This is a genomic window from Caballeronia sordidicola, assembly GCF_001544455.2.
Taxonomy (GTDB): Bacteria; Pseudomonadota; Gammaproteobacteria; order Burkholderiales; family Burkholderiaceae; genus Caballeronia; species Caballeronia sordidicola.
On sequence record NZ_FCOC02000001.1, the window covers coordinates 344,227 to 400,795 of the forward strand.

A 56,569-nucleotide genomic window follows, 5' to 3' on the forward strand; every position below is an offset into this window, starting at 1 on the left:
AACACACTGACCTCGACGGCCGTGTCTATCGGCAGCTTGATCAAGCATTGGCGCGAACGGCGGCGCATGAGCCAGCTTTTGCTCGCAAATGAAGCGGAGATTTCGAGCCGGCATCTTAGTTTCATCGAAACCGGGCGCGCCGCGCCTAGCCGCGCGATGGTATTGCGTCTGGCCGAATACCTCGATGTCCCGCTGCGCGAGCGTAATCAATTGCTTGCGGCAGCCGGTTTCGCGCCCGTCTTCCAGGAACGTTCGCTCGACGATCAATCGATGGCGCCCGCGCGACTCGCCATGGAGCAGGTGTTAAAGGGACACGAGCCGTATCCCGCGCTTGCGATCGACCGGCACTGGAATTTGATATTGGCGAATGGTGCGGTTGCGGCGCTTATCGCCGATGCCGACGCGGCCCTGCTCAAGCCACCTGTCAACGTGCTGCGCTTGAGTCTTCATCCGCTGGGGCTGGCGTCGAAGATCGTGAATCTCGGACAATGGCGAAGGCACTTGCTCGAACGTCTCGACGGCCAGATACGAGCGAGTGGCGATACACAACTGGTCGCGCTACGCGAAGAGTTGTCGAGCTATCCAGGGGAAGTCAGTGACGAACGGACGATGACATCATCCATTGCCATTCCATTTGTGCTGAGCACGGCGGCGGGAAACTTGTCGTTCATCAGCACCACCCTGATATTTGGCACACCGATTGATGTGACGCTCTCGGAATTGGCCATCGAGATGTTTTTCCCCGCCGACGAAGCCACGGCCGCAGCATTGAAACGGTAGCGCTCGATAGCTTAACTAACCAATTGCCCCAGTATTCAAGGAGTCGCGCTCAAGACCCGGGCGCTGCCCCTTGAGCGTACACGCGCGTCAAATCTCATCAATGTGCACATTGGTGACTTGCCAGAATCGCATCGGGCAGGCGAGTGTATAGGTCAAGCCTCGGCGCGGGTGAGGCAACCGACATGAAAGTTTCGGTTGTGTTTTCAACCACAACAACCTATACTTTTTATAGATTATGGCAACTAACCGGGATTGGGAAAACCTCATTCATGAGATAGCGCAAAACACCATCAATGTGATCTTCACGAGGCATGCGGACGAGATGATGGCAGCACGATGCATTACGAAAGCCATGGTGCTGGAAACGCTGCGTCGTGGGCGTATTGTCCGTCCTCCTGCACTTACACCAAGCGGCCATACAAAGTGCCGGATGGAGTACGACTGCGGCGGGGACGAAATCAAGGTCATTGCCGCCGTGACGGATATGAACGCCACGCGCACCGTAGTCGTCACGTCATTTGACAGGGACAGAGAGGAATAACAATGTACAACTATACCGATGGCGGCTTGACCAACATTGTCTTGGCGAACGGCTATGAAGAGCACGACACCGAATTTGGCCCAGGCGTTTCGTTTCACGATCTGGATGGCCTGATCAAGGCCATCTGCCTCGCACTTGCAAGCAAGCGTTCACCGCTGAGCGCAGAGGAGTTCCGTTATCTGCGACAAGCGCTGTGTCTATCGCAAACGTCGGTTGGACGCTTGATGGGCGTAACCGACCAAGCGGTTGCGAAATGGGAAAAGAAACAAGTGCCACTGCCCAAGCTCGCTGAGTTCGCCATGCGCGCTATCTACATGGAACACGCCGGAGGCAATCAGAAAGTCAAAGATCTTGTCGAAGCGCTCAATGTGACCGAAAGGGTGCTGACAATCGTCATGCGTGAGACTGAAAAAGGCTGGCAGCACGAAGAGGAAGAATCCGTGACTTAAAACAAAACCCCCGTAAGTCAAAAACTTACGGGGGTTTGCATGCTTCTGGCGGAGACGGAGGGATTCGAACCCTCGATCCAGGTTTTAGCCCAGATGCTCCCTTAGCAGGGGAGTACCTTCAACCTCTCGGCCACGTCTCCTGCACTTTCTGCCGCGCGGGAGTCAGCGCGACGAAGCCAAGATGATAGCGGGTTAGCAGCTACCGGTCAATTTCATGAGACAAAATTTTTCGTGTTGCTGACTGCTTGCAGATGCGCATCAAAAGCAGCACGCATCATGGCTTCAACTGCAACAAAGAACCGGGTTTACTGCTATTCGTTCCTGTCGGGACCAGGCCGGGCCATCAGGCGCGATCGAGCTCGAACACCTTATGCAACGCACGTACCGCAAGCTCGGTGTACTTTTCGTCGATAAGCACGGAAATCTTGATCTCGGAGGTCGAGATCATCTGGATATTGATGCCCTCTTCCGCCAGCGTACGGAACATCGTGCTGGCAATGCCCACGTGCGACCGCATGCCAACGCCGACTACCGATACCTTCGACACCTTCGGGTCGCCGCGAACCTGCTCGGCCTTCACGTGTTCCTTCACCTGGTTCGTCAGGATCTCCATGGCGCGCGCGTAATCGCCGCGGCCCACCGTGAACGTGAAGTCGGTCTTGCCGTCCACGCTCGTGTTCTGGATGATCATGTCGATATCGATGTTCGCATCGGCCACCGGACCCAGGATCTGGTACGCAATACCCGGCTTGTCGGGCACGCCCATTACGGCAATACGCGCTTCGTCGCGCTGGAATGCGATGCCCGAGATAACAGCTTTTTCCATGGTCTCGTCTTCTTCAAAAGTAATCAGGGTGCCCGAGCGCATTTCGGTTTCGAGAGGAATCATCGGGTCTGTCAGGCTCGACAGCACGCGCGTCTTCACCTGATATTTACCGGCAAATTCCACCGAACGGATCTGCAGCACCTTCGATCCGAGGCTCGCCATTTCCAGCATTTCTTCAAACGTCACGCGATCCAGACGGCGCGCTTCTTCCACCACGCGCGGGTCGGTGGTGTAGACACCGTCGACGTCCGTATAGATCAGGCATTCATCGGCTTTCATTGCGGCCGCGATGGCCACCGCCGACGTATCCGAGCCGCCACGGCCGAGCGTTGCGATATGGCCTTCCGGATCAACGCCCTGGAAGCCCGTAATGACAACGACCTTGCCCGCGTCGAGATCGGCAAGCACGCGCGTACCGTCGATGTCGCTGATGCGCGCTTTCGTGAACGCACTATCTGTCTTGATGGGAACTTGCCAGCCCGCATAGCTGACAGCCTCGAGCCCTTCGGCATGCAGCGCGATGGCCAGCAAGCCGACGCTGACCTGTTCGCCCGTGGAGGCAATCATGTCGAGTTCGCGCGGGTCGGGGTTCGCGGTGATTTCGCGCGCGAGGCCAAGCAGGCGGTTCGTTTCGCCGGACATGGCCGACGGGACCACGACCATCTTGTGCCCGGCCTTGTGCCATTTGGCGACGCGCCTGGCGACGTTCTTGATGCGCTCGACCGAGCCCATCGAAGTGCCGCCGTATTTATGTACGATGAGTGCCATTGTCGTTTTGAACTGGAGGAAAAGCCGCGCTGCGCGCCGTGTAATGCGCCGCGTACCGCACGTGGTTCACGTATTGCGTCAGAAGTCGGCCTCGAGCCTGGGTTCGGGCGAAATCTGCTCTGGTGCGATCGACGACTTAAGCGTGACGACGAAACGCGGTTGCCGCGCGCGCAAGGTTCGCTCACGCGCAAAATGCAATTCCAGCGGCTAAAAACGCGTCTTCTGGACGGAAAAGCTGCTTGAAAGGCGATGCGGGAAACCGGTAAACGTACCCGATCGAGGGCTAAAACACAAGCCAAAACGGGCAAACCGACTTGGATCGGCAGCTTCTCGACGCCCGCAAAAGTAAAATTTTTACCGGTTGATTTCACGATCCGGCCCGTGTGGAAAGACACGTCGCTTCAGGCGATCACGAGATCCGGCTGCCACGTTATATGCCGCCAAGGACCGCTTGCCTGGTCCGATTGCCAGCACGCCCGATTGACTCCGATCAGCGGCACGAACAATAGCGTCCCGCCCGAGAACAGAAGCGGCACATCGCGTTTCCAGCCCGGTACGCCCTGCTCCTGAAACAGATTCTTGAGCGTGCGGCTCGGTCCTTGCGCCGACACGCGCACGCGCTCGCCTCCCACACGCGAACGCACGGTAAGCGGCTCCGCGCGCAGCGTGGCTTCGGGAACAGCATCGGCAAGAGCGCTGGCTTCGGCGTCTCCTTCAGTCACCGGCGCAAACACGAAAGTGCCGCGCCACTGGGGCAAACGCCAGATGGTTTCACCGGTCCAGTCGAGTCTGCTCGCAGTACGCGGCGCTTCAACGCCATTGTCGAGATCCATGGGATCGGCGCTGTCGCCCGTCTCCCAGAAGATGCACTCGCGATACACCCGCAAACAATGTCCCGCATGATCGATACGCAACGCATGGCCATTGCGGGAAATGGCGGCATCGCGCAATTGACGCAGGATCTCGCCCATGCGCGCCGCCGACGCCGCCTGCAATCCGAGCGCACGCATCCAGTAGCGCAGCAGGTTGATCGCGCGTTCGTCGTCGAGGGCGAGCACGGCCGGCAACGTCAGCGCGTTTTCATCGTCCGTTTGCGTAACCGACTGCAAGTCGATACGCGCAAGCTCATCCAGCAACCGTTGCGCCGACGCCGCGTGCGATGCGGTCCGTGCAAGCGCATCGCGAAAACCAGGGAAGTGCACGGCGAGCGCCGGCAGGACATCATGACGCAACGCGTTGCGGGCGTAGCGGGTATCGGTGTTGGATTCGTCGTCGATCCAGCGCAGGTCGCGCTGGTGTGCATAATGCTCCAGCTGCGCCCGCAATACATGCAGCAAGGGGCGCACGCGCGGCACGGACAGTCCGTCGGCGCGCTGCGGCGCCATGGCGGCGAGCCCCGCCACGCCCGCGCCGCGCAGCAATTGCAGCAACACGGTCTCCGCCTGATCGTCGGCATGATGCGCGAGCCATAACGTGGTGGCGCCCTGCTCGTCGCATAGCGCGTCAAGCGCCCGATACCGCGCATCACGCGCCGCCGCTTCAAGACTTTCGCCACCTTCACGCACGACATCGACCTGACGCGATGCAAACCGCACGCCCAGCGCCCGGGCGAACGCGTGACAGTGCGCGGCCCAGGCATCGGCGTTCGGGCTCAAGCCGTGATGAACGTGCAACGCGATCACGCGCGCCTCGCCCGCACAACGGACGGCGGCATCGAGCAACGTGGTGGAATCGAGACCGCCGCTGAACGCGACGGCTATGGGACTGTCAGCCGATGCCGGCAGATTGGCCAACGCCGCGCGCACCGCATCGATCACGAGGCGGCTGGCGGGCGTTTCAGAATCGGAAGTCACGGGAATCGCTTTCCTGCACAAGGTGAGCGAAGGTTCTCACCTCACGCGCCCGGCAGGTTTTCCTTGAACTTGCCGTACGCCATGAGCTTGTCGAAACGACGCGCACGGACATCGAGTGCGTTCATGCCGTGGAACTGGCGCAGCGTATCGGCCAACGCACGGCGCAGCAATGCGGCCATGCCTTTCGGATCGCGATGCGCGCCGCCAAGCGGCTCGTTGACGATCTTGTCGATCAGCCCCAGCGCCTTCAACCGGTGCGCAGTCAATCCCAGCGCTTCGGCCGCTTCGGGCGCTTTCGCCGCGCTTTTCCACAAGATGGACGCGCAGCCTTCAGGTGAAATCACCGAATACGTTGAAAATTGCAGCATCAATACGCTATCCGCCACGGCAATCGCCAGCGCGCCGCCGGAGCCGCCTTCGCCAATGATGGTAGCGATAATTGGCGTTTTCAGTTCAGCCATCACGTACAGGTTGCGGCCGATTGCTTCCGACTGGCCGCGCTCTTCGGCGCCAATTCCGGGGTACGCGCCGGGTGTATCGATAAACGTGAAGATCGGAAGGCCGAACTTCTCCGCCAGACGCATCAGGCGCTCAGCCTTGCGATACCCCTCAGGGCGCGGCATACCGAAATTGCGCGCTGCGCGCTCTTTCGTGTCGCGCCCCTTCTGCTGTCCGATCACCATGCAGGCCTGACCGTTGAACCGCGCCAGACCACCGACGATGGCCAGGTCGTCGGCATACGAACGGTCGCCGTGCAGTTCGTGGAAATCGGTGAAGAGTTCGTTCACATAGTCGAGGGTATACGGGCGCTGTGGATGGCGCGCGATCTGAGAAACCTGCCACGGAGTCAGGTTCGCGTACAAGTCTTTGGTGAGTTGCTGGCTCTTCTTCGACAGCCGCTCGATTTCTTCCGAAATATCGACAGCGGAATCGTCCTGAACGAAGCGCAATTCTTCGATCTTCGCTTCGAGTTCAGCGATCGGCTGTTCGAAATCCAGAAAAGTGGTCTTCATATGTTCGAATCCTAGAGCATCGGGCAGCGCGTATTCTAACCGCGCCGGCCTCACTAAATTTCGGGTCGAAACTATCGATTATAGGATATTGATAGCGTGACGACCGTGGGCGCGCACGTCAGTGGTCGGCTGGCACCGGATAGAGGCTGCGCCACATATACCAGGTCGCGACGGTTCGCCACGGCTCCCAGTTGGCCGCGACTTCGCGTGCTTCGCTGCGCGTGACGGGTTCACCGCTGAAATAGTTGACGCTGATGGCCTGAATCAGGCCCAGGTCGTCGAGCGGCAGGACATCGGGGCGCGACAGGTTGAAGATCAGGAACATTTCCGCCGTCCACCGCCCGATACCGCGGATCTGCGTCAATTCAGCGATCACCGCTTCGTCTTCCATTGACGTCCAACTGTCGACGTGCAGTGCGCCCGACACGAAATGCTGCGCGACATCGAGAATGTATTCGGACTTTCTCTTCGATAAGCCGCACGACTGCAGCTTCGCCGGCCCCACCCTGATGAACTGTTGCGGCGCGAGCGTGGGACATGCGCCTTCCACGCGCTTCCAGATGGCTTGCGCGGAGGCCACCGAAATCTGCTGACCGACAACGGAACGCGCCAGTGTAGTGAACGGATCGTCGCGATTCACCAGATGCACCGGGCCGAACTTCGGAATGAGCTTCTTAAGAATCCGGTCGCGCTTGACGAGATCCGCGCACGCCTTGTCCCAATACTCGGGACGTGCCGCTTCGGGTGAAAGCCCAGGTGTCTGCACCGGCACCGTCTTCGCAGCGACAGCTTTATCGGTCGTGATCGCGCGCGATTTGCGGACGATTTCGCCATCGGCCTGCGGGTCGCGCACGAGCGCTTGCGCGGCGTCAGCAGTGACATCGGCTTCGGTGGCTTTCACGTCGAGTGCCTTCGCGCCCTCGCCGTTCCCTTTCTTGAGCGATGTCCTGGACACGGCCGCACGCGCCGTCTTGCGCGCGCGCACGGTGCCGTTGGGTGCTGGCGCGTCATCATGCGCGGCGCCATTGGCGACCCGTCTCTTCAATGCCGCCTTGACCGGCACATCGTCAGCCGTACCATTGAGCCGCTTGCCCAAGGGTTTGGACGCCGTCGCCGTCTTCACTTTTGCACGCCGCGCGACCGTCGTTTCGGTCGCTGCGGTACTTCCGGACGCGGCTCGTTTAGCCGGCGTCTTTCTGGCCGTTGCCATCATGCCTCCTGCCTGGTGAGTCGATCAGAGAATACGAAAGACGTTCAACTGCGACGCCATTCGGTCGACCCACCCGGTTTGTCTTCAAGTGCAATTCCGGCTTCGAGCAACTCAGCGCGAATCCGGTCTGCTTCGGCATAGTTCTTCGCCTGCTTCGCAGCAACGCGAGCAGCGATCTTCGTCTCGATATCGAGAGGCGTGAGGCCGACCGCGCCTTCCTCGCCGTTATTCCTGCTACTGCCCGGCGCATCCTGAAGGAACGCGCGCGGCTCGCGCTGCAACAAGCCGAGCACGCCGCCAAGCGCTTTCAACTGCCGCGCAAGTACCGCGTCCTGCGAGCGATTCACTTCGCTTGCCAGCTCGAACAGCACCGCAATCGCGACAGGCGTATTGAAGTCGTCGTTCATGGCGGCCTGGAAACGTTGCGCATGCACTTCGTTCCAGTCGAGCGGGTCCGTGTCCGGGCTCACGTCTTTCAATGCGGTGTACAAGCGCGTGAGCGCCCCACGTGCATCGTCTATATGAACGTCGCTGTAATTGAGCGGCGACCGATAGTGTGCCCGCGCAATAAAAAAGCGCACGACTTCCGCATCGAATTTTTCAAGCACTTCGCGAATGGTGAAGAAGTTGCCAAGCGACTTCGACATCTTTTCGCTGTCGATCTGCACAAAGCCGTTATGCATCCAGTAGTTCACGAACTGAACGCCGGTTGCCGCCTCGCTCTGCGCAATTTCATTCTCATGGTGCGGAAACTGCAGGTCCTGGCCGCCACCGTGGATGTCGAAGCGATCGCCCAGAAGCGTGCATCCCATAGCAGAACACTCGATGTGCCAGCCCGGCCGCCCACGCCCCCAGGCGGAGTCCCAGCCCGTATCAGGCGGTTCTCCCTCTTTCGCCCGCTTCCACAATACGAAGTCGAGCGGGTCCTGCTTCGCATCGTTGGAGGCCACGCGCTCGCCCGCGCGCAGGTCTTCGATCGACTTGCCGGACAGTTTGCCGTAGCCCTCGAACTTGCGCACGGCGTAGTTCACGTCGCCATCGCTCGCCTGATACGCGTAACCGTTGTTCACGAGCGTCTCGATCATGCCGAGCATCTGCGGCACGAAATCGGTCGCGCGCGGTTCATGGTCGGGACGCTCGACACCCAGGGCGTCGAGATCGTCGTACATGGCCTGGATGAACCGCGCGGTCAGCGCCTTGATCGGCTCGCCGTTTTCCACGGCGCGGCGAATGATCTTGTCGTCGATGTCCGTGATGTTGCGCACGTATGTCACGTCGTAACCAATCGTGCGGAGCCACCGCTGGACAATGTCGAACACGATCATCATGCGCGCGTGCCCGACGTGACAGTAGTCGTACACCGTGATTCCGCAGACATACATGCGCACTTCTCCGGCACGGAGCGGCACAAAAGGTTGCTTGTCACGCGCGAGCGTGTTGTAGATGCGCAATGAGTTCATAAACGATGGTGCGTGGGCCGGGACATCCGAATGTTTCGATTGCCGGCCGATTTGGCGAGCATGCTGCGTAATCATAGATTCCACAGTTTCCACAGATTCGTCAGCGCGCCTTGGCGTTGCTGCGAGTCACACAAGTGCCTGCACAAAACGTGCGAACCACACGGTCGGCACCGAGACGATCATGCTACAGGTAGCCGTCGACCAGCGACAAGAACTAGAACGACAGCTTGACCGGCAACAACATAATGACGAACGCATAAGGACGAAGACATGTTCGGCTGGAAACCGGAACGATGGGAACCCGATGGCGACCGGATGAGAAACCCGGGAACCAGGATCGCAGCACCGCAACAACACCCCGGTCATGCGAATCGAAACGGAGGCGGCCGCGAGTGGCGTAAAGACTGTCCTGACGTTCGTCGGAACGTTGCGGACGTTTTGTTAGAATGGGCCGGAGTATAACATTCAGAAACGAGCCTATGAAACCTTCAAGCCGCCGCGTACCAAGCGTTGCCAAGCTCGCGGCGACCGCACTTGCAACCGCCGCCACCATCGTATTCGGAGTTGGCGCAACGTTGTGGCCGACCATGCCGGCACTTGCGCAAGTCTCCACCGCCACCGCCGATGACACGCCCGCCATCGACGCCGCCATTGCGCAGAAGCAATGGCCGAGCGCGCTCGCGCAACTGGACGCGCGCCTCAAGACGAATCCGCGCGACGTGCAGGCGAAATTCAAGCGCGCCACCGTGCTGGCTCGCCTGAATCGCGACGACGAAGCCATTACTGCGTTCACGGAGCTCACGCAAACGTATCCGGAGTTGCCGGAGCCGTACAACAACCTTGCCGCGCTCTACGCAAAGAAAGGCCGCTACGACGAAGCACGCGTCGCGCTCGAAACCGCCACGAAGGCAAATCCGAGTTATGCGCTCGCGTACGAGAATCTCGGCGACCTGTATCTGCGGCTCGCAAGCGAATCGTACAAGCGCGCTCAGACGCTGGGATCGAGAAGCCCGCTGACCGCGCAGCGCGTGAACAGCATTCAGCAGATCGTCTCGCCGCCGCCGCGACGTCGTCCGGAAGCGGCCGCTGCTGCAGCCGCGGCGGCGGCTTCCGGCGCATCGGGCGTTTCCTCGGCGTCGTCAACGTCAGCGGCTTCCGCGCCGGTGGCGTCGTCGGGAACATCGAGCAACAGCGACTGGAGCGGCCCGAATACCGGCACAACCGGCTCGTCTTCGTCCTCGACCGACATGTCCGCCCCGCTCTATTCGCCTTTCGGTGGACCGAGCGTGCCGCTCTCGAACACGCCTTACTTCGCACCTTCCGCGAAACCGTGATCCGGCCTGTACGGACTTCCAGGCCGCGAGGTCTGAAAACCCGTACGAGCCATCACACGATGCAGCTCCAACCAGAGGATCGATTGCTCATGAAAAGTTTGTTGTTGGCGCTCGGCAGCGCCGCACTTATCGCCCAGGCGCCTGCTTTTGCCCAGTCGTCACCGGCAGCCGCGCATCCGAACGTGCTGCTCAAGACATCGCAAGGCGACATCAAGGTCGAGCTTTATCCTGAGAAGGCGCCCAAGAGCGTCGCCAACTTTCTCGACTACGTGAAGTCCGGGCAGTACAACGGCACGATTTTTCATCGTGTGATTCCGGGCTTCATGATCCAGGGCGGCGGGTACACCACGAGCTTTGCTGAGAAGCCCACGCGCGCGCCCATTCCGCTCGAAAGCAAGAACGGCTTGAAGAACAGCACCGGCACCCTCGCGATGGCCCGTACGAGCGATCCGAATTCGGCCACGTCGCAGTTCTTCATCAATACCGTCGACAACACCGGCCTCGATTACCCCAACGGCGACGGCAACGGTTATGCCGTATTCGGCAAGGTGATCTCGGGCATGGACGTGGTCAAGAAGATCGAAGCCACACCCACCACCACGCGCGGACCCATGGGCGATGTGCCGCAATCGAATGTCGTGATCGAGTCGGCGAGCGTGGTCGGCAAGTAAAAGCAGTAGCGGCAGGCATACGCCGTGCGCGTCGCGTAATGCTCCATCAACTCTTGAACAGGAAAGGAATTCATCATGGTCGAACTCCATACGAATCACGGCATCATCAAGATCGAACTGAACGCCGAGAAGGCGCCGAAGTCAGTCGAGAATTTCTTGAACTACGTGAAGAAAGGCCACTACGACAACACCGTGTTCCATCGCGTGATCGACGGCTTCATGATCCAGGGCGGCGGCTTCGAACCGGGCATGAAGCAAAAGCCGACGGACGCGCCCATTGACAACGAAGCCAACAATGGCCTGAAAAACGAAGTCGGTTCGGTCGCCATGGCGCGCACCAACGATCCGCATTCGGCGACCGCGCAATTCTTCATCAACGTGGGCGACAACGAGTTCCTGAACCACTCTGCGCCGACGTCGCAAGGCTGGGGTTACGCGGTGTTCGGCAAGGTCGTGGACGGCATGGACATTGTCGACAAGATCCGCAAGGTGAAGACCGGCTCGAAGGGCTTTCATCAGGACGTGCCGGCGGATGACGTCGTAATCGAGAAGGCTGTCGTCGTTGGTGAATGACTGACTTGACGCACGGTGTGATCGATTCATTGGAAACAGCGGGCGCGAAAGCTACAGCGCGCCCGCTGTTTTTCATTTCCGATCTCCATTTGAGCGACGCCATTCCACATACCGTGGCAGCGTTCGAACATTTCATGGAAGTGACGGCGAACGACGCCGACTCGGTGTTCATCCTCGGCGACCTGTTCGAATTCTGGGTTGGAGACGACGTGCTGGATCCATCCGTTCCCGGTCCGCGCGCTGCATTTGCAAGGCGCATGACGGCGCTGCTGCACACGTTGTCCGAGCGTGGCATCGGCTTGTATGTGATGCACGGCAATCGCGATTTCCTGCTCGGCAAGCGCTTCATGCGCGCGGCCGGCGCGATGCCGTTGCCCGATCCGTTCGTGATCACCGCGTTCGGAACACGCATCGTGATCGCGCATGGCGACGCGCTGTGCACCGACGACCCCGCGTACCAGCGTTTTCGACGCTTCGCGCGAAACCCGGTCGCGCAGCGGATGTTCCTGAGCTTGCCGCTAAAGCTGCGTTTATCGATTGCGGAGCGCATGCGCTCGACCAGCGAAGATGGACGGATGCGTCCCGCGCAAGCCAAATATGACGTGACCCGGGAAGCCGTGGCGCAACTGTTCGCGAACACGGGCACGCACACGATGATTCACGGCCACACGCATCTGCCCGCGCGGCATCGTGAAAACGATGGCGTCCGGTGGGTCATACCGGATTGGGAACTCGATCATGGCGAGCCACGCGGCGGTTATTTGCGCGTGGACGCCAACGGAATTCGGGCGCTGCCGCTGGAAGCAAGCGTCTAACGGCGCGCGGCTTCGCCTTTCATGACATCGGACAGCCGCTTCAGGTCGATGAACGCGGCGTTCTCCACGCCACTGATCGCATCGATGCGCGTACCCAGCTTTTCCAGCGCCGCAACGATCTCATCCACGCGATGCGTTTGCGTCGATGCATGATCGATCAGGCCGTGGATCGCGAGCGATACGGGATCATCGGCGTTCGGCGTAATGCCATAGGCGCAAAAAGCCGGGCGCTCAGGCGCGCAGTCCTTTTGAGCGGGCCTTGCGGCCGCGGGCATGACCACGCGCGCGGGATTGCCCACTGCCGTGGCGCCTGCCGGAACGGGTTTCACCACCACCGCGTTCGAACCTATCTTTGCCTGCGCGCCGACCGTGAATGCGCCGAGCACTTTTGCACCCGCGCCGACGATCACGCCTTGTTCGAGCGTCGGATGCCGCTTGGCCCCGCGCGCGAGCGACGTGCCGCCAAGCGTGACGCCCTGGTAGATCGTGCAGTCGTCGCCGATCACCGCTGTTTCCCCGATCACGACGCCCATGCCATGATCGATGAACACGCGCCGCCCAAGCGTCGCGCCCGGATGAATTTCGATGCCCGTCATGAATCGCGCGAACTGCGAGACGAAGCGTCCGAGCCAGCGCGCGCCCGACATCCACGACGCATGGGCAATCCGGTGCAGGACGATCGCGTGAAAACCCGGATAACACGTCGCGACTTCCCAACCGCTGCGGGCGGCGGGATCGCGCTCGCGGATGGCGGCAATGTCTTCGCGAAGTCGGTTGAACATGGCGGTGGCTCGGTCAGTGATCTGCGGGGGTTTATCGCGAACGTGCGCGGCCGTTCGGCTCAGCACGAATTCGGGAATCGATAGCTTGCTTTTGCAGATTGTAGGACGAGCCGCCGGGGCGCGCTTTTATGCCCACGCTGGCAAAGCGGTCAGCAATTCGCTACCGCTTGATCCGCAAAAGAATGTGCTTGGCAATTCCGCGCAGGATATTGACTTCCTCGTGCTCCAGGCCCGAGCGCGAAAAGAGGCGTCTCAACCGCGACATCAGCTTCTTCGGATTGGCTGGATCAAGAAAATCGAGCGCAACGAGCGCCTGCTCGAGATGCCCGTACATGCCTTCGATCTCGTCGATCGGCGCGCTCGCCGTGGTGCTCGCAGCAGAAGTGGCGCACGTTGCCGGCGTTGCCGCGGCCCGGTCGAGCAACGCAAGCCGCAACTCATAGGCCAGAACCTGGACCGCCTGCGCCAGATTGAGCGAGCTATACGCCGGGTTGGCCGGAATATGGGCAAGCGCGCTGCATCGCTCGACATCCGCATTCGATAGCCCCACGCGTTCATTGCCAAATACGAGCGCAATCGCGCCGCCGCCCTCACCCTGCTCGCACGCTTTCTGCACGGCCGCGCGCGGAGCCATCTGCGGCGGTCCGTATTCCCGCGTGCGGGCCGTGAGCGCGATGGACCAATGAACGCCGCTAAGTGCATCGGCGAGTGTTTCGACTACTTGCGCCGATGCCAGCACGTCGTCAGCGCCGGAAGCCATTGCGATGGCTTCCGGCTCGCGTGTGACGAACGGGATTTTCGGCGCGACCACGATCAGCCGTGAAAATCCCATGGTCTTGAGCGCGCGCGCCGCCGCGCCGACATTGCCCGGATGGCTCGGCTCGACAAGCACGAAACGGGTCGATGCGAATGTATCGACGGGTTGATCGGAAGGTCGGGCCGGGGAAAGGTTCGTGTTCAAGAGGGTAAACGCTTGCAAAAGAGAACGGGAAAACGTCATGGTATCGCCACAACGCATTTGGGACGACCTCGGATACCGCCGGATGCGGTCACATTTATTCGAAACGCTCCCGACCCGCGCGCTGGCCAACTCGGGTAAAATACGCCGTTCGCACGCGCTTTTTGCTGCAATTTGCGGGTTTTCAACCAGAATCGCGGTTTGAAAAAGGCACGTGCATCGCTCTTCTTCAATTCGTTGCCGTCAATACACGTCATGCACGTGTATTTTTGCCCGCCGGTTGGGCATGTTCCGCTCGGGGTTCCGGCTTCACGCGCACTGCGTGGAGCGCAGCCGCCGGGCAAAGGACTCTATTCATGCATCCAATGCTCAATATTGCTGTCAAGGCCGCCCGCCGCGCCGGACAGATCATCAACCGCGCGTCGCTCGACCTTGACCGGATCGAGGTCAGCAAGAAGCAGCACAACGACTTCGTGACGGAAGTCGACAAGGCTTCGGAAGCCGCGATCATCGAGACATTGACGACCGCTTATCCGAAGCACTCCATTCTTGCCGAAGAATCGGGCGAAATGGACAAAAACTCCGAGTTCCAGTGGATCATCGATCCGCTCGACGGCACGACCAACTTCATTCACGGCTTCCAGTACTACTGCGTCTCCATTGCGCTCGTCCACAAGGGCATCATCACGCAGGCAGTCGTCTACGATCCCACCCGCAACGACCTGTTCACCGCCTCGCGCGGCTCCGGCGCTTACCTGAACGAGCGGCGTATTCGCGTGGGCAAGCTGGATCGTCTCGCCGATGCCCTCGTTGGCACGGGTTTCCCGTTTCGTAATGGTGACGGACTCGACGCATACGGTAAGCTCTTCAAGGAGATGACCGAAGCGTGCGCCGGACTGCGACGCCCGGGTGCGGCCGCGCTGGATCTGGCAAACGTGGCGGCGGGCCGCCTCGACGCATTCTTCGAACAAGGTATCAGCGCATGGGACGTGGCCGCAGGCAGCTTGCTGATCACCGAAGCTGGCGGACTGGTCGGCAACTACACGGGCGAGTCGGACTTCCTGCACAAGAGCGAGATCGTCGCGGCAAACCCGAAGGTCTATGCGCAAATGATCAAGATCCTTGATCCGTTCACCACCACGCGAACCAACGTGTAACGGTTGAGAAACAAAGGCGGCTGCGGCCGCCTTTCTCGTTAGCGCAGGGAATTCTGTCGGCGTACAGGCAATGAGGTTTGCTCCCCGGTTCGCCGACGTTCCTGCGCGCGGCGGCCGGCTCCGCTAAAGTGTCCCGTTCGGCCGCTCGCGGCACTCCCTCCTCTTTTGCTGCCGCCCTGCCCGCCACATGAAAAAAGGCTTTTATACGATCATAGCCGCGCAGTTCGTGTCGTCGCTTGCCGACAACGCGCTGCTCATTGCCGCCATCGCAATGCTTTCGGTGATGCATTCCGCGTCATGGGTCACGCCGCTGCTGCAAATTTTCTTCACGATATCGTATGTACTGCTCGCGCCGTTCGTGGGCGCGTTCGCCGACTCCATGCAAAAGCGCCACGTCATGTTCATCTCGAACGCGCTGAAGGCTGGAGGCTGCGCGCTGATGATCCTCGGCGTGCATCCGATGATCGCGTACGGGGTCGTCGGTCTCGGTGCGGCCGCCTATTCACCCGCCAAATACGGCATCCTCACCGAACTTCTGCCGCCCGAGAAGCTTATCCCGGCCAACGCGTGGCTGGAATCGGCGACTGTGGGTTCGACCATTCTCGGGACGGTGATCGGCGGGGCGCTGGTCAGCCAGTATGTCGGGCATATCGTCAGCGCGGCGCATCTCGTGCTGATCCGCTCGGCCGCCGACGCCGCCATGTTCGCGGTCATGGTGGTGTATGCGCTCGCCGCCGTGATCAATATCGGCATTCCCGATACCGGCGCGCGGTATCGGAACCGGCTGAAGGAGCCATCGAAACTCGTCGGCGATTTCACGCATGCGTTCAAGGTCTTGTGGGGCGACAAGCTCGCGCAGATTGCGTTGTGGGTGACCACGTTGCTCTGGGGCGCCGCCGTGACGCTGCAACTGCTCGTCCTCAAATGGGCTGACGCGAACCTGGGCCTGTCATTATCGAAAGCGGCCGTGCTGCAAGGCGTGACGGGCCTGGGCATTGCGATCGGCGCGGGCGCGGCGGCGGCGTGGGTGCCGTTGCGCAGTTCGCTCAAGGTGCTGCCGGTGGGACTGGTGACCGGCGCAGTCGCCATCTGCATGGCGTTCTACAACAAGGACCTGTTCCCGGCCGGTTCCGGTGTACACATTGGGCCGCTGTTCGCGCCGCTCTATATCCTTGGTGCATACCCGCTGATGATCCTGCTTGGCGCGTTGTCGGGCTTTTTTATCGTACCAATGAATGCGATCCTGCAGCATCGTGGCGCGACGCTTTTGTCCGCGGGAGCGTCGATCGCCGTGCAGAACTTCAACCAGAACCTTGCGGTTTTATCGATGCTCGGCGCTTACGCACTCTTGCTCACGACACGATTACCAGTGGAATGGATCATCGTGGTCTTCGGCGTCTTTATTTGCCTGATGATGGGACTGGCAATGCGGCGGCACGCTCGCAACGAGCGCACAGTGGACCTTGGCTCACTGGTCGAAGAGTGATAAAACGCAAGGTGCGGGAACGATATGTGCTGAATGCTCTGTTCGATTGCCTAAAAGCCGCGCAGCGGGATGCGCGGACCGAAACAAACCAGGGATACGTCAAAGGAGCTGCAAATGGGTCTGTTTACACGTTCTACACTCGATAGCAACATCAATGACGCCGCCAAAGTCGGCCGACGTGCTGTGCGTGGCGCAAGCGACGTGGTCGATTCGGCCAGCACGCAGCTGCGTGGATTGCTCGACGAGCTCGACAGTTCGATCCGCGATGCGAAAGACGTCAATGTGGACCAGTTGCGCAAGGATTTGCAGGCGAAGCTGAAGGCGGCACGGTCGCAGTTCGACGGCTCGTCCTCGGCGATTGCGGAGCGTCTGAACGACGCCGCCGGTTACGCCGACGAGTTCGTCCATGAAAAGCCGTGGCATACGCTGGGCGCGGTCGCGGGTCTGGCGCTGCTGGTCGGTTTCCTGGCGGGACGTTCGTAAAAGCAGAGGCCAAATCGAGGAAAAAACGCCGGCTTGCCGGCGTTTTTGCGTAAACGCGATGAGAACGTCTTGACGCGACGGCAGATCTGGCCAGCGAACGCTCGTGACGAGCGAACGAATGTCTTCGTTAGCCACCTGGTCAGGGGTTCGTCCCGCCCCCGACGCGGTACACTCGTGCCCTTGGACATTCGCAAAATCACGCAATCACGATGGGCACTCAAACCTCCGTTTCCTCCTCGGCACACGACTCGCATCGCATCGGCCCCGACTCCGCTGCGACGGTCGACCTGTCGCATCACACGCCAATGATGCAACAGTACTTGCGCATAAAAGCGGAGCATCCGGGTACGCTCGTGTTCTATCGCATGGGCGACTTCTACGAGCTGTTTTTCGACGACGCCGTAAAAGCCTCACGCCTGCTGGACCTGACCCTGACCCAGCGCGGTGCATCCGGCGGCAACCCGATCAGGATGGCCGGCATCCCGCATCACTCGTGCGAGCAGTATCTGGCGAAACTCGTGAAGCTGGGTGAATCGGTCGCCATTTGCGAGCAGATCGGCGATCCGGCGACATCGAAGGGACCGGTCGAGCGCAAGGTCGTGCGCGTGGTAACGCCCGGCACGCTGACGGACGCCGCCCTCCTTTCCGACAAGAACGACGTCTTCCTGCTGGCGCTGTGTCCCACGCACAACCGTCGTGGTGTAGTGACGAGCGTCGGGCTCGCGTGGCTTAATCTTGCGAGCGGTGCGTTGCGTCTTGCCGAAGTCGCACCGGACCAGTTGAGCGCCGCGCTCGAACGCATCCGGCCAGCCGAGACGCTGATGGCCGATTCCTTTTCGGAAGCGAACGCGCCGTTCCAGGTACCGAACATTGGCGCGACCACGCGCGTGCCCGCGTGGCATTTCGATATCAATTCCGGTATCCAGCGCCTGTGCGAGCAACTCGATGTCGCGGGTCTCGACGGTTTCGGCGCCCATTCACTGACGTGTGCATGCGGGGCAGCCGGCGCGTTGCTGTTATACGCCGCCGCGACACAAGGTCAGCAACTGCGGCACGTCCGTAGCCTGAAGGTCGAGTACGAGTCAGAGTACATCGGACTGGACCCCGCCACGCGACGCAATCTCGAATTGACCGAGACGCTGCGCGGCACGGAATCGCCGACGCTGTGTTCTCTGCTCGATACCTGCTGCACGACCATGGGCAGCCGTTTGCTGCGTCACTGGCTGCATCATCCGCCGCGCGATTCGGCCATCGCACAGGCACGGCAGCGTGCAATCGGCGCATTGCTCGACGCACCTCCCAACGCGAGCCTCGACGGACTGCGCGCGGCGCTGCGCCAGATTTCGGATATCGAACGAATCACGGGCAGGCTTGCGCTGCTGTCGGCGCGGCCGCGTGATCTCTCGAGCCTGCGCGATACGTTTGCGGCCCTGCCGCAACTGCGCGAACGGCTTGCTCCGGTCAAGATTCATGCAGAACGGCTTGATCATATCGATACCTCGCTCGAGCCGCCGCCGGAATGTCTCGAACTGCTGACTCGCGCAATCGCCCGCGAACCCGCCGTTTTGATTCGCGACGGCGGCGTGATCGCACGCGGTTATGACGCTGACCTCGACGAATTGCGCGACATTTCGGAGAACTGCGACCAGTTCCTGATCGACCTGGAAACGCGTGAGCGCGCACGTACGGGCATTGCGAACCTGCGCGTCGAATACAACAAGGTGCATGGCTTCTACATTGAAGTCACGCGCGGCCAGACGGACAAGGTCCCGGACGATTACCGGCGCCGCCAGACGCTCAAGAACGCCGAGCGTTACATCACGCCAGAACTGAAGACTTTCGAGGACAAGGCGCTGTCCGCGCAAGACCGTGCGCTTGCCCGGGAGCGCATGCTTTACGACGCGCTGCTGCAAACGCTGCTGCCGCATATCGGCGATTGCCAGCGCGTGGCCGCGGCGCTCGCTGAACTGGACCTGCTGAGCGCATTCGCCGAACGCGCGCTTGCGCTCGACTGGGTCGCACCAGACTTTGCAAACGACTCCGGAATCGATATTGAACAGGGCCGTCATCCGGTCGTCGAAGCGCAGGTCGAGCAGTTCATCGCCAACGATTGTTGCCTGCACACCGAGCGCAAGCTGTTGCTGATCACCGGCCCGAACATGGGCGGTAAATCGACGTTCATGCGCCAGACGGCGTTGATCGCGCTGCTCGCTTATGTCGGCAGTTATGTGCCGGCGAAACGTGCGAGCTTTGGTCCCGTCGACCGGATCTTTACGCGCATTGGCGCGGCCGACGACCTCGCGGGCGGACGTTCGACCTTCATGGTCGAGATGACCGAAGCCGCGGCCATTCTCAACGACGCAACACCCTCGAGTCTCGTGCTGATGGACGAGATTGGCCGCGGCACGTCCACCTTCGACGGCCTCGCGCTCGCCTGGGCAATTGCGCGGCATCTTCTCTCGCACAACGGTTGCCACACGTTGTTCGCCACGCATTACTTTGAGTTGACACAGTTGCCAGCCGAGTTTGCGCATGCCGCGAACGTGCATCTCTCGGCGGTCGAGCACGATCACGGCATTGTGTTCTTGCACGCGGTCAACGAGGGGCCGGCGAACCAGAGTTACGGCTTGCAAGTGGCGCAACTCGCCGGCGTCCCGCCAGCGGTGATCAAGGCTGCCAGAAAGCATCTGGCGCATCTGGAGCAGCAGTCCATTGGACAGGCTTCGCCGCAATTCGACTTGTTCGCACCGCCGCCTTTGGATCTCGCCAGCCACGCCGATCTCACTGAGGCCGAGGCGTGCGATGAGCCAGCGGCGCTTCATCCGGCGCTCGACCGGCTCCGCGCAATCGATCCTAACGACGTGCGCCCGCGCGACGCACTCGATCTGCTGTACGAACTACATGAGCTGGCGTCGCACGCTCCGGATGCATCTCGATAACTGCGGGGTTCGCGCTCAGTGGCTTCGCACGCGGCATATGTCGCGTACGTTCATCGCCGCTCGTGTGGTCGTTTGCATCGCTGCTATCGGGGCAGCTGTGGCATCGCAGTCCGCGCATGCCGAAGCCCAGCCCATGAGCTTCGCGATTGCCTCGAACGTGCTCGACAAACCGGGCGGCGAAACCGCGCTGCAACAGATGCTCGATGCGATCGGACGCGAGCGAAATACATCGTTCGTGGTCTACGACGGCAATCTCAAGAGCGAAGCGGAGCCCTGCCGGGACGCCTTGTACAACGCGCGCCAACAAGTCTTCGATAGCTCGCGCAAACCCGTCATCCTGCTGCCTGGCGGCAACGACTGGGCATCGTGCAATCTGCCCCGGGCAGGCAGTTACGATCCGGTCGAACGGCTCGACTTTATCCGCCAGTTGTTCTTTGGCGATTCGAATTCCCTCGGCCAGACGCCCATGAGCGTGATCCGCGAAAGTGACGTCGCACGCTTTCGCCCCTTCCGGGAAAATGTCCGATGGCAGGCGAACGGGATTGCGTTCATAGGCTTGAACGCGCCCTCACCGAACAATCATTATTTGACTGCCGGCGGACGCAACGGCGAGTTCGAGGATCGCTCGGTCGCCAATGCTTTCTGGATCGAACACGCAGTTGAAAACGCGCGTCGCGCCGACATGCACGCAGTCGTGGTGATCCTTCAAGGCGACCCGGATTTCGCACGATACGAACGGCGCGATCGTTTCGCGTGGTTGCGCTTTTCCCGGGGCGACACCACACGCGATGGTTTTCTCGAACTCAAGCGCAGCCTGGTAAAAGCCGCCGAGTCGTTTCGTGGTCCGATGATCGTGATTCACGGCTCCGACACGCCTCTTCCCAAAGGCTTTCGTATCGATCAGCCCTTGCGCAATGACAAGGGCGCCGTGATAACGAATCTGACACGTATAGCAATCGGGTTGAAAAACCCGCACTCGCAATGGCTTGAGGTAGAGTCCGATCTGAATTGGCGACCACCCTTTCGCGTTCGTGTGCGCGACGTGATCTTCCGGCCGAATACGCAGGCTCCGGCAACCGTCCAGGGTGCAAGCCAGGCGTCGACTCCGGCTGTGTCGTCTTTTCCAGCCGTAGAGGACGGTGCGCCGGGACCATCATCGTTTTTTCAGCAAATGCAACCTGTCCAGCCTGCGCAACCCCTGCAGCAACATCCGTCAGTTGCACCGAACAATGACAACCCGGCGTCCAACGCCGCACCTCAGGTTCCGCCCCTGCTGACTCCCGCTACTCCAGCGCCGGCTTTGCCTCCAATCCTGAGCGTGCCTTCGAATGCGGCGACGCCAGCAAGCAGCACATCCAATCCAGGCGGCGCGCAATGAAACAAAGGCGCAGCAACATGCCTGCGCCTTGTTCTATTCCGCACTTTACCGACGAGACCAGCGCCTCAATGCAAGGTGGGACCCGCGTCCTTGCCGGGTTCTTCGTCGTCCTCGTCGAGGACTTCGAGACCGTCCAGGCCGTGCGCATGCTGATGCTCTTTTTCGTCTTCGGTGGCTTCACGCACTTCCTGCACGTTCAATGCAAAGCGCAACGCCATGCCGGCAAGCGGATGATTGCCGTCGAGCACGACTTTATCTTCCGCGACGTCGGTGACCGTATAGATCAGCGAATCGAGTTCGTCCTCGCCATCTTCCGGCGTTCCTTCGAACTGCATGCCGACTTCGAGCGGCTCAGGAAAACGGCCACGTTCCTCTACCTTGACGAGGTCAGGATCGTACTCGCCGAACGCATCTTGCGGTTCGAGCTGCAATTGCGTCTGATAGCCGGCTTCCTGACCGTCGAGCGCTTCCTCGATCTTGGGGAACGTGCCATCATAGCCGCCGTGCAGATAGACCATCGGCTCGTCGCTTTCCTCGATCAGGTTGCCATGTGCGTCAGAGAGCTTATAGGCGACTGATACGACGGTGTCTTTTGCGATTTTCATTGGATTCTCCAAGATACAAGCCTCAATTATACGATGCCAGCGCGGTCCCCTAACGTTCCCTCAAGTCCTTTCGCGGTGCCGCTTCCCGACGAACCTGCAACCCTTCTTGGCGGCCTCACGCCCGCCCAGTTCATGCGCCGGCACTGGCAGAAAAAGCCGCTGCTGATCCGTCAGGCGATTCCCGGCATTCAAGCGCCCTTGTCCCGCGACGAACTGTTCGAACTCGCCGACAACGACGACGCCGAATCGCGCCTGATCACCCATTTTCGTCAATCCTGGGCAATGGAGCACGGCCCGTTCGCACCGGATGAATTGCCATCCGTAAAAAAGCGTGACTGGACATTACTCGTGCAAGGGGTGAACCTGCACGACGACCGCGCCCGCGCGCTGCTGGACCGCTTCCGCTTCATTCCCGACGCGCGCCTTGACGACCTCATGATTTCTTACGCGACCAACGGGGGCGGCGTTGGCGCGCATTTCGATTCCTACGATGTCTTCCTGCTCCAGGTTCATGGCAAACGGCGCTGGCGCTTTGGTGCGCAGCGCGATCTTTCGCTAAAAGAGGGATTGCCATTGAAAGTTTTACAGCACTTCGAAGCGACCGAAGAATGGGTGCTGGAACCCGGAGACATGCTGTATTTGCCGCCCCATATTGCTCACGACGGCGTGGCCGAGGGCGAATGCATGACGTGCTCCATCGGCTTTCGGGCGCCGTCCGCCGCCGAACTGTCCGGGCAGTTCCTGTATCACCTGGCCGAGCGCATGGAAGACGTGACCGGCTTGCGTGGCAAGAGCGAACAACGTTACCGGGATCCGTCGCAACCAGCCGTGGTCAACCCCGCCCTATTGCCGCCGCTGCTCGTGGAGCGGGTAGGCGCGATCCTTGCGGATATTCAATGGAATGAAAAAGACGTTGCCGATTTTCTCGGGAGTTATCTGAGTGAACCGAAGGCGAATGTCGTATTTGATCCGCCGCAGCGCCCGTTGAATGAAAAACGGTTTATCGAGCGTGCGAAGCAGTCCGGTTTGAAGCTCGATAAAAAAACCGTGCTGCTTTATGACAAGCACGCTTATTTTCTGAATGGCGAACGCGCATTAATGTCGCCGAAAGCCAGAAAATGGCTGCCGGAACTGGCCGACAAGCGATATCTGGAGGGGAAACGGTTTGTAACACTCTCTGGGGATTCGTCAATGACAGTGCTACTGCACGAGTGGTATTGTGCGGGCTGGATACAAGTCGACGCAGACGCCTAGTGTTGTTTGAGCTGTCTTGCTGTTCCACGCTTTAAAAATGTATGAGAAAGACAACGTATTGTCCCCGCTTTGATCGACGGTCGATACGAAAGTGCATATAATTTCCGCCCAAGCCGTAGGAAGTCTCACAACCATACATAATGTGAGTCCACAACGGCCCGGGTCGGTGTTGGAGCACACATTACCGGTACTTTGCGCTGTTGCTTACCTTTAACCATAAAAGGACGTGATCATGAAGAAATCTCTCCTCGTAGCATCCCTGTTGGCTGCTGTTGCTCTTGCTGCATGCAACAAGTCTAGCGATACGGCTGCTCCGGGCGCTGCTAGCGATACGTCGGCTGCTTCGGCACCGGCTGCTGCTGCTTCGGACGCTGCGGCTTCCGCAACGGACGCAGCATCGAGCGCTACGGCTGCTGCAAGCGACGCAGCTTCGGCTGCTGCAACGGCATCGGACGCTGCTGCTCCGGCTGCTGCCGCTTCGGGCGCGAGCCAGTAAGCAACACAGTCAGAGGCCTAGTTTCCTGCTCTTGGCGGTACACATCCAGCAGGAAACGAAGCCTCAGCAGTAAGCCCACAAGGACGATTTTGTAGGCTTACGAAAAAACCGGCCCTCGGGCCGGTTTTTTTATGTCTGCTGGATTGATGAGATCACGCGCTGCATAGGGGCTGGATCAGGTGCATCAGGCGCTATAAACGAACGGGCGTCAAAGGGAGAGCCAGTCGAAGCCATCAGCCTGTGTAGCGACCATCACATCGGCTGCCGTGGCGCCAAGGACCGCTGCAAGCGCCGCCTGCGCCAGTTCGGGCAGGTTGTTCTGCTGGCTCAAATGCGCGGCGACCAGATGCCGCAGCTTCGATCGATCCAGCGACGCAAGGATGGCGGCCGCCGCATCGTTATTCAAATGCCCGTGCATGCCGCCAATGCGGGCTTTCAGAGACGCCGGATACCGGCTCGTCGCCAGCATCTCCACGTCGTGATTGGATTCGAGCACCAACGCATCGCAACCGCTCAGCGTGCTGGTGATGTGCGGCGTGGCAACGCCCACATCCGTCAGGACGCCCAACCGGCTTGCGCCGTCGGAAAACACGTACTGAAGCGGTTCGCGCGCGTCGTGGGGCACGGTGTAGGGCAATATGTGCAGGTTGCCCACCGCGACGCTCTCGTCGCCCCAGACAACGTGCAGATCGACCGGCGCGTCGTCGGCGCCTACCGCGCGCGCCGTGCCCCAACTCATGTGCAGCGGAATGGACCATTTGCGCGCCAGCGTCAGCGCGCCGCCAATGTGATCCGTGTGCTCATGCGTGATGAAAATGGCGTCGATCTGATCGGCGCGAAGCTCGAGCCGCGCAAGGCGCCGCTCGACCTCCCTGGCGGAGAAACCACAATCCAGCAGCACGCGCGTGGTGGTCGTGCCGCTCGTCGACTCGACCAGCAGCGCGTTGCCTTCACTACCGCTGCCAAGACTGGCAAAACGCATTGGCAATACGCCTAGTTCAACTGCGCGTGCAACAACGCGACGATTCGTTGCGCGTCGGTGGAGGTATCGACCTGACCGTTCGCATCGACCACGGCTATCTGCGTTACGGTATCCGCCTTTGGACGCACATTCACCATGAATTCGCGCGAGGGCTTCGGCGTCCCGCCGCTAAACAACTTGCCGAGCAGCCCTTCCTTCTTCAATTCCGCCATGGAGTCGGAGAAACGCACGTAGTACACACCTTTTTCGCGGTCCCGGTTGTCCACGGTGAAGTTCGTGCGGTCGAGCGCCAGACCCACTCGCAACCATGCGCGATCAAATGGCTCGGAGATATCGAGCGTGGACGTGCCGCCCGTTTGATCCAGCGCGACCGCCGGCTCGGCCGGGCGTGCGTCGGTCAGCAGTTGCTTGGCCTGGTCGTCGGTGAGACCGAACTTTTGCATCAGCTTCGCGAGGAACGCGGCTTCGAGCGCCGGGTTGCGCGGCCGCTCTTCCCATTTCGACGACGTCTTGTCCTGTCCGGTCAGCACTTCTTCCATTGCGCTGTGGCTGATCGAAATATCCGTGGAGTTGTTCGAACCACGCTCCACCAGCGTTCGGAACTGGTCGCGCGTACCCGACGAATACGCAAAGTCGATCAGCTTGCCCACGCTTTTCCTGAACCAGTCGTCCGGAATGTTGGCACGGTTTTCCGCCCAGTCCGTCGACATGATGCCGGTGGCAGGCGCATCGGTCTTGAGCGTGAAGCCGTTTTCTTCCCAAAACTCCTGCAATTGCGGCCAGAGCTGGTCGGGCGAACGGCCGTCGACTACCAGCCACCTGCGGTCGCCATCGCGTTCCACGTGCATGCCGAACGGATCCTGTGGCGTCGGCAAACCAACCGTCGCGTTGCCTGCCGGCGTCAGCGAACGGGGCGCGGCGCCGCCAAGCGAATTCAGCTTGGGCGGGGCAGCGTAACGCTGGCTGATGTCGGCTGTAGTCAGATCCGACGGCACCGCCAGCGCAGGCGCGGTTTCAGCGCCCTTGTAGTTCACACGGTCCGGCGCGAGCCAGTCGTTCAGGGTGTCACAGCCGGCAAGCGAGATCAGCGTGCCGATTCCAAGCGACAGCACACCCAGGCTGCGAGCGTTATTAAATAAGGCGGAACGTTTCATGAGGTCCTTCGTGATGCTGAATGCGCGTTGCCTGGAAGCTAAGCCGGGAACGGGTCGATGAACGACGGGTTGATGACACTCGCTGGCTGGCCGAACGGTAGCGCGGCCGGGATGCACTGCATTGCGGACGTACATGCGCGTATTCGGGCACGTACGTCCGCGGAAAGTCAGGCCAAAAGCCCTGTCTCGCGCAACGCGTTGCGCACGACGTCGTGATACCGCGCGTCGAGCGGCGTCAGCGGCAGGCGAATCCCGCTTTCCATGCGGCCAAGCGCAGTCAGCGCCCACTTCGCGGGAATCGGGTTCGACTCGCAAAACATGTTTTTATGCAACGACAACAGGCTCAGGTGGATCCTGCGTGCCGTGATGGCGTCACCCGCGAGCGCCGCACGGCAGAGTTCGCTCATTGCTCGCGGCGCGACGTTGGCGGTCACCGAGATGTTGCCGTGGCCGCCGAGCAGCATCAACGCGATGGCGGTCGGATCGTCGCCGCTATAGATGGCGAAATGGTCGGGCGCTTCCTTGATCAGGTTGGCCGCACGGTCGATGTTGCCCGTTGCTTCCTTCACGCCAATGATCCCCGGCACGTTCGCCAGGCGGAGCACGGTGTCGTGGCTCATGTCCGCAACGGTACGCCCCGGCACGTTGTACAGGATCACCGGCAGGTCAACCGATTCCGCAATCTTGCGAAAGTGCTGATACATGCCTTCCTGCGTGGGCTTGTTGTAGTAAGGAACCACTTGCAACGTGGCGTCCGCGCCGACTTCCTTTGCCGCACGCGCCAGTTCGATGGCTTCCGACGTGGAATTTCCGCCCGCGCCCGCGATGATCGGGAAACGCTTCGCCGTATGCTCGACGGCTGTTTTCACCATCAGCACATGTTCTTCAACGCAGAGCGTGGCCGATTCGCCGCTCGTGCCAACGACGACGAGCCCGTTCGAACCCTCTTCCACGTGCCAGTCGATCAGTTTTCGAAACGCCGGCAGATCGAGACTACCGTCCTCGTGCATCGGGGTGACGATGGCAGGAATGCTGCCGCGAATCTGGATGCCGCCGTGTGTTCCGTTTGTCATGAAACGCTATGAAATTGGTCGGTAAACTGCGATTGTAGCGGATTAGCCCTGCAGAACGTAACGATCCGGGGGTACGGCATTGTTACGGTCCGTAAGGCATGTGGACTCGTGCGTCGGCTCGGCTACAGCACAGATGCGCTGTACGCAGGATGCACGCGGCACGCTGATGAAACCATCCTGAAAAGCGACGACACGCAGGCGTCCGCGAACAGCGTCGAGCAGTTCGCCGGGAGTGAGCAGGAAGTCCGGATTCGATGGCTTGCCAAAGCGCGCGTTGCCTGCCGCGAAAGTCTCGTAGAGCAGCACACCGCTGGGCGCGAGGGCATCGATAAGAAATGGAAACAGCGGCCGATGCAGGTAGTTCGTGACCACCACGGCGGCGAACTTCTCGTCGTCGCGTAATGGCCAAGCCGCATTTTCGAGGTCGGCGCAGCGCGTGCTTACATGTTGCAGGGCAGCAAGATTCGCAAGGGCCACTTCATCGCGATCAAGTGCGAGAACGTCGTGCCCGCGCGATGCGAAATGGCGCGTGTGACGGCCATTTCCAGCTGCGACATCGAGCACCGCGCCGCCCCGCTCCACCAGATGGGACCATTGTTCGATCCATGCACTGGCGGTGGTCGGAGGCGTATGCGGCGCGGAAGTCGACATCTCTGAAGCGTCAGTTGTAGGACAAGCCCATCGCGTCGCGAACGTCGCGCATGGTTTCGGTCGCGAACTTGCGCGCCTTGTCGCAACCGTCGGCGACGATTGCGCGCAGCAGCGAAGGATCGTCCATGTACTTCTGGGCGCGCTCGAGCATAGGCTGCTGCTCGCGCAAGATCCCTTCGATCACCGGCTGCTTGCATTCAAGGCAGCCGATTCCCGCCGTGCGGCAACCCTTCTGCACCCATTCGTGCGTGGCTTCGTCGGTGTAGACCTGATGCAGTTGCCACACCGGGCACTTGTCCGGATCGCCTGGATCGGTGCGGCGAACGCGCGCCGGATCGGTTGGCATGGTGCGCACTTTCTTCGTGATGCTTTCGGCATCTTCACGCAAGCCGATGGTGTTGCCATACGACTTCGACATCTTGGCGCCGTCGAGGCCGGGCATGCGCGACGCTTCGGTCAACAAGACTTGCGGTTCGACCAGGATGATCTTGCGCGCGCCTTCGAGATAGCCGAAGAGCCGTTCGCGATCGTTCATGGACAAGCTCTGCGATTCCTGCAACATCGCGCGTGCCTGTTCGAGCGCTTCGTCGTCGCCTTCCTGCTGGTAGGCCACGCGCAACTCGTGATAAAGCTTCGAACGCTTGCCGCCGAGCTTCTTGGCGGCATCGAGCGCCTTCTCTTCGAAATCCGCTTCACGACCGTAAAGGTAATTGAAACGCCGCGCGATTTCGCGCGTCATCTCGACGTGCGGCACCTGGTCCTCGCCCACCGGCACAAGCGACGCGCGATACAGCAGGATATCGGCGGCCATCAATACCGGATAACCGAGAAAACCGTACGTGGTCAGATCCTTTTCCTTCAGCTTCTCGATCTGTTCCTTGTAGGTCGGCACGCGTTCGAGCCAGCCAAGCGGTGTGCCCATGCCGAGCAGCAAAGCGAGCTCGGCGTGTTCGGGCACCCGGCTCTGGATGAACAGCGTGGCTTGCGCCGGATCGATGCCGGACGCGAGCCAGTCGATCAGCACTTCCCACACGTTCTTCTCGATCACCTCGGGCGTTTCATAGTGCGTCGTCAGCGCGTGCCAGTCGACGACCGCGAAAAAGCACGGATATTCGGACTGCAGCCGCACCCAGTTCTTGAGCACGCCGTGATAGTGGCCTAGGTGCAGCGAGCCGGTGGGCCGCATGCCGGAGAAGATACGGTCAGGGAACATGGTTTTATTGAAAGAGCGAAGCAAGGGGATTCAGGACAGCCGACACCGCGACATACCCGGCGCTCACCAGCGGTCCGAGCCAGAAACGCGTCAGGGTGCCGGTCATGACCAGCGCCATCACGATAAAGAATCCATACGGCTCAAGCCGCGACAGCATGACCGACGCGCGCACCGGCAGCAACGCCATCAGCACACGCCCGCCGTCGAGCGGCGGCAGAGGGAACAGGTTGAGCACGCCGAGCACGAGGTTCACGCCAACGCCCGCCTGGGCCATGCGCGTGAAAAACGGTTCATGAACACCGAAGGCAGCGAGCAGCACGGCGACCACGCCCCAGATCAGCGCCTGCACGAAGTTGCTCGCCGGACCGGCGGCCGCGACCCACAGGCTGCCCCAGCGCGGATTGCGCAGGTTGCCGAACGCAACCGGAACGGGTTTCGCGTAGCCGAACATGAATGCGCCGCTCGTGACGAAATACAGCACCAGCGGAATGGCCAGCGTGCCGATCGGGTCGATGTGGCGCATGGGGTTGAGCGAAACGCGGCCAAGCACGTACGCCGTATTGTCGCCCAGCAGGCGCGCTGCATAACCGTGCGCGGCCTCATGCAGCGTGATCGCGAAGATCACGGGGAGCGCGTAGACCGCGATGGTTTGTATCAGGGAGGAATCCATAGCTCGCTATTGTATCAAGCAGTTGTGGCGCCACTCATGGCGGGTGTTTGCGAGCATTCGCGGGCGAAGCGCAGCGGCGCCCATTGTGTCAAAACGCTGAAAATGAAGTGAAGGAAACGCGACGAATCTGCTTCATTGCGCGCTGTCTTCCGTGAGGCCAAACGGCTCCAGGCTGCCGCGCCCCAGCCGCACGAGCACCGGTTCTTCACCGGTCAGGTCGATCACAGTCGATGGTTCCATCGGGCAGGCTCCGGCATCGATCACCAAGTCGATCTGTTTCTCCAGTTTTTCGCGGATCTCTTCGGCGTCATTGAGCGGATGCGTGTCGTTCGGCAAGATCAACGTGGAACCCAGCAGCGGCTGGCCGAGCGCTTCAAGCAGCGCCAGCGTGATGGCGTGATTCGGCACGCGCAGGCCGATTGTCTTGCGCGACGGATGCGAAAGACGCCGCGGCACTTCCTTCGTCGCCTGCAGGACGAAAACGTATGGACCCGGCGTCACGGATTTGATCAGACGATAATTCCGGTTATCGACAATTGCGAAATTCGACAATTCCGACAAATCCCGCACCAGCAGCGAAAGCAGTTGCTTCTCGTCGAGCCCGCGAATCCGGCGAATGCGCTCGACGGCATTCTTGTCGTCGAGATGACAGGCGAGCGCGTAGCTGGAATCGGTCGGCAACGCGACGATACCGCCGTCGTTGATGATCTGAACCGCCTGATTGATGAGGCGCGGCTGCGGATTATCCGGATGAATGCGAAAGAATTGAGACATGACCAAAGGACTTGAAAAATTGCTCGGGCGGACCGTCCGCCGGTTCGCCCGAGGTTTCCATGGGAACTCGGCAGAATACTCGCAAATGAATGCAGTTGCGCGACAAACCGTGTCGTGCTTCATCGCGCGGCACGCCACCGCGTCCGAGCCGGAACGATGATCTAGGAGATTGGGTCTGTCCGCTCAGCGCAAGACACTCGAACGCCTAGCGAAAACATTCCCAAACGGGTTTGAGATCGGCAGGAAGCGGCGGCAGTTGGCCCAGATCGATGCGACCCTCGCCCGCCGCGTGAAAATCCGAACCGCGCGACGCATAGAAACCATAACGGCGCGCGACGTCCGCATATTCGCGATACTGATCCGGCGTATGGCTGCCTGTCACCACTTCAATGGCGCGGCCGCCAAGTTGAACGAATTCGTCGAAAAGCGCGGCGAACTCGACCTGCGAGAAATCGTAGCGCCCCGGATGCGCGATGACCGCTTCGCCACCGGCCGCCTTGATCCATTTCATGGCGTCACTGAGTTTTGACCAGCGATGTCCGACAAAACCCGGCTTTCCCTCTCCGAGATATTTCGAGAACACGTCCGAGGTGGACTCCGCGTAGCCTTTATCGACGAGAAAACGGGCGAAATGGGTACGCGAAATCATGGCGGGGTCGTTCACGTATGTCAGCGCGCCCTCGTATGCGCCCGGAATGCCGATACCGGCGAGCGCCTCGCCTATTGCCTCGCCGCGCGCCGCGCGCCCGCTGCGGGTGGCAATCAGGCCGTCGATAAGCGCCTGGCATTGAGCGTCCACATTCAGCCCGACAACGTGTACCGTGCGCGCCGCCCAGGTAACCGAAATTTCGACACCGCCAACGTAGCCCATGCCGAGCGCCTTGGCCGCTTCGCTCGCCTCGCGCTGGCCGCCAAGCTGATCGTGGTCGGTAAGCGACCACAGCGTCACACCACCCGCGTGCGCACGCGCGGCAACCTCGGCTGGAGCGAGCTGGCCGTCGGAAATCGTGGAATGGCAATGCAGGTCGGCGTTCATCGTGAGAACTCTGGAGTCATACGTTCATTCTACTGCAACGCGTCAACGCGGTTCGGGACGCCGAACCGTCAAATTCAGGCGCAAAACGTCTCGACCAGCGCCGCAACGCGCTCGGGCTGATCGTGGTGCAACATGTGACCGGCGTTATCGATGAATTCCTCGCGCCAGTCCGGGAAAGCCGTAAAACGCTGCTTGAACTCATCGATGGGCACGTCCGCCGCGATCGCAGCCAACGTCGGCGATCCAACCGCTTCCACGTGCAGCACTTTCGCCGCGACCTTCGACCAGACGGCCATCACCTCATCCAGCCGATACAACAGCGGCCCGCGCAGCTTATGGGCAGGATCGGCGAGAAGATGGAAACGGCCGGCATCGTCCGGTTTCGACCAGTGCTCCGCCAAAAAACGCGCTTTCGCAAGCGGCAACCGCGGATTCGTGCGGATCAGGCGCTGGGCGACGGCGTCGAGCGTGGCGTATGTGCTGAGCGCTGGCGGCGCGCGCAAATCGTCCAGCCATTGCGCAAGGCGCGCGGGCGCTTGTGCAGGCTTCGTTGCGGCCATTCCAAAGCCTTCGAGATCGACCACCCGACGCACACGTTCTGGCCGCACGCCCGCGTACAGGCAAACCACGTTTGCGCCCATGCTGTGGCCGACCAGATTCACCGGCTCGCGCGGCGGCGCGTAGTGGTCAATCAGCGCGTCGAGGTCGGCGAGATAATCCTGGAACCAGTAATATCCGCTCCTGCCTTGCGCCACCGGCCAGTCCGACAGCCCAAAACCGCGTGCGTCGGGCGCAATGACCTGCCAATCGCCGGCAAGCGCATCGACGACGAACTGGAACGATGCCGAAACGTCCATCCATCCGTGCAGCATGAACAGGATGGGCGCGTCGGGCCGGCCCCAGCGGCGCACATGAAGGCGCGTGCCGCGTGCGACGACAAAATCGGAAACGGAGGCTTTCATCGGAGAGTTCATGGGGAGTTGGAATCGTCAAGGCCCGCCAGGACGCGCAGTTCGATTTCGTCGAAACCGGCGTCGCGGCGCGCTTCGAAATTGAACGGTCCACGCAGTTTCGGCGCGCGATAACGCTCGGCGAGTTGCTCGTACGTGACGTGCGGGTCGGCGCTGATTTCGTCGCACAAATGCCGGAACCAGCGATTGCCGATGAGCACGTGGCCAATTTCATCGTGCAGGATCACGTCCAGAATCGCCGCCGATGCGTGGTCGCCCGCCTGCGCCAGACGGCGGCGGATGGGCGGCGCTGCGTCGAGGCCGCGCGCTTCCAGCGTTCGCGGCACGAGCGCCATGCGCGCCAGCACGTCGCCGCGTGTGCGTTCGGCCATTTCCCAGAGGCCATCGTGGGCGGGGAAATCGCCATACGCGTGGCCGAATTCCGCCAATCTGGCGCTGAGCAATGAAAAATGCCGCGCTTCCTCCGCCGCCACTTTGAACCAGTCGAAGTAAAACGCCGCAGGCATCGACGGAAACCGCCAGACGGCATCGAGCGCCAGATTGATCGCGTTGAACTCGATGTGCGCAAGCGCGTGCAAAAGCACGGCGCGGCCGGCGTCGGACTGCATGCTGCGCCGTTTCAGCGAGGAAGGTGCGACCAGTTCGGGCACCGTAGGCCGTCCCGGCAGATCGAGTGGCTCGGCGATTACAGCTTCTGTGTCCAGCGCTGTTTCGCCCGCACCGGACAGCACGCGTTCATAAAACCGCTGTGCAGCGCCGGCCTTGGTGACAGGATCGCGTTCCCGCAGCAGCGCCAGCGCGGCGTGGCGCACGCTCTTGCAGGTGGAAAGGTCGAACTGTTCGGACATGATTCCCGTGTGTTTTGACATGGCTTATGACGGCGCGCGACATGCAAGCCGATGAACCGCTGAAATCAAGCGATCCCGCCGGTCACCCGCGCTCGCGCGTAGGTTCGCCGCAACCGGCTAAAATAGCGCTTTTCCGCAGCAATTTTCCGTTTCTTCGGCATGAAGCGCGCCGGGGCCGCAGTCTATAGCATCGACGGCAGCGATCTTCAACAGTTTGAAATTGGTTGTATTGTCCAGCCGCGGCACCAGGCCTGCCGGCCAATCCCGCGTTCAGCCAACAGGAGACACAGTGGCAATCTACAAGCTCGGCGACGCCGCCCCGACCATTCATGAAAGCGTGTTCGTTGCCGATACGGCGACCATCATCGGCCACGTGACGCTCGAAGAGAACTCGAGTGTCTGGTTCGGCGCGTCGCTGCGCGCGGACAACGAACCCATTGTGCTCGGCCACGGCAGCAACATTCAGGAAGGCGCGGTGCTTCATACCGATCCCGGATTTCCCATGAACATTGCGGCGAACGTAACCGTAGGCCATCAGGCGATGCTGCACGGATGCACGATCAAGGAAGGCGCGCTCATCGGAATTCAGGCCGTGGTCTTGAATGGCGCGGTCATTGGCCGCAACTGCTTGGTTGGTGCAGGCGCCGTGGTGACCGAGGGCAAGATTTTCCCCGATAACACCCTGATCCTTGGCGCGCCCGCGAAAGCCGTGCGTGAACTGACGGACGCGGATATTGCAAAGATGCAGGCCGGCACGCGTGGTTACGTGGAACGCCGCGAATACTACAAGGCGCAACTCGTACGGATCGGCTGAGAGCCGCTTTGTACATCGCGCGAAATCGATCAAAGGACTCAGCGTGGTAAACGATCAACTGCAAAAATTCATGTTCAATGCGGCGCCGGTGCGCGGCGAGATCGTCTCGTTGCGCGACACCTGGCAGGAAGTGCTCACGCGCCGCTCCTATCCGGCGCCCGTTCGCAATGTGCTGGGCGAAATGATGGCCGCTTGCGCGCTGCTCTCGGCGAATCTCAAGTTCGACGGCACATTGATCATGCAGATCTACGGCGACGGGCCGGTGACCATGCTCGTCGTGCAGTGCAATTCCGACCTGTCGCTGCGGGCGACGGCGAAACTGGCGGAATCCATCGAAGGCGCGAGCGAAACGCCCGTGCCCATCACCGACGACATGACGCTGCCCGAGCTGCTGAACCGCAACGGCCGCGGCCGTTGCGTTATCACGCTCGATCCGCGGGACAAGCAGCCCGGACAGCAGGCGTACCAGGGCATTGTGCCGTTGAGCGGCGAGCACGGCCCGCTCGCGTCGATGGCCGAAGTGCTGGAACACTATATGCATCATTCCGAGCAGCTCGACACGCGCATGTGGCTTGCCGCGAACACCGAACGTGCTGTCGGCATGCTGCTGCAAAAACTTCCGGGCGATGGCGGTATCGTTCCGCATCCGGGCGAGCACGATGCCGATACGTGGCAGCGCGTCTGTCATCTCGGCGGCACGTTGTCCAACGAGGAACTGCTGAAGGAAGAACCGGAAACTGTGTTCAAGCGCCTCTTCTGGCAGGAAAACGTACAGCATTTCGAGCCGGCCCAGGCGCGTTTCGAATGCACGTGCTCGCGCGAAAAAGTCGGCGGTATGCTGAAGATGCTGGGCCGTAACGAAGTCGACAGCGTGATTGAAGAGCGAGGCAGCGTGGAAGTGCACTGCGAATTCTGCAACCAGCGCTACGAATTCGATCCGGTGGACGTGGCGCAACTTTTTGTCGCGGGAGAAATCTCACAGGGTGTAAGCCCCGCGCCAGATCAGCGGCACTGAACAAGGTCGATGGGGCAAGATTTTTGTTGTCTGTAACAAGACGTCGCGGGATAGCGCCTAGCCGTTCTTCGACGTGGCATGATCCCTGTCCGATTAGTAGCCCGGCCCGCTGGAGGTCGACATGAAACCCCTTGGATGTGTATCGAAGAAACTGGTTGTTGTGATGTGTGGCGTTGCGGTGTTCTCGCTTGCCGGATGCATGATGGATCCGCCGGGACCATCGCCGGTTTATAGCCGTTTGCCCGCCGCACAGAATCAGGCGGCGCAACCGCTTTCAGCAGAAGAGCAGCAGCGCTACAACCAGATCGACCGGCAGGTGCTTGCCGAACAGCAGCAAGCCATGGCGGCGGAGGCTGCGGCCCAGGCGTACTCGCAGTACTATCGACCGCCTGTGACGGTCTACGGCGGGTATTCGAGCGGCGGATGGGGTAATCGGTGGGGCACGGGTATTGGGTTCGGTTATCCGGGATATTACTGGTAGCACGAGCGGTTCTTGACCGCTTCATAAGTGCTGCACCGACAAGAAAAAGCCGTTTCAACTCACGTTGAAACGGCTTTTTTTCAATCGTCCAGACCTGTTCAACCGCCGGCTTTCTTCTTCGCTGCGTCCTGCTTGTCCTTGGTTGCTTGCCGTTCGAACGCGCGGCGTTCTTCCTTCGACCGCGACACTGGATTCGGCACGACACGCAACGGCGCAGCCGATACCTGTCCACGCGTCGACGCATTCGATTGTGCGTTCACCGAGTTGGCCGGCGCAGGAGAATTCGGCGAGACGAACTGCACGAATACCTCACTGTCCTTCATCATGCCCATCTCGTACCGCGCGCGTTCTTCAACGGCCGCCGTGCCATTCTGCAGATCCGCGACTTCGCCTTGCACGCGTTCGTTGCGCAGCTTCAAATCGGCGTTCTTCTTCGTTTGATTCACCAGTTGCTGCTGCAGTTCGTGAACGCGCAACCAGCCACCGTGTCCCCACCACAACGGATACTGGATCATCGCCAGCAGCAGGATCAGGACAAAGGTGACAATCCGCATTTAAGAGGCGAGAGAAAAACGCTGGAACTCAACGGGTATTTCGGCGCCGCCCCGGGTTTGCTAAAACCCGGGGCGGCGGACTGAATCAATCGGCTACTTCCGGACTACTGCGTGACTATCGTCCGTTTTGATGAAAGCTTTAGCGCAAATTGTAGAAGGCCGACTTGCCAGGATAGCTGGCAATATCGCCGAGATCTTCTTCAATACGCAGCAACTGGTTGTATTTCGAAATCCGGTCGCTGCGCGACAACGAGCCCGTTTTGATCTGGCCGGCATTCAGGCCGACCGCGATATCCGCAATCGTCGAATCTTCCGTTTCACCCGACCGGTGCGAGATAACCGCAGTGTAACCCGCGCGCTTCGCCATTTCGATTGCTGCAAAAGTTTCCGTCAGCGTGCCGATCTGGTTGATCTTGATCAGGATCGAATTGGCGATGCCCTTTTCAATGCCTTCTTTCAGGATGCGCGTGTTCGTCACGAACAGATCGTCGCCCACCAGCTGGATCTTCTTGCCGAGTTTGTCGGTGAGGATTTTCCAGCCGTCCCAGTCGCTTTCGTGCATGCCGTCTTCAATCGACACGATCGGGAATTTGTCGGCGAGCGTAGCCAGATAGTCGGTAAATTCCGCCGACGACAACTGCAGGCCTTCGCCCGCAAGCTGATATTTGCCGTCGTGATAGAACTCGCTCGCGGCGCAGTCGAGCGCCAGCACGACATCTTCCCCCGCGCGATAACCGGCTTTTTCGATCGCCTGCACGATAGTCGACAGGCACTCGTCATTGCTGCCGAAGTTGGGCGCGAAACCGCCCTCGTCGCCCACGGCCGTGCTCATGCCGCGGTCGCTCAGGATCTTCTTGAGCGCATGGAACACTTCAGCGCCGCAACGCAACGCTTCGCGGAACGTCGGCTGGCTGATCGGAACAATCATGAATTCCTGGATGTCCAGGCTGTTGTTGGCGTGTGCGCCGCCGTTCACGATGTTCATCATGGGAACCGGCAATTGCATGGCGCCCGAACCGCCGAAGTATCGATACAGCGGCAAGCCGGCTTCCTCGGCCGCAGCCTTGGCTACGGCCATGGAAACGGCCAGCATGGCGTTGGCGCCGAGGCGCGACTTGTTGTCGGTGCCGTCGAGTTCGAGCAGGGTCTTGTCGAGAAACGCCTGTTCCGATGCATCGAGGCCCATGATGGCTTCGGAGATTTCGGTGTTGATGTGCTCGACCGCTTTCAGCACGCCCTTGCCGCCATAGCGGCCGGCTTCGCCGTCGCGCAGTTCGATTGCTTCACGCGATCCGGTCGATGCGCCGGATGGCACCGCTGCGCGGCCCATCGTGCCGGATTCAAGCAGGACGTCGCATTCGACGGTGGGGTTGCCTCGCGAGTCGAGAATCTCGCGACCGATGATATCTACGATAGCACTCATGGTTTCCTCAAGAAATGACGTTGAATCAGGTCAGACAGCAGGTCGGGTTCAACAGTTTGCGCGCGGAAAGATTGTGCCAGGCGCCTCAGACGCCTTCGACAACCATCATGTGCATCTCGGCCGCGCCGTCTCGCACGCTTCGCGCCGCTTCATACCCGGTTGAGTGGTACCACTTGACGGCGGTGTCGTAATCGTCGAATTCGATCACGACACCGCGCGGGAGCAGCGAACCTTCGAGGGTTTCGCTCTTACCGCCGCGAGCGAGGTAGCGCCCGCCAAATGCTTCGATTGCCGCAGCCGCCAGCGGCCGATACGCCGCGTATTTCTCCGGATCCGTAACGTTGGCGTTCACGATGACATAGCCTTTTGCCATTTCCTCTCCTCCCGATGCGATACAGGCGCCGCACCTGAATATCCAAGTGTGACGCCTTGCCTTGTTCTTTTAGCTGAAATCGTTCTCGAGGAACGGGCCGCTCTTCACGGCGCGATCCAGCGCGACGAGCGTCTCCAGCAGCGCTTCCATTCTGTGCAGCGGCACGGCGTTCGGACCATCGGACCTTGCGTTTGCCGGATCCGGATGAGTTTCCATGAACACGCCCGAAACACCCGTTGCGACCGCCGCTCGCGCGAGCACCGGAACGAATTCGCGCTGGCCGCCGGAACTCGTGCCCTGCCCGCCCGGCAACTGGACGGAATGCGTGGCGTCGAAAACAACCGGCGCATGGGTTTCCCGCATGATCGCAAGCGAGCGCATATCGGAAACCAGGTTGTTATAACCAAACGACACACCGCGTTCGCAGGCCATGAAACGGTCGTCGGACAAGCCGGCTTCGCGCGCGGCGTCGCGGGCTTTGTCGATGACGTTCTTCATGTCGTGCGGCGCGAGAAACTGGCCCTTCTTGATATTGACCGGCTTGCCCGAGCGCGCGCAGGCGTGAATGAAGTCAGTCTGACGGCACAAGAACGCGGGCGTCTGCAGCACGTCGACGACCGATGCCACCGCTTCGATCTCGTGTTCCGAATGGACGTCGGTAAGAACGGGCAAACCGAGTTGTCTTTTTACTTCGCCGAGAATCCGCAAGCCTTCGTCCATGCCCAGGCCGCGAAACGATTTGCCGGAACTGCGGTTGGCCTTGTCGTACGACGATTTGTAGATGAACGGTACGCCAACCTTGGCGCAGATTTCCTTCAGCCGCCCGGCAACGTCGATTGTCATCTGTTCCGATTCGACCACGCACGTGCCCGCGATCAGGAAGAACGGCTGGTCGAGACCGACCTCGAAATCACACAGCTTCATGCTTGCGCTCCAACAGAGACCGCAACGGCCGGAGCCGGATCGGCCGCGATTGCGGCCTGACCGTTCGCCTGGAGCGCCTGATGACGGGCGCGCGCCGCTTCGACGAATTCCTTGAAAAGCGGGTGGCCGTCACGCGGCGACGACGTGAACTCCGGGTGAAACTGCACGCCGACAAACCACGGATGCATGGATTGCGGCAGTTCCATCATTTCGGGCAAATCCTCGCTCGGCGTGCGCGCGCTGATCACCAGCCCGCCCGCTTCGAGTTGCGGCACGAACCGGTTGTTCACTTCATAGCGATGACGATGACGCTCGTTCACATCCGTGCCGTAGATGCGCGCCGCCATGGTGCCCGGCTTGATCGGACATTTTTGTGAACCAAGGCGCATTGTGCCGCCCAGATCCGACTCTTCCGTACGCTTTTCGACGCGGCCCGCGCGGTCATACCATTCGGTGATGAGCGCGACGACCGGGTTTGCGGTCGATGTATCGAATTCCGTGCTGTTTGCGTCCGCAAGCCCCGCCACGTCACGCGCGAATTCGATCACGGCCAACTGCATGCCGAGACAAATGCCGAGGTACGGCGTCTTCGATTCACGCGCGTACCGGATCGCCTTGATCTTGCCTTCCGTGCCGCGCGCGCCAAAACCGCCCGGCACGAGCACGGCGTCCAGGTGCTTCAAGGCCGCAACGCCGTCCGTGTCGATCTGTTCTGAATCGATGTATTCGATGTTGACCTTCGTCGACGTATGAATGGACGCGTGCTTCAACGCCTCGATCAGCGACTTGTACGACTCGGTCAGTTCCACATACTTGCCGACCATGCCGATGGTGACTTCGCTCTGCGGATTCTCGAGCTTCTGCACGAGTCCCGCCCACATGCTGAGGTCGGCCGGTTTTGCCGTGAGCTTGAGCTCTTCGCAAATGATGTTGTCGAGACCCTGGTCATGCAGCATCTGCGGAATCTTGTAGATGCTGTCCACGTCCCACACCGAAATGACCGCGTCTTCCGGCACATTGGAAAACAGCGAAATCTTCTGGCATTCGTCAACGGGAATCGGACGATCCGCGCGGCACAGCAGCACGTGCGGCGAGATACCGATCTCGCGCAGCTTCTGCACGCTGTGTTGCGTTGGCTTGGTCTTGAGTTCGCCCGCCGTGGCAATGTACGGCACGAGCGTCAGGTGCACGAAACACGCGCTGTTGCGTCCGAGGCGCAGGCTCATCTGGCGCGCGGCTTCGAGAAACGGCAGCGATTCGATGTCACCCACTGTCCCGCCAATTTCCACGATAGCCACATCCGGCTCGCCGCAGGTGGCCGCAGCCGCGCCGCGCTGCAGGAACGCCTGGATTTCGTTGGTGATATGCGGAATGACCTGCACCGTCTTGCCGAGATACTCGCCGCGGCGTTCCTTGCGGATCACCGATTCGTAGATCTGGCCGGTCGTGAAGTTGTTGGCCTTGCGCATCTTCGTGCTGATGAAGCGCTCGTAATGGCCGAGGTCGAGGTCCGTTTCCGCTCCGTCTTCCGTCACGAACACTTCGCCGTGCTGGAACGGGCTCATCGTGCCGGGGTCGACGTTGATGTAGGGATCGAGCTTGAGGAGGGTGACTTTCAGACCGCGCGATTCGAGGATCGCGGCGAGGGAAGCGGCGGCAATACCCTTGCCGAGGGAAGACACTACGCCGCCGGTGACGAATACATATTTGGTCATCGCTAGGTGCTCGCGGGAAAAACGGATTATACCCGAAAGGCGCCTCCGGACCCAGCGCCGGATCGGCCAAATTACATTGTGCGACGCATATTTACGGGCGAATTAAATGCCGGCCCGGCGAAGTCCAACCGGTGTTCGCAGTTCCTATGTCCGCAGCCTGTTAAGCACGCGTTGCACTGCACGCGCGGTTTCCACCGGATGTTCCATTGGAAACAGATGACTGCCTTCCATCCATTCCAGATGGCCGCCCACGATCCGCCGCGTCATATCCAGCCCGACCTGCCTCACTTCGCGCGAATGCGTTCCTGCAATAAACCCGACGGGCACCGGCACGCCATGCGCCACCCGCGCGCCCAACGTGCGCGGCAAGGTCTTGTAAATGCGAAATTCGACCTCGCGATCGAAAGCGAGCCTGCGCGGGCTGCCTGAAGCACCCAGGTTTTCGTGGTCAGCCGGAATAGCGAAGTCGATGTAGTCGGACAACATCCGCTCGTCCCAGCGCGCGAACGCTCTTTTTGCATGGAAATGGCGCCACGCTTCTTCGCGGCTTGACCACTGCACGCGGCGATTTTTTGTGGCGGCGGCGGGTGACAACCGTGTATCGAGCCCGGTCCATTGGGATATCCGCAGTAGATGGCTGCGCCAGCCCGCAATCACGGGCGAGTCCAGCATGACGACGCCCTTCACCCAATGCGGCCGTTTGAGCGCCGCCATTAACGACAAATAGCCGCCGAGCGAATGCCCCACCAGCCAGACTTTGACGTCGTGAGGGCGGGTCGCTTCGATGTCTTCCAGGAGTTCGTCCACGAGATGAGGCCAGTCGCGCGTGACCGGCAACCGCGGATTGTGGCCGAAGCGTTCGACGGCGCGAATCACGTAGTCGTCCGAGAGTTCGGCGAAGATCGTGCGATACGTCGACGCCGGAAAGCCGTTCGCGTGTGAAAAATGCAGGATGTCTTTCAAGCCTCGTGCCCTCTTCTTTTATTACCGCCCCATCCAGTAGCGCGCGTGCGTTTGCCGGAACCGTTCGATGGAAACGTCCGCCGAGACCTCCATGCGCGCCGCACCGTCTTCGTCGCTGCGAGACAACTCGATATGACGCAGCCGGTATCGTTCGAACACAGTCGGGTTTGGATGATTGAAACGGTTGCGGTAGCCTACCTGAAATACAGCGACGCGCGGCGCGACAGCGTCGAGGAAAGGCTCGGAAGAAGACGTCTTGCTGCCGTGATGCGGCACGATCAACACATCCGCCCGAAGCAACGCCGGATCTTGCTGCAATAGCTGGCGCTCGACGTCTGACTCGATATCCGCCGCAAGCAGCGCCGAGCGCCCCGCCGCGCTTGTTATTTTCAGCACGCACGAAGTCGCATTCGGCTTCGTGGCAAGCGGGCCGGCGCGCGGCCACAGCACGTCGAAGACCACGCCATCCCATTGCCAGCGCTGACCCGCGACGCATCGCAAAGAGTCGCTGCCTTTTTCACGAGCCGTCTGCCAGAGAGTCTCGTGCGGTCGCAGTGATGCCACGAACTGACGCACACGAATGCTTTCCAGCACGGCAGGCGCGCCGCCGGAATGGTCGGAATCCGAGTGGCTGATCATCAGCGTATCGAGCGTGAAAAGACCATGAGCAAAAAGATATGGCACGACCAGCCGCTCGCCGGCGCGGGTCGATTCCGGACCCGGGCCTGCATCGAAGAGCAAGGTGTGACGCGCCGTTTCCACGACGACCGATGATCCCTGTCCAATATCGAGCGCCGTCACGCGGAACGCGCCGCCTTGAGGCGCGTGCGACGGAGGAAAAACCAGCGGCAGCCACGTCAGCGGCGCGGCAAATCTCAACGGCCAGCCCGGTGGGGCCAGTGCCCAGGCCACGCCGAAAGCAGCGGCGGTCATAGCGAAGGCATCTGGCTGCGGCAGGCGCCAGAGCGTCCATTGAGGGCCCGACATATGCGCGAGCACGTCGCACATGAGCGTCAGCAAACTGTGGGCGGCACGGTAGGCGAAACCATCGAATGGCGCAGGCAACAGTACGGCGATCAAAACTGTTGGCGTAGCCAGGAAACTGACCCACGGAATCGCGAACGCATTGGCGAGCGGACCAAGCAACGGGATTTGAAAAAACCAGTACGCCGTAAGCGGCGCAAGCCCGATGGTGATGGCGTACTGCACGCGCGCACTTGCAGCGATCCGGCGGCCAACGCTCCGCGCGGCACGCTTGAGCCACGATCTCGAACGAGCGCTTGATCGATGAATCGCATCCACGATCCGGTCGCGCCAAAGCCGGCGCGCTCGTGGCTGACCATGCGCAATATCCGGGATCAGGTCTTCGTCACGCCCGGATTCGGCCGGCTCGTCCGCAATGCCGACCGACGCCCTCCTTCCTCTCGATGCAATCGCAAACAAAATAGCGGACACCGCGCAGAACGACAGCCAGAATCCCGCCGCCGTGACCGCCCATGGATCGAGCAGCAGCACGAGCGCCAATGCCCACGCGAGCACCAGCGACGAAGCAGGCCTGCGCCCGCTCAACACAGCGAGCGCAACGAAGCACAGCATCCACATCGACCGTTGCGCGGGCACGTTGAAGCCCGCCAGCGCGGCATAAAAGGCCGCGAATGCGGCCGCGGTAGCTGCAGCCGCTTTTTGCGCCGATACGATCAGCGGTAACGGCATGCCGCGCCATCGCAAGCGTCGCCACAACCATCCGCCGATCGACGCCGCAAGCCCCGCGACAAATCCAATGTGCAGTCCGGAGATCGCCACCAGATGGCTCGTGCCCGTTGCGCGCAGCAAGGCCCAGTCGGCGTCGCTGACCACGTCTTGTGCGCCAACCGCAAGCGCGACCACGATTCCCCGATGCGGCGCGCCAACCAGCGCCGCCAGCACGCGTTCACGCAACCGGGCACGCCAGCGGTCGATGGTCAATGCAAAACCGCGTGCGTCGGTGCTCAGGCGGCGGGCCGACTCCGGCATCGATACGTAACCGGTCGCACGAATGTTTCGGGCAAGCAACGCCGCTTCAGCATCGCCACCCCGGAAATTTGCGTTCCCCTGCGGGCGCTTGAGCCGCGCGACCAACGTCCAGCGCTGACCTGCCCAGAGCGGCGGAGGCGGCGCGGCGGCCAGCCCTCGCCTGGATGCATCGACTGCCATCCAGGACAACTGCACGACGCGCGGAAAATTCGCGATTTCCGTTTCGTTCGACTCGACTTCGAATAGAAAACGCGTTCCGTCCTCGCCCTCCAGCGGCAAACCACGCACAAACCCAGTCAACTCGATATTGCGGTTCTCGAACGCCACGGGCAGCGTGTATTGCAAACGCGCATCGGCGCGCCACGCGGCATAGGTGAAACCGACGATAAACGCGGCGACGATCAAGCAGGTGTTACGCGAGCGCGGCACGTAAAACGAGAGCAGACAGGTGCACGCAAAAGCACATAAAACGGCGCAAATAAACAACATGCTCGGCAACGCAGTCCGCTGTTGCAGCCACACAATGCCAAGAGCAAATCCGACCAGCATTCTCCGCACGCCCGCTCCTCAGAACCTTAATGCGAGCGCAAATGCATCGAAGGGCGCATTCCCTCCGATGCCTGCAATCGAACAATTAGAAAAACTGATTATGCTGAGATAAACGCGTGCCGGGACAGCACACCGACCGCGTTAGCCGTTGTGCCTAGAAAATTGCGGGCAACCCAACATTTGCAACTCGAAGCCGACATCAACAGGCTTCGGACGCGTATGCAATTGACACCTACACGTTCACACAATTTTTAACGGGAAAATAACGGAAACCGCGAGCAGTGAGCGGATATAGTGTGAGTGCGCTTCGCGTGATTTTTAGGATGTTTCCAATCCTCCAGATTTTGCGAATAATTTAGTAAAGCTTAATAGAATTCCCCTAATTGGTCCGATCAGAATCTACATCAAAGAACACAATGCTCCATCAAACTGTTAAAAATTATTCTGTCATTTCGCACATCGCGGATTCGAATCTCGTCGCGCGTGGAGACTCCGCCTCGCCGAAAGAAGTGATTTTTCACATCCTGCAGGACAATAAAATCGATACCGAGGTGCTTGACATTGGATTCGGGGGCGGCAATTTGGGCGAAATGATTCGACGTAATCCGGACACTTCACATTGGTCGGTCGATGGCATAGATGGATTTCTTCCGAACTGCCATAACCAGAATTTATTTGGGAAAAAACTATACCGAAATGTCTGGCATGGACTAGCGCAGTCAATGCCGTCGGATATGTTTTCAAAATACAAGATTATTTGCCTTCTGGATGTGATCGAGCACCTCACGCTGGATACAGCCCGGTGGCTGTTGCGTACATTGCTCACAGGCATGGGAGAAGACTCCTACCTGTTTATCAGTACGCCTTTGTGGTTTTACCCGCAAGGGAACATACAGAGCGGCGACCTGGAGGAACATTTGATCGGCGTTCCCGCGTCATCAATGATGGCGTTAATGCCGTACATGTACGCAGTCAACGCACCGCTGGTCGGCGGGTTTGTACTTGGCAAGAGAAGTCTTGATTTCATCGAGTTCTTCCATCCAACGACCGACAAGAATTTCTCGTATGAACGCGGAATGGCGGTTACGCAAGCGGTCGGGATGCAATGCACGTCGGGGCATCTCTATAAACTTTGATAATGGACCCGTTTATGCCGGGATAAGCGCAAGCCGCGGCAACGCGGCGTGTGCGCTAGCCGTTGTACCGAGAGAAAGCGTCTTCTCGCTGATGCCGCGAAGCTCAGCCAGCACGCGTGCAATACCCGCGACCTGATCCGGCGCATTACGGCGTTTGTAGATCCACGAGGGCGCGATATCCGGCGCATCGGTTTCGAGCACGATTGCATCGATAGGCAAGTCAACTGCCAGACGCCGAATCTGCCGCGCGCGTTCGAACGTGAGGTTGCCGCCGAAACCAAGCCGCATGCCGTGCGCAATAAACGCCTCGGCCTGCTGAAAACTGCCGTTGAATGCATGCGCGATGCCGGTTTTCACGCCATGCATGCGCAGCCCTTTCAGCACTTTGTCCTGCGATTTGCGCACGTGACAGATGACGGGCAGATCGAAATCACGCGCGAGCTTGAGCTGCTCGTAGTAGAAGAAGGTCTGGCGTGCATCGTCGAGACCGGGCACGAAGTAATCCAGTCCGATCTCACCAATACCCACGAACCGCGGGTCATCCATGCTTGCCGTGATCCGCTCCTGCAACACGCGCAGATCGTCGTCCTGCGCGCGCGGCGTGAACAACGGGTGAATGCCAAGCGCGTACGCCCCGCCTTCAATCCGATGCGCAAGCTCACGCACAGTGTCGAAATTCTGGCGCTCGACACCCGGAATCACGATGCGCTTGACGCCCTCTTTCAACGCCGCAGCCGCAACGTCATCGCGGTCGGCATCGAATTCCGAAGCATCGAGATGGCAGTGCGTATCGATCCACATGTACGCCTCCGGACAGCTAGACAGGAACGACCGGCTCCTCGAACAGCACGCCGTCGCGCAGGCGCATGATACGGTCGCAGCGCGCGGCCAGGTCGGGATCGTGCGTGACGATCACGAAACTCGTTTCGAGCGTCTGCGACAACTCCAGCATCAGGTTGAACACCGTATCGGCCGTGCCGCCGTCGAGGTTGCCGGTCGGTTCGTCGGCGAGCACGCAGGCCGGGTGCGTCACCAGCGCCCGTGCAATCGCCACGCGCTGGCGCTCCCCTCCGGACAACTCGCCCGGCCGATGTTTCGCCCGATGCCCTATGCCCACGCGTTCCAGCATGTCCATGGCCTGCTTGCGTGCGTCGGCCTCGGTCATGCGGCGGATGCGCAGTGGCATGGCGACGTTATCGAGCGCGCTGAATTCGGCGAGCAGATGATGGAATTGATACACGAATCCAAGCGCGCGATTGCGCAGTTCGTTGCGCTCGCGTTCGCGCAACGCGGTGAACGGCTTGCCCAGCAGCGAGACCTTGCCGGCGCTGGGTTCGTCGAGACCGCCCAACACGTGAAGCAGCGTGCTCTTTCCTGATCCCGACGCGCCGACAATCGCCAGCTTTTCGCCGCGATGGACCTGCAGTTCGGCATTGTCCAGCACTTGCACGTTGAAGCCGCCCTGCACGAACGTCTTCGAAATAGCCGATGCTTCCAGCACGATGTTGTTCGACACATCACTCATACCGCAACGCCTCCGCCGGCCGGACCTTCGCTCCGCGCCAGCTCGGATAGAGCGTCGCGAGCGATGACAATACAAACGCAATCAGCCCGATCCGGATCACGTCGGCGGGGACGAGTTCGGAGGGCAATTCGCTGATGAAATACACCGAAGGAGGCAGGAACTGCACGCCAAACAGATGTTCGATACCCGGCACGAGCCAAGGGATGCTCCACGCGATCAGGCATCCGAGCGTCACGCCGATCGCCGTGCCGATAAACCCGATCGTCACGCCCTGGATCACGAAGATCTTCATGATCGATCCGGGCTGCGCGCCGAGCGTGCGAAGAATCGCAATGTCCGCTTGTTTATCGGTCACGGTCATTACCAGCGACGAAACCAGGTTGAACGCCGCGACCGCGATGATCAGCGTCAAGATGATGAACATCATGCGTTTTTCGATCTGCACGGCCGAGAACCACGTCTTGTTCTGCTGCGTCCAGTCGCGTATGTAAAGGTCGCCGGAGAGCGTGCGCGAAAGCTGGCGTGCAACTTCCGGCGCGCGCTGCATGTCCTTCAACTTCAGGCGCACGCCCGTGGGCGCGGGCAAGCGGAAAAGCGCCTGCGCGTCCGAGATGGCAATCAGTGCGAGCGAAGAATCGTATTCGTAATGCCCTGACTCGAACACGCCGACGACCGTGAACTGCTTGAGCCGGGGCAACATGCCGGCCGGCGTGATTGTCCCTTCGGGCGCGACCAGCGTGATCTTGTCGCCCGTGCCCACGCCGAGATTGCTCGCAAGATCGCGTCCAAGCACGATGCCGAAGCCGCCCGGCACGAGATCGGTGAGCTTGCCGCCCTTCATCTCGCGGCCAATATCGGATACTTGCGGTTCGAGCGACGGTTCCACACCGCGCAGCGCCACGCCGCTGACCGAGCCTTGCCGCGTAAGCAGCGCCTGCGCGTCCACATAAGGCGCCGCGCCGATCACTTCCGGGTTCCTGCGCGCTTCCTGCGCGGTCAGTTGCCAGTTCGGCATGGAGCCGGTCGGCGAGAAGATTTCCACGTGCGCGAGCACTGACAACATGCGGTCGCGAACCTCTTTCTGAAAACCGTTCATGACCGAGAGCACCACGATCAGCGCGGCCACGCCGAGCGCGATGCCGGACATCGAAACCAACGCGATGAACGAAATAAAGCCGTTACCGGTAGTGCGTTTGCCGGCGCGGGTGTAACGCCAGCCGATCTGCCATTCATAGGGAAGTTTCAAGCGATTCCTTTCAGCGTCTAACGTTCTTCGATCTTCACATCGCGCATTCGATCCGAGGCCGGAACCGTCGTGATTCGCGCCGTTTTTATAACCCGATACTGTTTTTCAGGCCGGCGGCAACGTCGCCTCCTGAATCCTTGCGCATCGATCAAGCGCGAAGTTTGCCACACAATTCTTAGGCACTCCTTTAGCGCGAAGCACCCAGCGCATGCGCAAACGCGTGCGAAACGCGTCAATCAGGCCACTCTGACGATTTCGCGCCTTCGCGCCGCCGTTCATACTCGTCTGGCTCTTGCGCCACACGATTGCCTTCAAACACCCATCCCGGCTTTCACGTGGATCCACCAACTTAACTCTTTACGTATTACGCAAAACGTAATACGATGACCATAATGATTCAAACGTTTCGATGCAAGGACACTCAGGCACTGTACGAAGGCCAAACGCCGAAACGGTTTCAGGCAATCGCGGACATGGCGACCAGAAGGCTCTCGGCGCTGGATGCGTCGCACGAGCTACGTGACCTGAAATCGCCGCCGGGCAACCGCCTCGAACGGCTCTCCGGTGATCGCCGCGGCCAGCTCAGTATCCGCATCAACAGCCAGTGGCGCGTTTGTTTCAAATGGACGACGAAAGGTCCGGTCGACGTCGAAATCATTGACTATCACTGAGCAGGTTTATTCACCATGTCCAAGAACGGAATGCGCGCAGTCCACCCAGGCGAAATCCTCCGGGAAGATTATCTGGTCCCGCTGGAAATGAGCGTGAACGCGCTGGCGCTGGCGCTCAACGTGCCCGCCACGCGGCTGCATGAAATCGTGAAGGAGCGGCGCGGCATCACGGCGGACACGGCTTATCGCCTCGCACGCTACTTCGACACAACGCCCGAATTCTGGCTGAATCTTCAGGCCATGTACGACCTCAAGACCCTGCCAACGCGCAGTGAAATCGATCGCAAGGTCGAGCCGCGCGAGCCCACTCGCGCGTGAAGCCCGCGTGAAGCTCTGATCCGGGCAGCAGAAGCGCCGGGCCCTTTGCCCTACAATGCCCAGCATCATGCCTACGCCCAAGCTCCACGATCTCCACCTTCTACTGCCGTTCGCGCTGCCATCGGCCGCTGACGCGGCAACCGCGCTGCATAGCCTGGCGCGCCCCGCGCTCGATCGCCTGCTCGCACGCGCGACGCTCGACGAACGCGTAATCGGCGAGGATTTCCAGCGCACCTTGCCGCACGAACGCTGGATTGCGCGGCAATTCGGCGTGGTGAACGAGCTCTCGCACGCGCCCTCGAATCGCGCTTCGTCTAGGTCCGCCAGCGACGAAGCGCCGCTCGCGCCCTACATGCTGCTCGCCGACGGAGGTTCTCCCGGCAACATGACGTGGGCGTGCGTCGAGCCGGTGCACGTACGAATTGCGCGCGATCATCTGGTGCTGATCGACCCGGCAACGCTGGGCGTTGAGGATCGGGAAGCACGCACGCTTTTCGATGTCGTCAAGCCCCTGATAGAAGATCTCGGCCTGACCATCCAGGCGCCGCAGCCGGTGCGCTGGTACGTCAGCGGGGAAAGTCTCGGCACGCTCGCCGGAGCATCACCATTACGCGCGAGCGGGCGCAACATCGAGATCTGGCTGCCGCACGAGGCCGGCACCGGCGAGCGCTCGCGGGCATGGATGAAGTTGCAGAACGAAGTTCAGATGGCGTGGTTCGAGCATCCGCTCAACGAAGCGCGCGAAGCCCGCGGCCTGCCGGCGATCAACTCGATCTGGCTGCACGCGCAGGGCGCCATGCACAACGTAACGAGCCCGTTCGCGCGAGTAATGTCGAACGCGGCGGCCACGCGCGGTCTGGCGCTTGCCGCCGGCATGGTTCCTGAAGCGCCACCGGTTTCGTACGCAGCGCTGGACACGGCGCAACTCCAGCCCGACGGACGCACGCTCGTCGAACTCGATCCGTTCTCGGCGCCGTTTATCGAACAGGACTGGGCACGCTGGAATGACGCTCTCGGAACGCTTGAACGTGACTGGTTCGCGCCGGCCCTTGCTGCGCTTGAAAACGGCGCGCTCGGCACGTTGCGCCTGACCTTGTGCAGCGATACAGGCTCCGTTTCCCTCACCATCACCCGCGGCGCGCTGCGCAAATTCTGGCGGCGACGCCCGATTGCCGCGCTTTTCATCGAATAAGAAGTTCAAACGAATGACCCGAATCGTCACCCGCGCCCCCTCTCCCGCCGACGCCGCCGTCCTCGTGCGCCACGGCGTTCACCCGGTTATCGCGCGGCTGTATGCGTCGCGTGGCGTGTGTTCGCCGGACGAAATCGAAACCGAACTGAAAAAACTGCACGCGCCTGTGGGACTGAAGGGCTGCGACGAAGCAGCGGTCGTGCTCGCCGATGCCCTCACGGCGAAACGCCGCATGCTCGTGGTAGCCGATTACGATTGCGACGGCGCGACCGCCTGCGCGGTCGCCGTTCGCGGTCTGCGGATGTTCGGTGCGCAGATCGATTATCTGGTGCCAAATCGCTTCGAATACGGCTACGGCTTGACGCCCGAAATCGTTGCGCTGGCTGCCAGCGGCCCGGGCGGCAAGCCCGATTTGCTGATTACCGTGGACAACGGCATTGCCAGCGTGGACGGCGTACAAGCGGCGAATGCACTGGGCATCGATGTCCTCGTCACTGACCATCACCTGCCCGGCGACGAGCTTCCGCCTGCGCGCGCCATCGTGAATCCCAACCAGCCAGGTTGCGGATTTCCGAGTAAATGCATCGCGGGCGTGGGCGTGATCTTCTACGTGCTGCTCGCGTTGCGCGCAGAATTGCGCCGTCGCAACGCGTTCACGGATGACGCGCCCGAACCGCGCCTTGACGGCCTGCTCGACCTGGTGGCGCTCGGAACGGTCGCCGACGTGGTCAAGCTCGATCCGAACAACCGGATCCTGGTGGCGCAGGGCCTGAAGCGGATTCGTGCGGGACGCATGCAGCCGGGCATCGCGGCGCTGTTTCGCGCGGCGGCACGCGACGCGCGTGCCGCGTCGGGCTTCGATCTTGGCTTTGCGCTCGGCCCTCGGCTGAATGCGGCCGGACGGCTCTCCGATATGTCGCTCGGCATTGAATGCCTGATCACCGACGACATTGGCCGCGCGTGGGAACTCGCGCAGCAACTGGATTCCATCAACCGCGAGCGGCGCGAAATCGAAGCCGGCATGCAGGAGCAGGCGCTGGAAGAACTGGCGAGCATCGATCCAGCCGATTCGGCAACGCTCACGCTCTTCAATCCGGCGTGGCATCAAGGCGTGATCGGGATCGTCGCCGGGCGTTTGAAGGAGAAGTTTCATCGACCGTCGTTCACGTTTGCACATGCGGACGAAAGCGGGGTTTTATCGAAGGGATCGGGGCGCTCGATCGTCGGATTTCACCTGCGCGATGCGGTGGACCTGATTTCCAAACGCGAACCGGGAATGATCGTGAAATTCGGCGGTCACGCGATGGCCGCGGGAATGACCATTGTCACGGCCGATATCCCGCGCTTCACCGCGGCGTTTGAAACGGTCGGGCGCGAGTGGCTGACAACGGACGCTTTATCGCGTGTGGTTGAAACGGACGGCGAACTCGAAGACGCCTATTTCACGCCGCAATTCGTCGAACTGATCGATAACGCGGTGTGGGGCCAAGGCTTTCCCGCGCCCGTGTTCTCCGGCGAGTTCGAAGTGGCGTCGCAGGCGCTGGTGAAGGACAAGCACCTCAAGCTGCAATTGCGGCGCGGCCAGCAGCGCTTCAACGCCATCTGGTTCAATCACACGGACACGTTGCCGAACCGGGCGATGGTGGCATACCGGCTGGTTTCCGACACGTGGAACGGCGTGGCGCGCGTGCAGATGATCGTGGAACATGCGCTGGGATGAAACCCGTATGCCCATCCTGCGCGCCCGCCCAGCACGCGTTGCGGCTAAGTTATAATTTCGCTCTTAGCCAAAAAACCTGAAAACGATCAAATGGAAGCGGAACGCCTAAACGCAATCGAGAACCTCCTCGCCGACCTGCGCCATCGCGCTGGCGAGCTCCGGGGGTATCTTTGACTACGACGCCAAGGCTTTACGCCTAGACGAAGTCAACCGGGTTCTGGAAGACCCGAACGTCTGGAACGATTCGAAAAACGCCCAGGCGCTAGGGCGCGAAAAGAAACTGCTCGACGGTGTCGTCACCACCATCACGGACCTCGATAACGATCTTCGCGACACGCAGGATCTCTTCGACATGGCCCGCGAAGAAAACGACGAAGACACGCTCGTCTCGTGCGAAACAGACGCGGCGGCGCTTCAAAAACGTGTCGAAGACATGGAATTCCGCCGGATGTTCTCGAATCCGGCCGACCCGAACAATTGCTTTATCGACATCCAGGCAGGCGCCGGCGGCACGGAAGCGTGCGACTGGGCGGCCATGCTGATGCGCCAGTATCTGCGCTACTGCGAGCGCAAGGGTTTCAAGACCGAAGTGCTGGAAGAATCCGACGGCGACGTAGCCGGCATCAAAAGCGCGACCATCAAGGTGGAAGGCGAGTACGCATACGGTTTCCTGCGTACGGAAACAGGCGTTCACCGGCTCGTGCGCAAGTCGCCGTTCGATTCGTCGGGCGGACGCCATACGTCGTTTTCATCTATCTTCGTTTATCCGGAAGTCGACGATTCCATCGAAATCGATATCAATCCGGCCGACATTCGCACGGACACCTATCGCGCGTCGGGCGCCGGCGGCCAGCACATCAACAAGACCGATTCCGCGGTGCGCTTGACGCACGGGCCGACGGGCATTGTCGTGCAGTGCCAGAACGACCGCTCGCAGCACCGGAACCGCGCCGAAGCCATGATGATGTTGAAGGCCAAGCTGTACGAGTTCGAAATGCGCAAGCGCCAGGTCGAGAAAGACAACCTGGAAAACAGCAAGACCGACGTGGGCTGGGGTCACCAGATTCGCTCGTACGTGCTCGATAACAGCCGGATCAAGGATCTGCGCACGAACGTGGAAATCAGCAACACGAAATCCGTGCTCGATGGCGATCTGGACGACTTCATCAGCGCCAGCCTGAAACAGGGCGTGTAAGCGAGGCGCCTGATTCAAGGCAGCCTCACAGCGTTTTTTTTTGCGGCCCTCCACCGGACCACGTTTGCCATCGCGACACATTCCCCGGCCGGCCGCATTCACCGTCGCATTCACCGCATTCATCGCCGAAGACATCATGACCGAACCGACTCAGCCGGGCGCCGCTCCCGAACTGGAAGAGAACCAGATCCTCGCCGAGCGTCGCGACAAACTCCGTGCGCTGCGCGAGCTTGGCGTCGCATACCCGAACGACTTCCGTCCGACGCATCAAGCCGCCGCACTGCAATCCGACTACGCCAGCAAAGACAAGGAGGCGCTCGAAGCCGAGCCGCTGCAAGTCGCGATAGCCGGCCGGATGATGCTGAAACGCGTGATGGGCAAGGCGAGCTTTGCGACGGTGCAGGACGGCAGCGGCCAGATCCAGTTCTTCATCACGCCCGCTGACGTGGGCCAGGATGTCTACGACGCGTTCAAGAAGTGGGACCTGGGTGACATCGTCGCGTCGAAGGGCGTCCTGTTTCGCACCAACAAGGGCGAATTGTCCGTCCGGTGTACGGAGTTGCGCCTTCTGACCAAGGCGCTGCGCCCTCTTCCCGACAAATTCCACGGTCTTGCCGATCAGGAAATGCGCTATCGCCAGCGTTATGTCGACCTGATCGTGACGCCGGAAACGCGCCAGACGTTTATTGCGCGGACGAAGGCGTTTGCGTCGATCCGCAGTTTCATGGCGAAGGCGAATTTCATGGAAGTGGAAACGCCCATGCTGCACCCGATTCCGGGCGGCGCGGCGGCAAAGCCGTTCGTCACGCATCACAACGCGCTCGACATGCAAATGTTCCTGCGTATTGCGCCTGAGCTGTATTTGAAGCGGCTGGTCGTCGGCGGTTTTGAACGCGTGTTCGAGATCAACCGCAATTTCCGCAACGAAGGGGTGTCGCCGCGACACAACCCCGAGTTCACCATGATGGAGTTTTACGCCGCGTACACGGATTACACGTGGATGATGGACTTCACCGAAGCGCTGATTCGCCAGGCCGCCATCGACGCACGCGGCACCGCGAATATCACGTATCAGGGGCGCGAACTCGATTTGTCGAAGCCGTTTCACCGGCTGACGATTTGCGAGGCGATTCAGAAGTACGCGCCGCAATACACGAACGAACAACTCGCCGATGCCGCGTTCCTGCGCACGGAGTTGAAGAAGTTTGGCGTGGATGCATCGCAGCCGCAGTTCCTGAATGCCGGCGTTGGATCGCTGCAGCTTGCGTTGTTCGAGGAAACAGCGGAGTCGCAATTGTGGGAGCCGACGTTCATTGTCGACTATCCGCTGGAGGTGTCGCCGCTGGCGCGGGCGTCGGATACGGCTCCGGGAATCACCGAGCGTTTCGAGTTGTTCATCACTGGGCGCGAGATTGCGAACGGTTTTTCCGAGTTGAACGATCCCGAAGATCAGGCCGCGCGTTTTCAGAAGCAAGTCGACCAGAAGGATGCCGGCGACGAAGAAGCCATGTTCTATGACGCCGACTACATTCGCGCGCTCGAACACGGCATGCCGCCAACGGGCGGTTGCGGAATTGGTATCGACCGGTTGGTGATGCTGCTCACCGACAGCCCAAGCATTCGCGACGTGATCCTGTTCCCGCATTTGCGTCGAGAAGACTGATCCGCTTAGTGACAGCACGTTTGTAAAAAAGGCGCGAAAGCGCCTTTTTTGCGTCATGGCATGCGGCCGAGTTTGTAACTATAGGTAAAAACAGACATTTGAGCGGCTGCGTCAATGGGTTTATATGGGCGAAAACCCTTGGCGGAGCGAGCTTCTGAGCAAACCGCGCTCCCGGTGCGTTTCTTGCATTATCCGTTCACATCTAAAACGTTACAACTTGATAAACCTGGCATTCCGATGTGAGCCACACTTCTATCGTCACATCGAGCAACGTCACACTCTGCCTTGAGACGGAGGTTCAAAAATGGATAACAGCAGCAACAACATGACCACACCCAATTCGCCGAACCGCAAGATTCATCCATTGGTCGCCACCGCTGCGGGCGCGGTCATCATCGCCAGTCTGGCTGCAACGGCTGCCGTAACCGGCCTGTTTCCGAAAGCGTCGAGCACGTCGCCTGTGAACGACCAGACGCAGGCGGCGCAAGTCGCGACGCAACCGGCCGCGCCCACGGCCGCTCAGGTTCAAGCGCAGCAACAAGCCGCTCAGCAGCAAGCACAGCAGGCTCAACAGGCGCGGCTTGCTCAGCAGCAAGCCGCGCAAGAGCAGCAGGCTCGCCAGGTGGCGCAGCAACAGCCCGTGCAACAGCCAAACTACGCGCAACAGCAACCGGCGCAACCTGCGTATTGCTCGACGTGCGGCACCGTTGAAGCCATCTCGGCAGTAAAGCGCGAAGGTCACGGCACGGGTATCGGCGCAGTCGGCGGTGCGGTGGCGGGTGGCCTTATCGGTAACCAGTTTGGCCGCGGAGGCGGTCGTACCGGCATGACGATTCTCGGCGCGCTCGGCGGCGGTCTCGGCGGCAACGCGGTCGAAAAACATCTGCGCAGCGAAACCGATTATTCGGTACGCGTACACATGGAAAACGGCAAGACCCGCTACTTCACGTATCGTCAGCCGCCGCCGTTCAGCCAGGGCCAACGCGTGCGCATCGAAAACGGCACGCTTGCGGCTGGCTAACCCACACCGCTGCAAAAGCAAAACGGCGACTCCACTTGGAGCCGCCGTTTTATTTTCCAGCGAGCACTGAATTCAATAATCCGCGTCTTCAATCCACGCTGCCTGGATGGCCTCGAGAATGCGCTCGTTGGATTTTTCGGGATCGTCGTCGAAGCCCACCAACTCCGTCACCCACCGATGCAAATCCGTAAACCGCACAAACTGCGGATCGACGTCCTGATGCGCGTCGGTCAATGCCATCGCGATGTCCTGCGTGTCTGTCCACTTCATGGCAAGCGCTCCTGTCTCAAGGTCCCTGATACGTTCAGTGATTCTCTTTGGCGTGGTTGATGGTGTAGCGCGGGATCTCGACCACGAGATCCTCGTCAGCGGGCGCCATCGCCTGACATGATAACCGCGACGTCGGTTCGAGTCCCCATGCCTTGTCGAGCAAATCGTCCTCGTCTTCTTCAGACGGAACCAGCGCGTTGAAGCCCTCGCGAATGATTACGTGGCACGTCGTGCAGGCGCACGATTTCTCGCACGCGTGCTCGATCTCGATGCCGTTATCCAGCAAGTTGTCGCAAATACTCTTCGATGTATCCGCGTCGATCACCGCGCCATCCGGGCACAATTCAACGTGGGGTAAAACTACGATCTGGGGCATGACTTCTTTCCGTTCTATGTCGTTATGGGCTCAGACTTCGTCGAGCCTGCGGCCGGCGAGCGCACGGCGAATGCTCTTGTTCATGCGGCGGGCGGCGAATTCATCGGTGGCGGCGGCCAGTTCCTTGGTCGCCGCTTCGATGGCGTCGGTGCTGTCGCCTGTCGTCACGGTCGCGAGTCGGGTAATCAATGCTTCGATATTCGCGCGCT

The 56,569-nt window shown here is 60.6% G+C and carries 56 protein-coding genes and 1 tRNA gene (2 of these 57 running past the window's edge); 25 read left to right on the forward strand and 32 right to left on the reverse strand.

The annotated features are described in order from the left end of the window. The 3 genes from AWB64_RS01525 to AWB64_RS01535 all read left to right on the forward strand — a co-directional run. Nucleotides 1-780, forward strand: partial view of a helix-turn-helix domain-containing protein gene (locus AWB64_RS01525; protein WP_060816854.1) — the 3' portion only. It extends 3 nt beyond the left edge of the window; 780 of the gene's 783 nt are visible here — the last part of the coding sequence; its start codon lies off the left edge, out of view; it ends in the stop codon at nt 778-780. Nucleotides 781-1,015: 235 nt separating this feature from the next. After that, nucleotides 1,016-1,321 carry a DUF4258 domain-containing protein gene (locus AWB64_RS01530; protein ID WP_060816855.1) on the forward strand — a complete coding sequence of 102 codons (306 nt, stop codon included), beginning with the start codon at nt 1,016-1,018 and terminating at the stop codon, nt 1,319-1,321. 2 nt (nt 1,322-1,323) lie between these two features. Then, the gene (locus tag AWB64_RS01535; RefSeq protein WP_060816856.1) at nt 1,324-1,770 is read left to right on the forward strand and encodes a helix-turn-helix domain-containing protein; all 447 of its coding nucleotides are present in this window, start codon (nt 1,324-1,326) and stop codon (nt 1,768-1,770) included. A 46-nt stretch (nt 1,771-1,816) separates the two neighbouring features. Here the strand turns inward: AWB64_RS01535 and AWB64_RS01540 are convergent. The 6 genes from AWB64_RS01540 to cysS all read right to left on the reverse strand — a co-directional run bounded on the left by AWB64_RS01540 (nt 1,817) and on the right by cysS (nt 8,900). After that, a tRNA-Ser gene (locus tag AWB64_RS01540) sits at nt 1,817-1,910 on the reverse strand. Between the two features lie 203 nt (nt 1,911-2,113). Continuing rightward, the gene (locus tag AWB64_RS01545; protein ID WP_060816857.1) at nt 2,114-3,364 is read right to left on the reverse strand and encodes an aspartate kinase; all 1,251 of its coding nucleotides are present in this window, start codon (nt 3,362-3,364) and stop codon (nt 2,114-2,116) included. A 401-nt stretch (nt 3,365-3,765) separates the two neighbouring features. Continuing rightward, entirely contained in the window at nt 3,766-5,217 is a 1,452-nt protein-coding gene (gene tilS, locus AWB64_RS01550; protein ID WP_060816858.1) for a tRNA lysidine(34) synthetase TilS, read from the reverse strand. A gap of 41 nt (nt 5,218-5,258) precedes the next feature. Next, the gene (locus AWB64_RS01555; protein WP_060816859.1) at nt 5,259-6,230 is read right to left on the reverse strand and encodes an acetyl-CoA carboxylase carboxyltransferase subunit alpha; all 972 of its coding nucleotides are present in this window, start codon (nt 6,228-6,230) and stop codon (nt 5,259-5,261) included. Between the two features lie 118 nt (nt 6,231-6,348). Then, on the reverse strand, nt 6,349-7,440 hold the full coding sequence (locus AWB64_RS01560; RefSeq protein ID WP_060816860.1) for a DNA-3-methyladenine glycosylase family protein: 1,092 nt from the start codon (nt 7,438-7,440) through the stop codon (nt 6,349-6,351). Nucleotides 7,441-7,484: 44 nt separating this feature from the next. Continuing rightward, nucleotides 7,485-8,900, reverse strand: a complete 1,416-nt coding sequence (gene cysS / locus AWB64_RS01565; protein WP_060817162.1) for a cysteine--tRNA ligase — start codon at nt 8,898-8,900, stop codon at nt 7,485-7,487. 479 nt (nt 8,901-9,379) lie between these two features. On the opposite strand from cysS, the gene AWB64_RS01570 reads away from it, so the two are divergent. The 4 genes from AWB64_RS01570 to AWB64_RS01585 all read left to right on the forward strand — a co-directional run bounded on the left by AWB64_RS01570 (nt 9,380) and on the right by AWB64_RS01585 (nt 12,293). After that, complete coding sequence (locus tag AWB64_RS01570) at nt 9,380-10,234, forward strand: tetratricopeptide repeat protein (RefSeq protein WP_060816861.1); 855 nt, start codon at nt 9,380-9,382, stop codon at nt 10,232-10,234. Nucleotides 10,235-10,323: 89 nt separating this feature from the next. Continuing rightward, nucleotides 10,324-10,905: a peptidylprolyl isomerase gene (locus tag AWB64_RS01575; RefSeq protein ID WP_060816862.1), complete on the forward strand. Its 582-nt coding sequence runs from the start codon at nt 10,324-10,326 to the stop codon at nt 10,903-10,905. A gap of 75 nt (nt 10,906-10,980) precedes the next feature. Beyond that, nucleotides 10,981-11,478 (forward strand): peptidylprolyl isomerase, encoded by a 498-nt coding sequence (locus AWB64_RS01580; RefSeq protein ID WP_060816863.1) that lies wholly within the window; start codon nt 10,981-10,983, stop codon nt 11,476-11,478. Continuing rightward, nucleotides 11,475-12,293 (forward strand): UDP-2,3-diacylglucosamine diphosphatase, encoded by an 819-nt coding sequence (locus AWB64_RS01585; RefSeq protein WP_060816864.1) that lies wholly within the window; start codon nt 11,475-11,477, stop codon nt 12,291-12,293. Before AWB64_RS01580 ends, AWB64_RS01585 begins: the two co-directional genes overlap by 4 nt. On the opposite strand, the gene cysE is transcribed toward AWB64_RS01585, so the two are convergent. Both cysE and AWB64_RS01595 read right to left on the reverse strand, forming a co-directional pair. Then, complete coding sequence (cysE, locus tag AWB64_RS01590) at nt 12,290-13,075, reverse strand: serine O-acetyltransferase (RefSeq protein ID WP_060816865.1); 786 nt, start codon at nt 13,073-13,075, stop codon at nt 12,290-12,292. The two genes, AWB64_RS01585 and cysE, sit on opposite strands and share 4 nt — an antisense overlap. 160 nt (nt 13,076-13,235) lie before the next feature. Beyond that, complete coding sequence (locus AWB64_RS01595; protein WP_374728595.1) at nt 13,236-14,036, reverse strand: RNA methyltransferase; 801 nt, start codon at nt 14,034-14,036, stop codon at nt 13,236-13,238. Between the two features lie 353 nt (nt 14,037-14,389). On the opposite strand from AWB64_RS01595, the gene AWB64_RS01600 reads away from it, so the two are divergent. From AWB64_RS01600 to AWB64_RS01620, 5 genes are all read left to right on the forward strand, one after another. Beyond that, a complete protein-coding gene (locus AWB64_RS01600) occupies nt 14,390-15,190 on the forward strand; it encodes an inositol monophosphatase family protein (protein WP_060816867.1) in 801 nt (266 codons plus the stop codon). Nucleotides 15,191-15,377: 187 nt separating this feature from the next. Beyond that, nucleotides 15,378-16,676 (forward strand): lysophospholipid transporter LplT, encoded by a 1,299-nt coding sequence (gene lplT / locus AWB64_RS01605; RefSeq protein WP_060816868.1) that lies wholly within the window; start codon nt 15,378-15,380, stop codon nt 16,674-16,676. Between the two features lie 114 nt (nt 16,677-16,790). Continuing rightward, nucleotides 16,791-17,159, forward strand: a complete 369-nt coding sequence (locus AWB64_RS01610) for an ElaB/YgaM/YqjD family protein (RefSeq protein WP_060816869.1) — start codon at nt 16,791-16,793, stop codon at nt 17,157-17,159. Nucleotides 17,160-17,464: 305 nt separating this feature from the next. Further along, a complete protein-coding gene (mutS, locus tag AWB64_RS01615; protein ID WP_374728599.1) occupies nt 17,465-20,098 on the forward strand; it encodes a DNA mismatch repair protein MutS in 2,634 nt (877 codons plus the stop codon). Continuing rightward, nucleotides 20,061-21,476, forward strand: a complete 1,416-nt coding sequence (locus AWB64_RS01620) for a hypothetical protein (protein WP_082850331.1) — start codon at nt 20,061-20,063, stop codon at nt 21,474-21,476. The genes mutS and AWB64_RS01620 overlap by 38 nt, the downstream gene beginning before the upstream one ends. A 65-nt stretch (nt 21,477-21,541) precedes the next feature. Here AWB64_RS01620 and AWB64_RS01625 read toward each other — a convergent pair whose 3' ends face one another. Then, entirely contained in the window at nt 21,542-22,081 is a 540-nt protein-coding gene (locus tag AWB64_RS01625) for an FKBP-type peptidyl-prolyl cis-trans isomerase (RefSeq protein ID WP_060816871.1), read from the reverse strand. 33 nt (nt 22,082-22,114) lie between these two features. Between AWB64_RS01625 and AWB64_RS01630 the strand changes: the two genes are divergently transcribed. Further along, a complete protein-coding gene (locus AWB64_RS01630; protein WP_060816872.1) occupies nt 22,115-23,335 on the forward strand; it encodes a cupin domain-containing protein in 1,221 nt (406 codons plus the stop codon). Between the two features lie 232 nt (nt 23,336-23,567). Beyond that, a complete protein-coding gene (locus AWB64_RS30700; RefSeq protein ID WP_075360448.1) occupies nt 23,568-23,831 on the forward strand; it encodes a hypothetical protein in 264 nt (87 codons plus the stop codon). A gap of 208 nt (nt 23,832-24,039) precedes the next feature. On the opposite strand, the gene AWB64_RS01635 is transcribed toward AWB64_RS30700, so the two are convergent. The 10 genes from AWB64_RS01635 to AWB64_RS01680 all read right to left on the reverse strand — a co-directional run bounded on the left by AWB64_RS01635 (nt 24,040) and on the right by AWB64_RS01680 (nt 33,203). Further along, nucleotides 24,040-24,813: an MBL fold metallo-hydrolase gene (locus AWB64_RS01635; protein WP_060816873.1), complete on the reverse strand. Its 774-nt coding sequence runs from the start codon at nt 24,811-24,813 to the stop codon at nt 24,040-24,042. An 11-nt stretch (nt 24,814-24,824) separates the two neighbouring features. Further along, entirely contained in the window at nt 24,825-25,967 is a 1,143-nt protein-coding gene (gene bamC / locus AWB64_RS01640; RefSeq protein WP_060816874.1) for an NlpB/DapX family lipoprotein, read from the reverse strand. A 167-nt stretch (nt 25,968-26,134) separates the two neighbouring features. After that, entirely contained in the window at nt 26,135-27,040 is a 906-nt protein-coding gene (dapA, locus tag AWB64_RS01645) for a 4-hydroxy-tetrahydrodipicolinate synthase (RefSeq protein ID WP_060816875.1), read from the reverse strand. 42 nt (nt 27,041-27,082) lie between these two features. After that, on the reverse strand, nt 27,083-27,691 hold the full coding sequence (locus AWB64_RS01650; protein WP_060816876.1) for a class I SAM-dependent methyltransferase: 609 nt from the start codon (nt 27,689-27,691) through the stop codon (nt 27,083-27,085). Between the two features lie 10 nt (nt 27,692-27,701). Further along, complete coding sequence (locus AWB64_RS01655; RefSeq protein WP_060816877.1) at nt 27,702-28,904, reverse strand: tryptophan--tRNA ligase; 1,203 nt, start codon at nt 28,902-28,904, stop codon at nt 27,702-27,704. A 4-nt stretch (nt 28,905-28,908) separates the two neighbouring features. Next, nucleotides 28,909-29,574, reverse strand: coding sequence for a site-2 protease family protein (locus AWB64_RS01660; RefSeq protein ID WP_060816878.1), 666 nt, complete (start codon nt 29,572-29,574; stop codon nt 28,909-28,911). A 132-nt stretch (nt 29,575-29,706) separates the two neighbouring features. Continuing rightward, nucleotides 29,707-30,348 (reverse strand): L-threonylcarbamoyladenylate synthase, encoded by a 642-nt coding sequence (locus AWB64_RS01665; RefSeq protein ID WP_060816879.1) that lies wholly within the window; start codon nt 30,346-30,348, stop codon nt 29,707-29,709. A gap of 205 nt (nt 30,349-30,553) precedes the next feature. Next, nucleotides 30,554-31,384 carry a 3',5'-nucleoside bisphosphate phosphatase gene (locus AWB64_RS01670; RefSeq protein ID WP_060816880.1) on the reverse strand — a complete coding sequence of 277 codons (831 nt, stop codon included), beginning with the start codon at nt 31,382-31,384 and terminating at the stop codon, nt 30,554-30,556. Between the two features lie 74 nt (nt 31,385-31,458). Then, nucleotides 31,459-32,346, reverse strand: a complete 888-nt coding sequence (locus AWB64_RS01675; protein ID WP_060816881.1) for an alpha/beta fold hydrolase — start codon at nt 32,344-32,346, stop codon at nt 31,459-31,461. Between the two features lie 8 nt (nt 32,347-32,354). Continuing rightward, a complete protein-coding gene (locus tag AWB64_RS01680) occupies nt 32,355-33,203 on the reverse strand; it encodes a ferritin-like domain-containing protein (protein WP_060816882.1) in 849 nt (282 codons plus the stop codon). Nucleotides 33,204-33,492: 289 nt separating this feature from the next. Here AWB64_RS01680 and AWB64_RS01685 point away from each other — a divergent pair, with 289 nt between their 5' ends. The 3 genes from AWB64_RS01685 to AWB64_RS01695 all read left to right on the forward strand — a co-directional run bounded on the left by AWB64_RS01685 (nt 33,493) and on the right by AWB64_RS01695 (nt 35,513). Continuing rightward, complete coding sequence (locus AWB64_RS01685; RefSeq protein ID WP_060816883.1) at nt 33,493-34,017, forward strand: gamma carbonic anhydrase family protein; 525 nt, start codon at nt 33,493-33,495, stop codon at nt 34,015-34,017. Nucleotides 34,018-34,087: 70 nt separating this feature from the next. After that, nucleotides 34,088-35,032, forward strand: a complete 945-nt coding sequence (hslO, locus tag AWB64_RS01690; protein ID WP_060817164.1) for an Hsp33 family molecular chaperone HslO — start codon at nt 34,088-34,090, stop codon at nt 35,030-35,032. Between the two features lie 163 nt (nt 35,033-35,195). Then, nucleotides 35,196-35,513 (forward strand): hypothetical protein, encoded by a 318-nt coding sequence (locus tag AWB64_RS01695; RefSeq protein WP_082850349.1) that lies wholly within the window; start codon nt 35,196-35,198, stop codon nt 35,511-35,513. A 98-nt stretch (nt 35,514-35,611) separates the two neighbouring features. On the opposite strand, the gene ftsB is transcribed toward AWB64_RS01695, so the two are convergent. From ftsB to AWB64_RS01730, 7 genes are all read right to left on the reverse strand, one after another. Further along, nucleotides 35,612-36,067 carry a cell division protein FtsB gene (gene ftsB, locus AWB64_RS01700; RefSeq protein WP_060816885.1) on the reverse strand — a complete coding sequence of 152 codons (456 nt, stop codon included), beginning with the start codon at nt 36,065-36,067 and terminating at the stop codon, nt 35,612-35,614. Between the two features lie 139 nt (nt 36,068-36,206). Next, nucleotides 36,207-37,490, reverse strand: a complete 1,284-nt coding sequence (gene eno, locus AWB64_RS01705; protein WP_060816886.1) for a phosphopyruvate hydratase — start codon at nt 37,488-37,490, stop codon at nt 36,207-36,209. Between the two features lie 85 nt (nt 37,491-37,575). After that, nucleotides 37,576-37,863: a DUF1330 domain-containing protein gene (locus AWB64_RS01710; protein WP_060816887.1), complete on the reverse strand. Its 288-nt coding sequence runs from the start codon at nt 37,861-37,863 to the stop codon at nt 37,576-37,578. 69 nt (nt 37,864-37,932) lie between these two features. Beyond that, a complete protein-coding gene (gene kdsA, locus AWB64_RS01715; RefSeq protein ID WP_060816888.1) occupies nt 37,933-38,787 on the reverse strand; it encodes a 3-deoxy-8-phosphooctulonate synthase in 855 nt (284 codons plus the stop codon). Beyond that, nucleotides 38,784-40,502: a CTP synthase gene (pyrG, locus tag AWB64_RS01720; protein WP_060816889.1), complete on the reverse strand. Its 1,719-nt coding sequence runs from the start codon at nt 40,500-40,502 to the stop codon at nt 38,784-38,786. Before pyrG ends, kdsA begins: the two co-directional genes overlap by 4 nt. A gap of 144 nt (nt 40,503-40,646) precedes the next feature. Then, the gene (locus AWB64_RS01725; protein WP_060816890.1) at nt 40,647-41,465 is read right to left on the reverse strand and encodes an alpha/beta fold hydrolase; all 819 of its coding nucleotides are present in this window, start codon (nt 41,463-41,465) and stop codon (nt 40,647-40,649) included. A gap of 21 nt (nt 41,466-41,486) precedes the next feature. Then, entirely contained in the window at nt 41,487-44,036 is a 2,550-nt protein-coding gene (locus AWB64_RS01730; protein ID WP_060816891.1) for a DNA internalization-related competence protein ComEC/Rec2, read from the reverse strand. Between the two features lie 407 nt (nt 44,037-44,443). Here AWB64_RS01730 and AWB64_RS30705 point away from each other — a divergent pair, with 407 nt between their 5' ends. Further along, entirely contained in the window at nt 44,444-45,163 is a 720-nt protein-coding gene (locus AWB64_RS30705; RefSeq protein ID WP_082850332.1) for a class I SAM-dependent methyltransferase, read from the forward strand. A 12-nt stretch (nt 45,164-45,175) separates the two neighbouring features. Here AWB64_RS30705 and AWB64_RS01740 read toward each other — a convergent pair whose 3' ends face one another. The 3 genes from AWB64_RS01740 to AWB64_RS01750 are packed head-to-tail and all read right to left on the reverse strand — an operon-like array spanning nt 45,176 to nt 47,934. Beyond that, on the reverse strand, nt 45,176-45,964 hold the full coding sequence (locus tag AWB64_RS01740) for a TatD family hydrolase (RefSeq protein ID WP_060816892.1): 789 nt from the start codon (nt 45,962-45,964) through the stop codon (nt 45,176-45,178). A 16-nt stretch (nt 45,965-45,980) separates the two neighbouring features. Further along, a complete protein-coding gene (gene lolD, locus AWB64_RS01745; RefSeq protein ID WP_060816893.1) occupies nt 45,981-46,688 on the reverse strand; it encodes a lipoprotein-releasing ABC transporter ATP-binding protein LolD in 708 nt (235 codons plus the stop codon). Continuing rightward, nucleotides 46,681-47,934, reverse strand: coding sequence for a lipoprotein-releasing ABC transporter permease subunit (locus AWB64_RS01750; protein WP_060816894.1), 1,254 nt, complete (start codon nt 47,932-47,934; stop codon nt 46,681-46,683). Before AWB64_RS01750 ends, lolD begins: the two co-directional genes overlap by 8 nt. Nucleotides 47,935-48,326: 392 nt before the next feature. Here AWB64_RS01750 and AWB64_RS01755 point away from each other — a divergent pair, with 392 nt between their 5' ends. The 7 genes from AWB64_RS01755 to AWB64_RS01785 all read left to right on the forward strand — a co-directional run bounded on the left by AWB64_RS01755 (nt 48,327) and on the right by AWB64_RS01785 (nt 55,714). After that, nucleotides 48,327-48,605, forward strand: coding sequence for a type II toxin-antitoxin system RelE/ParE family toxin (locus tag AWB64_RS01755; protein WP_060816895.1), 279 nt, complete (start codon nt 48,327-48,329; stop codon nt 48,603-48,605). 15 nt (nt 48,606-48,620) lie between these two features. Next, entirely contained in the window at nt 48,621-48,923 is a 303-nt protein-coding gene (locus tag AWB64_RS01760; protein ID WP_060816896.1) for a HigA family addiction module antitoxin, read from the forward strand. Nucleotides 48,924-48,978: 55 nt separating this feature from the next. Next, nucleotides 48,979-50,115 carry a hypothetical protein gene (locus AWB64_RS01765; RefSeq protein ID WP_060816897.1) on the forward strand — a complete coding sequence of 379 codons (1,137 nt, stop codon included), beginning with the start codon at nt 48,979-48,981 and terminating at the stop codon, nt 50,113-50,115. A 13-nt stretch (nt 50,116-50,128) separates the two neighbouring features. Further along, nucleotides 50,129-51,835 (forward strand): single-stranded-DNA-specific exonuclease RecJ, encoded by a 1,707-nt coding sequence (gene recJ, locus AWB64_RS01770; RefSeq protein WP_060816898.1) that lies wholly within the window; start codon nt 50,129-50,131, stop codon nt 51,833-51,835. Nucleotides 51,836-51,925: 90 nt separating this feature from the next. After that, nucleotides 51,926-53,030, forward strand: a protein-coding gene (prfB, locus tag AWB64_RS01775; RefSeq protein WP_099050469.1) for a peptide chain release factor 2 whose coding sequence is annotated in 2 segments (ribosomal slippage) — nt 51,926-52,006 and nt 52,008-53,030 — 1,104 coding nt in all. Because the reading frame shifts where the segments join, the coding sequence is not laid out codon by codon here. 136 nt (nt 53,031-53,166) lie between these two features. Continuing rightward, nucleotides 53,167-54,693: a lysine--tRNA ligase gene (lysS, locus tag AWB64_RS01780; protein WP_060817166.1), complete on the forward strand. Its 1,527-nt coding sequence runs from the start codon at nt 53,167-53,169 to the stop codon at nt 54,691-54,693. Between the two features lie 304 nt (nt 54,694-54,997). Beyond that, a complete protein-coding gene (locus AWB64_RS01785; RefSeq protein WP_060816900.1) occupies nt 54,998-55,714 on the forward strand; it encodes a glycine zipper 2TM domain-containing protein in 717 nt (238 codons plus the stop codon). Nucleotides 55,715-55,786: 72 nt separating this feature from the next. Here AWB64_RS01785 and iscX read toward each other — a convergent pair whose 3' ends face one another. The 3 genes in view from iscX to hscA are tightly spaced (at most 34 nt apart) and all read right to left on the reverse strand, a layout consistent with a single transcriptional unit that may run on beyond the window. Further along, entirely contained in the window at nt 55,787-55,984 is a 198-nt protein-coding gene (gene iscX / locus AWB64_RS01790; RefSeq protein WP_060816901.1) for a Fe-S cluster assembly protein IscX, read from the reverse strand. Nucleotides 55,985-56,018: 34 nt separating this feature from the next. Continuing rightward, nucleotides 56,019-56,360 carry an ISC system 2Fe-2S type ferredoxin gene (gene fdx / locus AWB64_RS01795; protein ID WP_060816902.1) on the reverse strand — a complete coding sequence of 114 codons (342 nt, stop codon included), beginning with the start codon at nt 56,358-56,360 and terminating at the stop codon, nt 56,019-56,021. Between the two features lie 30 nt (nt 56,361-56,390). Next, nucleotides 56,391-56,569 carry the 3' end of a Fe-S protein assembly chaperone HscA gene (gene hscA / locus AWB64_RS01800; RefSeq protein WP_060816903.1) on the reverse strand. Its footprint extends 1,687 nt past the window's final position, so only the last 179 of its 1,866 coding nucleotides appear in the window; its start codon lies beyond the right edge, outside the window; it ends in the stop codon at nt 56,391-56,393.

Bases quoted from the DNA above. Each gene is read 5' to 3' on its own strand.
- bamC (WP_060816874.1), bottom strand. From the start codon at position 25,967: ATGAAACGTTCCGCCTTATTTAATAACGCTCGCAGCCTGGGTGTGCTG.
- lolD (WP_060816893.1), bottom strand. From the start codon at position 46,688: ATGAGTGATGTGTCGAACAACATCGTGCTGGAAGCATCGGCTATTTCG.
- AWB64_RS01530 (WP_060816855.1), top strand. From the start codon at position 1,016: ATGGCAACTAACCGGGATTGGGAAAACCTCATTCATGAGATAGCGCAA.
- AWB64_RS01755 (WP_060816895.1), top strand. From the start codon at position 48,327: ATGATTCAAACGTTTCGATGCAAGGACACTCAGGCACTGTACGAAGGC.
- AWB64_RS01675 (WP_060816881.1), bottom strand. From the start codon at position 32,346: ATGAAAGCCTCCGTTTCCGATTTTGTCGTCGCACGCGGCACGCGCCTT.
- hslO (WP_060817164.1), top strand. From the start codon at position 34,088: ATGTTCAATGCGGCGCCGGTGCGCGGCGAGATCGTCTCGTTGCGCGAC.
- AWB64_RS01680 (WP_060816882.1), bottom strand. From the start codon at position 33,203: ATGTCCGAACAGTTCGACCTTTCCACCTGCAAGAGCGTGCGCCACGCC.
- AWB64_RS01660 (WP_060816878.1), bottom strand. From the start codon at position 29,574: ATGGATTCCTCCCTGATACAAACCATCGCGGTCTACGCGCTCCCCGTG.
- AWB64_RS01670 (WP_060816880.1), bottom strand. From the start codon at position 31,384: ATGAACGCCGACCTGCATTGCCATTCCACGATTTCCGACGGCCAGCTC.
- AWB64_RS01740 (WP_060816892.1), bottom strand. From the start codon at position 45,964: ATGTGGATCGATACGCACTGCCATCTCGATGCTTCGGAATTCGATGCC.
- AWB64_RS01785 (WP_060816900.1), top strand. From the start codon at position 54,998: ATGGATAACAGCAGCAACAACATGACCACACCCAATTCGCCGAACCGC.
- recJ (WP_060816898.1), top strand. From the start codon at position 50,129: ATGACCCGAATCGTCACCCGCGCCCCCTCTCCCGCCGACGCCGCCGTC.
- iscX (WP_060816901.1), bottom strand. From the start codon at position 55,984: ATGAAGTGGACAGACACGCAGGACATCGCGATGGCATTGACCGACGCG.
- lysS (WP_060817166.1), top strand. From the start codon at position 53,167: ATGACCGAACCGACTCAGCCGGGCGCCGCTCCCGAACTGGAAGAGAAC.
- ftsB (WP_060816885.1), bottom strand. From the start codon at position 36,067: ATGCGGATTGTCACCTTTGTCCTGATCCTGCTGCTGGCGATGATCCAG.
- fdx (WP_060816902.1), bottom strand. From the start codon at position 56,360: ATGCCCCAGATCGTAGTTTTACCCCACGTTGAATTGTGCCCGGATGGC.
- AWB64_RS01635 (WP_060816873.1), bottom strand. From the start codon at position 24,813: ATGCGTTTTGCCAGTCTTGGCAGCGGTAGTGAAGGCAACGCGCTGCTG.
- cysE (WP_060816865.1), bottom strand. From the start codon at position 13,075: ATGTTCAACCGACTTCGCGAAGACATTGCCGCCATCCGCGAGCGCGAT.
- dapA (WP_060816875.1), bottom strand. From the start codon at position 27,040: ATGACAAACGGAACACACGGCGGCATCCAGATTCGCGGCAGCATTCCT.
- AWB64_RS01560 (WP_060816860.1), bottom strand. From the start codon at position 7,440: ATGGCAACGGCCAGAAAGACGCCGGCTAAACGAGCCGCGTCCGGAAGT.
- AWB64_RS01555 (WP_060816859.1), bottom strand. From the start codon at position 6,230: ATGAAGACCACTTTTCTGGATTTCGAACAGCCGATCGCTGAACTCGAA.
- AWB64_RS01625 (WP_060816871.1), bottom strand. From the start codon at position 22,081: ATGAAAATCGCAAAAGACACCGTCGTATCAGTCGCCTATAAGCTCTCT.
- AWB64_RS01580 (WP_060816863.1), top strand. From the start codon at position 10,981: ATGGTCGAACTCCATACGAATCACGGCATCATCAAGATCGAACTGAAC.
- AWB64_RS01545 (WP_060816857.1), bottom strand. From the start codon at position 3,364: ATGGCACTCATCGTACATAAATACGGCGGCACTTCGATGGGCTCGGTC.
- AWB64_RS01575 (WP_060816862.1), top strand. From the start codon at position 10,324: ATGAAAAGTTTGTTGTTGGCGCTCGGCAGCGCCGCACTTATCGCCCAG.
- cysS (WP_060817162.1), bottom strand. From the start codon at position 8,900: ATGAACTCATTGCGCATCTACAACACGCTCGCGCGTGACAAGCAACCT.
- AWB64_RS30700 (WP_075360448.1), top strand. From the start codon at position 23,568: ATGAAGAAATCTCTCCTCGTAGCATCCCTGTTGGCTGCTGTTGCTCTT.
- AWB64_RS01620 (WP_082850331.1), top strand. From the start codon at position 20,061: ATGAGCTGGCGTCGCACGCTCCGGATGCATCTCGATAACTGCGGGGTT.
- AWB64_RS01765 (WP_060816897.1), top strand. From the start codon at position 48,979: ATGCCCAGCATCATGCCTACGCCCAAGCTCCACGATCTCCACCTTCTA.
- AWB64_RS01535 (WP_060816856.1), top strand. From the start codon at position 1,324: ATGTACAACTATACCGATGGCGGCTTGACCAACATTGTCTTGGCGAAC.
- AWB64_RS01600 (WP_060816867.1), top strand. From the start codon at position 14,390: ATGCATCCAATGCTCAATATTGCTGTCAAGGCCGCCCGCCGCGCCGGA.
- AWB64_RS01695 (WP_082850349.1), top strand. From the start codon at position 35,196: ATGTGTGGCGTTGCGGTGTTCTCGCTTGCCGGATGCATGATGGATCCG.
- AWB64_RS01630 (WP_060816872.1), top strand. From the start codon at position 22,115: ATGCCAGCGCGGTCCCCTAACGTTCCCTCAAGTCCTTTCGCGGTGCCG.
- AWB64_RS01585 (WP_060816864.1), top strand. From the start codon at position 11,475: ATGACTGACTTGACGCACGGTGTGATCGATTCATTGGAAACAGCGGGC.
- AWB64_RS01760 (WP_060816896.1), top strand. From the start codon at position 48,621: ATGTCCAAGAACGGAATGCGCGCAGTCCACCCAGGCGAAATCCTCCGG.
- AWB64_RS30705 (WP_082850332.1), top strand. From the start codon at position 44,444: ATGCTCCATCAAACTGTTAAAAATTATTCTGTCATTTCGCACATCGCG.
- AWB64_RS01570 (WP_060816861.1), top strand. From the start codon at position 9,380: ATGAAACCTTCAAGCCGCCGCGTACCAAGCGTTGCCAAGCTCGCGGCG.
- AWB64_RS01665 (WP_060816879.1), bottom strand. From the start codon at position 30,348: ATGTCTCAATTCTTTCGCATTCATCCGGATAATCCGCAGCCGCGCCTC.
- AWB64_RS01650 (WP_060816876.1), bottom strand. From the start codon at position 27,691: ATGTCGACTTCCGCGCCGCATACGCCTCCGACCACCGCCAGTGCATGG.
- lplT (WP_060816868.1), top strand. From the start codon at position 15,378: ATGAAAAAAGGCTTTTATACGATCATAGCCGCGCAGTTCGTGTCGTCG.
- kdsA (WP_060816888.1), bottom strand. From the start codon at position 38,787: ATGAAGCTGTGTGATTTCGAGGTCGGTCTCGACCAGCCGTTCTTCCTG.
- mutS (WP_374728599.1), top strand. From the start codon at position 17,465: ATGATGCAACAGTACTTGCGCATAAAAGCGGAGCATCCGGGTACGCTC.
- eno (WP_060816886.1), bottom strand. From the start codon at position 37,490: ATGAGTGCTATCGTAGATATCATCGGTCGCGAGATTCTCGACTCGCGA.
- pyrG (WP_060816889.1), bottom strand. From the start codon at position 40,502: ATGACCAAATATGTATTCGTCACCGGCGGCGTAGTGTCTTCCCTCGGC.
- AWB64_RS01610 (WP_060816869.1), top strand. From the start codon at position 16,791: ATGGGTCTGTTTACACGTTCTACACTCGATAGCAACATCAATGACGCC.
- AWB64_RS01655 (WP_060816877.1), bottom strand. From the start codon at position 28,904: ATGTTCCCTGACCGTATCTTCTCCGGCATGCGGCCCACCGGCTCGCTG.
- AWB64_RS01710 (WP_060816887.1), bottom strand. From the start codon at position 37,863: ATGGCAAAAGGCTATGTCATCGTGAACGCCAACGTTACGGATCCGGAG.